Annotated in this window: 55 protein-coding genes and 1 other annotated feature (1 of these 56 running past the window's edge); of the genes, 15 read left to right on the forward strand and 40 right to left on the reverse strand. The window is 36.6% G+C overall.

Annotated features, from left to right (window positions below; genetic code table 11):
* Nucleotides 1-292 precede the first annotated feature (292 nt).
* On the reverse strand, nucleotides 293-1,549 hold the full coding sequence (gene tyrS / locus N0K80_RS03005) for a tyrosine--tRNA ligase (protein WP_146343282.1): 1,257 nt from the start codon (nucleotides 1,547-1,549) through the stop codon (nucleotides 293-295).
* Between the two features lie 57 nt (nucleotides 1,550-1,606).
* Nucleotides 1,607-1,808 (reverse strand) — a binding site (T-box leader).
* A 135-nt stretch (nucleotides 1,809-1,943) separates the two neighbouring features.
* On the opposite strand from tyrS, the gene N0K80_RS03010 reads away from it, so the two are divergent.
* Both N0K80_RS03010 and spxB read left to right on the forward strand, forming a co-directional pair.
* Entirely contained in the window at nucleotides 1,944-2,918 is a 975-nt protein-coding gene (locus tag N0K80_RS03010) for an NADP-dependent oxidoreductase (protein ID WP_407932679.1), read from the forward strand.
* Nucleotides 2,919-3,065: 147 nt separating this feature from the next.
* Nucleotides 3,066-4,805 (forward strand): pyruvate oxidase, encoded by a 1,740-nt coding sequence (gene spxB, locus N0K80_RS03015; RefSeq protein ID WP_269023736.1) that lies wholly within the window; start codon nucleotides 3,066-3,068, stop codon nucleotides 4,803-4,805.
* 166 nt (nucleotides 4,806-4,971) lie between these two features.
* On the opposite strand, the gene N0K80_RS03020 is transcribed toward spxB, so the two are convergent.
* Nucleotides 4,972-5,946 carry an aldo/keto reductase gene (locus N0K80_RS03020; RefSeq protein ID WP_112249602.1) on the reverse strand — a complete coding sequence of 325 codons (975 nt, stop codon included), beginning with the start codon at nucleotides 5,944-5,946 and terminating at the stop codon, nucleotides 4,972-4,974.
* Nucleotides 5,947-6,115: 169 nt separating this feature from the next.
* Between N0K80_RS03020 and N0K80_RS03025 the strand changes: the two genes are divergently transcribed.
* Nucleotides 6,116-6,310 (forward strand): hypothetical protein, encoded by a 195-nt coding sequence (locus tag N0K80_RS03025; RefSeq protein ID WP_269023737.1) that lies wholly within the window; start codon nucleotides 6,116-6,118, stop codon nucleotides 6,308-6,310.
* 60 nt (nucleotides 6,311-6,370) lie between these two features.
* Here the strand turns inward: N0K80_RS03025 and N0K80_RS03030 are convergent, their stop codons facing one another.
* From N0K80_RS03030 to N0K80_RS03060, 7 genes are all read right to left on the reverse strand, one after another.
* On the reverse strand, nucleotides 6,371-7,690 hold the full coding sequence (locus N0K80_RS03030) for a collagen binding domain-containing protein (RefSeq protein ID WP_269023738.1): 1,320 nt from the start codon (nucleotides 7,688-7,690) through the stop codon (nucleotides 6,371-6,373).
* Between the two features lie 17 nt (nucleotides 7,691-7,707).
* Entirely contained in the window at nucleotides 7,708-8,472 is a 765-nt protein-coding gene (locus N0K80_RS03035; RefSeq protein ID WP_146343274.1) for a LytR/AlgR family response regulator transcription factor, read from the reverse strand.
* Nucleotides 8,472-9,791: a sensor histidine kinase gene (locus N0K80_RS03040; RefSeq protein ID WP_269023739.1), complete on the reverse strand. Its 1,320-nt coding sequence runs from the start codon at nucleotides 9,789-9,791 to the stop codon at nucleotides 8,472-8,474. The genes N0K80_RS03035 and N0K80_RS03040 overlap by 1 nt, the downstream gene beginning before the upstream one ends.
* 33 nt (nucleotides 9,792-9,824) lie before the next feature.
* A complete protein-coding gene (locus tag N0K80_RS03045; RefSeq protein WP_146343270.1) occupies nucleotides 9,825-10,007 on the reverse strand; it encodes a hypothetical protein in 183 nt (60 codons plus the stop codon).
* A gap of 211 nt (nucleotides 10,008-10,218) precedes the next feature.
* Nucleotides 10,219-10,539 (reverse strand): carboxymuconolactone decarboxylase family protein, encoded by a 321-nt coding sequence (locus tag N0K80_RS03050; protein ID WP_269008512.1) that lies wholly within the window; start codon nucleotides 10,537-10,539, stop codon nucleotides 10,219-10,221.
* 13 nt (nucleotides 10,540-10,552) lie between these two features.
* Nucleotides 10,553-10,978: a cupin domain-containing protein gene (locus N0K80_RS03055; RefSeq protein ID WP_407932680.1), complete on the reverse strand. Its 426-nt coding sequence runs from the start codon at nucleotides 10,976-10,978 to the stop codon at nucleotides 10,553-10,555.
* Between the two features lie 6 nt (nucleotides 10,979-10,984).
* Nucleotides 10,985-11,419, reverse strand: a complete 435-nt coding sequence (locus tag N0K80_RS03060; RefSeq protein ID WP_057974090.1) for a MerR family transcriptional regulator — start codon at nucleotides 11,417-11,419, stop codon at nucleotides 10,985-10,987.
* A 218-nt stretch (nucleotides 11,420-11,637) separates the two neighbouring features.
* Between N0K80_RS03060 and N0K80_RS03065 the strand changes: the two genes are divergently transcribed.
* Nucleotides 11,638-12,597: an ABC transporter ATP-binding protein gene (locus tag N0K80_RS03065; RefSeq protein WP_269023740.1), complete on the forward strand. Its 960-nt coding sequence runs from the start codon at nucleotides 11,638-11,640 to the stop codon at nucleotides 12,595-12,597.
* Complete coding sequence (locus N0K80_RS03070; RefSeq protein ID WP_269023741.1) at nucleotides 12,597-14,111, forward strand: ABC transporter permease/substrate-binding protein; 1,515 nt, start codon at nucleotides 12,597-12,599, stop codon at nucleotides 14,109-14,111. The genes N0K80_RS03065 and N0K80_RS03070 overlap by 1 nt, the downstream gene beginning before the upstream one ends.
* 80 nt (nucleotides 14,112-14,191) lie before the next feature.
* Here N0K80_RS03070 and yidA read toward each other — a convergent pair whose 3' ends face one another.
* Together yidA and efp are read right to left on the reverse strand one after the other, a co-directional pair.
* Nucleotides 14,192-15,001, reverse strand: a complete 810-nt coding sequence (gene yidA, locus N0K80_RS03075) for a sugar-phosphatase (RefSeq protein WP_269023742.1) — start codon at nucleotides 14,999-15,001, stop codon at nucleotides 14,192-14,194.
* 62 nt (nucleotides 15,002-15,063) lie between these two features.
* Nucleotides 15,064-15,627, reverse strand: coding sequence for an elongation factor P (gene efp, locus N0K80_RS03080; protein ID WP_057974094.1), 564 nt, complete (start codon nucleotides 15,625-15,627; stop codon nucleotides 15,064-15,066).
* Between the two features lie 352 nt (nucleotides 15,628-15,979).
* Here efp and N0K80_RS03085 point away from each other — a divergent pair, with 352 nt between their 5' ends.
* Nucleotides 15,980-18,535, forward strand: a complete 2,556-nt coding sequence (locus N0K80_RS03085; RefSeq protein ID WP_269023743.1) for a hypothetical protein — start codon at nucleotides 15,980-15,982, stop codon at nucleotides 18,533-18,535.
* Nucleotides 18,536-18,600: 65 nt separating this feature from the next.
* Here N0K80_RS03085 and N0K80_RS03090 read toward each other — a convergent pair whose 3' ends face one another.
* Nucleotides 18,601-19,662 carry a DUF916 and DUF3324 domain-containing protein gene (locus tag N0K80_RS03090; protein WP_269023744.1) on the reverse strand — a complete coding sequence of 354 codons (1,062 nt, stop codon included), beginning with the start codon at nucleotides 19,660-19,662 and terminating at the stop codon, nucleotides 18,601-18,603.
* Between the two features lie 71 nt (nucleotides 19,663-19,733).
* Nucleotides 19,734-20,333 (reverse strand): WxL domain-containing protein, encoded by a 600-nt coding sequence (locus N0K80_RS03095; RefSeq protein ID WP_269023745.1) that lies wholly within the window; start codon nucleotides 20,331-20,333, stop codon nucleotides 19,734-19,736.
* Between the two features lie 129 nt (nucleotides 20,334-20,462).
* Between N0K80_RS03095 and N0K80_RS03100 the strand changes: the two genes are divergently transcribed.
* Nucleotides 20,463-23,051 carry a hypothetical protein gene (locus tag N0K80_RS03100; RefSeq protein ID WP_269023746.1) on the forward strand — a complete coding sequence of 863 codons (2,589 nt, stop codon included), beginning with the start codon at nucleotides 20,463-20,465 and terminating at the stop codon, nucleotides 23,049-23,051.
* 62 nt (nucleotides 23,052-23,113) lie between these two features.
* On the opposite strand, the gene N0K80_RS03105 is transcribed toward N0K80_RS03100, so the two are convergent.
* From N0K80_RS03105 to N0K80_RS03130, 6 genes are all read right to left on the reverse strand, one after another.
* Nucleotides 23,114-23,746 carry an SDR family oxidoreductase gene (locus N0K80_RS03105; protein ID WP_269023747.1) on the reverse strand — a complete coding sequence of 211 codons (633 nt, stop codon included), beginning with the start codon at nucleotides 23,744-23,746 and terminating at the stop codon, nucleotides 23,114-23,116.
* Between the two features lie 129 nt (nucleotides 23,747-23,875).
* Nucleotides 23,876-24,904 carry a galactose-1-epimerase gene (locus N0K80_RS03110; RefSeq protein ID WP_269023748.1) on the reverse strand — a complete coding sequence of 343 codons (1,029 nt, stop codon included), beginning with the start codon at nucleotides 24,902-24,904 and terminating at the stop codon, nucleotides 23,876-23,878.
* Between the two features lie 136 nt (nucleotides 24,905-25,040).
* Nucleotides 25,041-26,000: an ABC transporter permease gene (locus N0K80_RS03115; protein WP_269023749.1), complete on the reverse strand. Its 960-nt coding sequence runs from the start codon at nucleotides 25,998-26,000 to the stop codon at nucleotides 25,041-25,043.
* Nucleotides 26,000-27,061, reverse strand: coding sequence for an ABC transporter permease (locus tag N0K80_RS03120; protein WP_057974102.1), 1,062 nt, complete (start codon nucleotides 27,059-27,061; stop codon nucleotides 26,000-26,002). Before N0K80_RS03120 ends, N0K80_RS03115 begins: the two co-directional genes overlap by 1 nt.
* 20 nt (nucleotides 27,062-27,081) lie before the next feature.
* On the reverse strand, nucleotides 27,082-28,617 hold the full coding sequence (locus N0K80_RS03125) for an ABC transporter ATP-binding protein (protein ID WP_269023750.1): 1,536 nt from the start codon (nucleotides 28,615-28,617) through the stop codon (nucleotides 27,082-27,084).
* A gap of 89 nt (nucleotides 28,618-28,706) precedes the next feature.
* Nucleotides 28,707-29,744: a BMP family lipoprotein gene (locus tag N0K80_RS03130; protein WP_112249570.1), complete on the reverse strand. Its 1,038-nt coding sequence runs from the start codon at nucleotides 29,742-29,744 to the stop codon at nucleotides 28,707-28,709.
* Nucleotides 29,745-29,960: 216 nt separating this feature from the next.
* Between N0K80_RS03130 and N0K80_RS03135 the strand changes: the two genes are divergently transcribed.
* A complete protein-coding gene (locus N0K80_RS03135; protein ID WP_269023751.1) occupies nucleotides 29,961-30,932 on the forward strand; it encodes a nucleoside hydrolase in 972 nt (323 codons plus the stop codon).
* Entirely contained in the window at nucleotides 30,929-31,405 is a 477-nt protein-coding gene (locus N0K80_RS03140; RefSeq protein ID WP_146302220.1) for a nucleoside 2-deoxyribosyltransferase, read from the forward strand. The genes N0K80_RS03135 and N0K80_RS03140 overlap by 4 nt, the downstream gene beginning before the upstream one ends.
* Nucleotides 31,406-31,606: 201 nt before the next feature.
* Here N0K80_RS03140 and N0K80_RS03145 read toward each other — a convergent pair whose 3' ends face one another.
* From N0K80_RS03145 to N0K80_RS03160, 4 genes are all read right to left on the reverse strand, one after another.
* Nucleotides 31,607-32,224, reverse strand: coding sequence for a flavin reductase family protein (locus tag N0K80_RS03145; RefSeq protein WP_269023752.1), 618 nt, complete (start codon nucleotides 32,222-32,224; stop codon nucleotides 31,607-31,609).
* A 7-nt stretch (nucleotides 32,225-32,231) separates the two neighbouring features.
* Nucleotides 32,232-32,864 (reverse strand): alpha/beta hydrolase, encoded by a 633-nt coding sequence (locus N0K80_RS03150; RefSeq protein WP_112249564.1) that lies wholly within the window; start codon nucleotides 32,862-32,864, stop codon nucleotides 32,232-32,234.
* A gap of 2 nt (nucleotides 32,865-32,866) precedes the next feature.
* On the reverse strand, nucleotides 32,867-33,829 hold the full coding sequence (locus N0K80_RS03155) for a ring-cleaving dioxygenase (RefSeq protein WP_269023753.1): 963 nt from the start codon (nucleotides 33,827-33,829) through the stop codon (nucleotides 32,867-32,869).
* Nucleotides 33,830-33,966: 137 nt separating this feature from the next.
* Nucleotides 33,967-34,788: a LysR family transcriptional regulator gene (locus N0K80_RS03160; RefSeq protein WP_269023754.1), complete on the reverse strand. Its 822-nt coding sequence runs from the start codon at nucleotides 34,786-34,788 to the stop codon at nucleotides 33,967-33,969.
* Between the two features lie 98 nt (nucleotides 34,789-34,886).
* On the opposite strand from N0K80_RS03160, the gene N0K80_RS03165 reads away from it, so the two are divergent.
* Entirely contained in the window at nucleotides 34,887-35,897 is a 1,011-nt protein-coding gene (locus N0K80_RS03165) for a YeiH family protein (RefSeq protein WP_269023755.1), read from the forward strand.
* 61 nt (nucleotides 35,898-35,958) lie between these two features.
* On the opposite strand, the gene N0K80_RS03170 is transcribed toward N0K80_RS03165, so the two are convergent.
* The 8 genes from N0K80_RS03170 to N0K80_RS03205 form a co-directional block, all read right to left on the reverse strand.
* Entirely contained in the window at nucleotides 35,959-36,690 is a 732-nt protein-coding gene (locus N0K80_RS03170; RefSeq protein ID WP_269023756.1) for a Crp/Fnr family transcriptional regulator, read from the reverse strand.
* A gap of 128 nt (nucleotides 36,691-36,818) precedes the next feature.
* Nucleotides 36,819-37,766 carry a carbamate kinase gene (gene arcC, locus N0K80_RS03175; protein ID WP_269023935.1) on the reverse strand — a complete coding sequence of 316 codons (948 nt, stop codon included), beginning with the start codon at nucleotides 37,764-37,766 and terminating at the stop codon, nucleotides 36,819-36,821.
* 24 nt (nucleotides 37,767-37,790) lie between these two features.
* Nucleotides 37,791-39,215: an arginine-ornithine antiporter gene (gene arcD, locus N0K80_RS03180; RefSeq protein WP_112249553.1), complete on the reverse strand. Its 1,425-nt coding sequence runs from the start codon at nucleotides 39,213-39,215 to the stop codon at nucleotides 37,791-37,793.
* 152 nt (nucleotides 39,216-39,367) lie between these two features.
* Nucleotides 39,368-40,384: an ornithine carbamoyltransferase gene (gene argF, locus N0K80_RS03185; protein ID WP_112249551.1), complete on the reverse strand. Its 1,017-nt coding sequence runs from the start codon at nucleotides 40,382-40,384 to the stop codon at nucleotides 39,368-39,370.
* A gap of 24 nt (nucleotides 40,385-40,408) precedes the next feature.
* On the reverse strand, nucleotides 40,409-41,644 hold the full coding sequence (gene arcA, locus N0K80_RS03190) for an arginine deiminase (protein ID WP_112249549.1): 1,236 nt from the start codon (nucleotides 41,642-41,644) through the stop codon (nucleotides 40,409-40,411).
* Nucleotides 41,645-41,863: 219 nt separating this feature from the next.
* Entirely contained in the window at nucleotides 41,864-43,408 is a 1,545-nt protein-coding gene (locus N0K80_RS03195; protein WP_186726310.1) for a YfcC family protein, read from the reverse strand.
* A gap of 267 nt (nucleotides 43,409-43,675) precedes the next feature.
* Nucleotides 43,676-44,788, reverse strand: a complete 1,113-nt coding sequence (locus tag N0K80_RS03200) for an aminotransferase (protein ID WP_269023757.1) — start codon at nucleotides 44,786-44,788, stop codon at nucleotides 43,676-43,678.
* 177 nt (nucleotides 44,789-44,965) lie between these two features.
* Nucleotides 44,966-45,394, reverse strand: a complete 429-nt coding sequence (locus N0K80_RS03205) for a CopY/TcrY family copper transport repressor (protein ID WP_269023758.1) — start codon at nucleotides 45,392-45,394, stop codon at nucleotides 44,966-44,968.
* A gap of 194 nt (nucleotides 45,395-45,588) precedes the next feature.
* Between N0K80_RS03205 and N0K80_RS03210 the strand changes: the two genes are divergently transcribed.
* Nucleotides 45,589-46,839, forward strand: coding sequence for a dicarboxylate/amino acid:cation symporter (locus N0K80_RS03210; protein ID WP_269023759.1), 1,251 nt, complete (start codon nucleotides 45,589-45,591; stop codon nucleotides 46,837-46,839).
* 66 nt (nucleotides 46,840-46,905) lie between these two features.
* Here N0K80_RS03210 and N0K80_RS03215 read toward each other — a convergent pair whose 3' ends face one another.
* The 4 genes from N0K80_RS03215 to apf all read right to left on the reverse strand — a co-directional run bounded on the left by N0K80_RS03215 (nucleotide 46,906) and on the right by apf (nucleotide 49,537).
* Complete coding sequence (locus tag N0K80_RS03215; RefSeq protein ID WP_146343123.1) at nucleotides 46,906-47,778, reverse strand: TMEM175 family protein; 873 nt, start codon at nucleotides 47,776-47,778, stop codon at nucleotides 46,906-46,908.
* A gap of 26 nt (nucleotides 47,779-47,804) precedes the next feature.
* The gene (locus N0K80_RS03220; protein WP_269008396.1) at nucleotides 47,805-48,257 is read right to left on the reverse strand and encodes a hypothetical protein; all 453 of its coding nucleotides are present in this window, start codon (nucleotides 48,255-48,257) and stop codon (nucleotides 47,805-47,807) included.
* 32 nt (nucleotides 48,258-48,289) lie between these two features.
* Nucleotides 48,290-48,811 carry an HAD hydrolase-like protein gene (locus N0K80_RS03225; RefSeq protein ID WP_269023760.1) on the reverse strand — a complete coding sequence of 174 codons (522 nt, stop codon included), beginning with the start codon at nucleotides 48,809-48,811 and terminating at the stop codon, nucleotides 48,290-48,292.
* A gap of 126 nt (nucleotides 48,812-48,937) precedes the next feature.
* On the reverse strand, nucleotides 48,938-49,537 hold the full coding sequence (gene apf / locus N0K80_RS03230; RefSeq protein WP_404825117.1) for an aggregation-promoting factor: 600 nt from the start codon (nucleotides 49,535-49,537) through the stop codon (nucleotides 48,938-48,940).
* 551 nt (nucleotides 49,538-50,088) lie between these two features.
* Between apf and N0K80_RS03235 the strand changes: the two genes are divergently transcribed.
* From N0K80_RS03235 to N0K80_RS03245, 3 genes are read left to right on the forward strand one after another with little or no spacing between them, the layout of a single operon-like run.
* Entirely contained in the window at nucleotides 50,089-50,814 is a 726-nt protein-coding gene (locus tag N0K80_RS03235) for an ABC transporter ATP-binding protein (RefSeq protein WP_269023761.1), read from the forward strand.
* Nucleotides 50,811-51,905, forward strand: a complete 1,095-nt coding sequence (locus tag N0K80_RS03240; RefSeq protein WP_269023762.1) for an ABC transporter permease — start codon at nucleotides 50,811-50,813, stop codon at nucleotides 51,903-51,905. Before N0K80_RS03235 ends, N0K80_RS03240 begins: the two co-directional genes overlap by 4 nt.
* Before the next feature lie 8 nt (nucleotides 51,906-51,913).
* Nucleotides 51,914-52,543, forward strand: coding sequence for a TetR/AcrR family transcriptional regulator (locus N0K80_RS03245; protein WP_269008399.1), 630 nt, complete (start codon nucleotides 51,914-51,916; stop codon nucleotides 52,541-52,543).
* Between the two features lie 126 nt (nucleotides 52,544-52,669).
* Here N0K80_RS03245 and N0K80_RS03250 read toward each other — a convergent pair whose 3' ends face one another.
* From N0K80_RS03250 to N0K80_RS03260, 3 genes are read right to left on the reverse strand one after another with little or no spacing between them, the layout of a single operon-like run.
* Complete coding sequence (locus N0K80_RS03250) at nucleotides 52,670-53,605, reverse strand: pyridoxamine 5'-phosphate oxidase family protein (RefSeq protein WP_269026195.1); 936 nt, start codon at nucleotides 53,603-53,605, stop codon at nucleotides 52,670-52,672.
* Nucleotides 53,595-54,122, reverse strand: a complete 528-nt coding sequence (locus N0K80_RS03255; protein ID WP_146343129.1) for a hypothetical protein — start codon at nucleotides 54,120-54,122, stop codon at nucleotides 53,595-53,597. The genes N0K80_RS03250 and N0K80_RS03255 overlap by 11 nt, the downstream gene beginning before the upstream one ends.
* The gene (locus N0K80_RS03260; RefSeq protein ID WP_269023764.1) at nucleotides 54,109-55,437 is read right to left on the reverse strand and encodes a glycosyltransferase; all 1,329 of its coding nucleotides are present in this window, start codon (nucleotides 55,435-55,437) and stop codon (nucleotides 54,109-54,111) included. The genes N0K80_RS03255 and N0K80_RS03260 overlap by 14 nt, the downstream gene beginning before the upstream one ends.
* A gap of 229 nt (nucleotides 55,438-55,666) precedes the next feature.
* Here N0K80_RS03260 and N0K80_RS03265 point away from each other — a divergent pair, with 229 nt between their 5' ends.
* Nucleotides 55,667-57,004: a dihydrolipoyl dehydrogenase family protein gene (locus N0K80_RS03265; protein ID WP_269023765.1), complete on the forward strand. Its 1,338-nt coding sequence runs from the start codon at nucleotides 55,667-55,669 to the stop codon at nucleotides 57,002-57,004.
* 44 nt (nucleotides 57,005-57,048) lie between these two features.
* Here the strand turns inward: N0K80_RS03265 and N0K80_RS03270 are convergent, their stop codons facing one another.
* Complete coding sequence (locus N0K80_RS03270) at nucleotides 57,049-57,441, reverse strand: DUF3021 domain-containing protein (RefSeq protein ID WP_269023766.1); 393 nt, start codon at nucleotides 57,439-57,441, stop codon at nucleotides 57,049-57,051.
* Nucleotides 57,442-57,451: 10 nt separating this feature from the next.
* A protein-coding gene (locus tag N0K80_RS03275; RefSeq protein ID WP_269023767.1) for a LytTR family DNA-binding domain-containing protein crosses the window boundary here: on the reverse strand, nucleotides 57,452-57,671 show its 3' portion. 233 nt of this gene lie beyond the right edge of the window; 220 of the gene's 453 nt are visible here — the last part of the coding sequence; its start codon lies off the right edge, out of view; the stop codon is at nucleotides 57,452-57,454.

Below are 57,671 nucleotides of genomic sequence, written 5' to 3' on the forward strand. Positions count from 1 at the left end.
GTATCTCATCAATTGTCAAGAACTTTTTTATTCTTAATTTGATGATCATTTTGAATTAGTTGTTTACTGCTGAAGCAACGTTTATTACTTTACCAAGAATAAGAGGTTACGTCAAGCTTTTAATTAAAATAAATTCAAAAATATGGATGTAATCGGATACATCACGTGTATTACCCTCTTTCAACAAAAAATAATCTCAAAAATAGACTATTAATCCTATTTTTGAGATTATTTTTTTTGTTGTATTTTATCGTTAATTCACATATTTTATGTTCAATTCATTTCTTTATACTTATCCGTTAACGCGTCCTAACCAATATTTCTTTTTACCACGACGAATAATAACAAACTTACCATCAAATTCTTTCGCTGGATTAATTACAAAATCTAAATCTTGAATTTTTTCTCCATTAATCCGGATAGCTCCATTTGTAATATCTTCACGAGCTTGTCTTTTTGATGATTCTATTTTTGTGTTTACTAATAATTCGACAATATTTTCTGGTTCGGCTGCCAATTCAACTGACGGCATGTTTTTGAATCCTTGTTCAATTTCGCTCGTCGTCAATTCCTTCACTTCTCCCGAGAATAATGCCGCAGAAATATGTTCAGCTTCTATTACTGCTTCTGGACTATGAACAAATTCTGTTACTTCACGTGCTAAACGACGTTGTGCTTCACGCTTTTCTGGAGCAGTTTCCACTGACTTCTGGTACTCCGCAATTTGGTCCGACGTTAAGAACGTGAAGAATTTCAAGTACTTCACAACATCCCTGTCATCTTGGTTTAACCAGAATTGATAGAATTCATATGGCGTCGTTTTTTCTGGATTTAACCAAACTGCACCACCGGCTGTTTTACCAAATTTCGTTCCATCAGCTTTAAGCATTAACGGAATTGTTAGTCCATAAGCCTTTGTATCAGATCCAAGTTCTTTATGAATTAAATCAATTCCAGCTGTGATGTTGCCCCATTGATCGGCCCCACCAATTTGTAATTGAACATCATGGTGTCTAAGTAAATGTAAAAAATCGACCGATTGTAAAATTTGGTACGTAAACTCTGTGAATGAAATACCGACTTCTAAACGACTTGCAACCACATCTTTCGCCAGCATACTGTTTACGTTAAACAACTTACCATAGTCACGCAAGAAGTCTAAGAGGCTAATTTTTGATAACCAATCGTAATTATTTACAATTGAAATATTTGAATCCTGTCCAAATAGCTTAGTCATTTGCGCAGTAAGTGCTTGTTCATTATGGTGAACTTGTTCCATTGATTGGAGGACGCGTTCTGAATTCTTACCACTTGGATCACCAATCGAACCTGTCCCCCCACCAATGATGATATATGGATGATGGCCTGCTAATTGAAATCTTTTTAGCATCATAAATGGAATTAAGTGCCCAATATGCATGCTATCACCTGTTGGATCAACCCCACAGTACAAGCCAACTGATTTCTCCGCAGTTAATTCGCGTAGCCCGTCTTCATCCGTCGTTTGGTTAATTGCATCGCGCCATTCTAGTTCGTCAATAATATTCATTTCTGTTTCCTCCCATATAATATAAGTATAAAAAAATCCCTAATATCTAAAAAAGATATTAGGGACGAATTAATTTCCGCGTTACCACCCAAGTTATTATCTGCTATATATAGTAGACAATCGCTTAATCATCGTTAACGAGATGAGTCGTTGACAGCTCCATAGCGTACTTCACTCATCGACATTTCCTGATTTACAGCGGCCATCAGGTTTCTTTAAAATTGGTCGAAAAGCTACTGAACTACTTCATCGCTTATAGCTACAATATACGTAAATAACGTCGAAATGTCAATTTTAATCGTTGAATTTTACCACCTCAAAAGAGGGTCTTTATTGCATTCCACTCATATATTCGATACAATTCACTTACAAATTAAAAGTAACCAGGAAGAAGATGAGTCCAATGACACAAAATGAAACAATGTCAGCCGTTGTAATTGACGAGTTTGGCGGACAAGACCAACTCAAACAACGCGATGTTCCAATGCCCGAAATGACAGCGGACCAAGTAATCGTAAAAGAAAAAGCAGCCGGAATTAACCCCGTTGACTGGAAAACTCGTGAGGGTTATTTGCAGCCCATGTTTAAATGGCCATTTCCTATCATCTTAGGTTGGGACGTAGCCGGTGTTATCACCGAAGTTGGTTCTAACGTAACCGACTGGAAGATTGGCGATCGTGTTTTCGCTCGACCAGCTACTACCCGTTTTGGCACATACGCGGAGTACACAGCCGTTGATGCTAATTTACTTGCCCTCAAACCTGAAAACATCAGTTTTGAAGAAGCAGCAGCTGTTCCTTTAGCTGGCTTAACTGCATGGCAAGCCCTCTTTGATCACGGCCACCTACAAAAAGGTGAAAAAGTATTTATACATGCCGGATCAGGTGGCGTTGGTTCTTTCGCTATTCAACTCGCTAAATCCGTTGGCGCTTACGTCATTACAACGACTAGCTCGACGAATATTGATTTCGTTAAATCACTTGGTGCTGATCAAGTAATTGATTACCATGAAACAGATTTTACCGAAGTTTTAAAAGATATTGATCTTGTTGTTGATACAATTGGCGGCGAGGCTCAAGAAAAATCAGTTAGCATCTTAAAACATGGTTCCGGCCGAATGGTTTCGATTACCGGATCTGCCGCCGAAAAGACGGCCAGTCTTGCCGAAGACCGCAATGTCAGTTTTGAATCAATTTGGCTAGACCCAAATGGTGCAGAACTAACTAAATTAGCTAATATGCTTGAAAATGGCACTTTAAAAGTAACGTTAGATTCAGTCTACAAGTTCTCAGCAGAAGGCGTAGCCGAAGCTCATGATCGCAGTGAATCACATCACGCACTTGGTAAAATTGTGGTTCGCTTCAAATAATTTAATTGTTTCTTTAAAATAACTCAGCCGGTCATGTCTGGGTTATTTTTTTACTACTAAAAAGTAAGTGCTTTCACTAGCGTTAATTTACTGATAGTTCTATAATATTTTTATAGAATAAAATTTGCAAAAAGGGGACTTGCTATTATGTCAGAAAAAATTAATGCTTCAGATGCAATGCTTAAAGTTTTAGAAGATTGGGGCGTTAAAACCGTCTACGGATTACCAGGTGGCTCATTTGATTCGACGATGAATGCCTTACATAACCGTAAAGATACCATTAATTATGTTCAAGTACGTCATGAAGAAGTTGGGGCACTTGCCGCAGCCGGTGAAGCTAAAGTAACTGGAAAATTAGGTGTTGCTTTTGGTTCAGCCGGTCCTGGCGCCGTCCATCTATTGAATGGTCTTTATGACGCTAAATATGATGGTGTTCCGGTTCTTGCTCTAGTTGGGCAAGTTGGTACACAAATGATGAATACAAATTACTTCCAAGAAATGAACGAAAATCCAATGTTTGAAGATGTTTCTGTCTACAACCGAACGGCCACAACGCCTGAAAATTTACCGGTTGTTGTTGATGAAGCAATTCGTCAAGCATACAAATATAACGGTGTGGCTGTCGTTACCATTCCAACTGATCTCGGCTGGCAAGAAATCGATGATACATTTGTATCAACAGCTACAAATTATCAAAAACCACTTTACCCAATGCCTCGCGATAAACAAATTCAAGATGCTTTAGACATTTTGACAACGGCTAAAACACCTATTATTTATGCTGGTAAAGGAATTCGTGGTGCTGGTAAAGAATTAATTGCATTATCTGAAAAATTGTCACTACCAATTGCAACATCTGCACTTGCAAAAACAATTATTCCTGATGATTACAAAGCTTACATGGGTTCAGCAGGCCGTGTTGCTAATAAACCCGGTGTCGATCTTCTTCGCGCAGCAGATGCTGTACTCTTTATCGGATCTGACTTCCCATTTGGTGGCTATTTCTTTGCCCCCGATGCTAAATTCATTCAAGTTGATATTGATTCTGAAAAATTAGGTAAACGTCATGCAGTTGATGTTCCTATTTTAGCGGATGCCAAAGAAACTTTAATCGCATTAAATGATGCAGTTAAAACACCAATCGCACCAACAAAATGGTATAAAGCATCAATTGCAAATAAAGAAAATTGGATGAAATGGGTTGAAAGTTTCAACGAAGACGATGGTATGCCACTTCGTTTCGAACCCGTTTTCAATGAAATTAACAAAATTAAAGATGACGATGCCATTTTCCAAATTGATGTTGGTAACGCAACTGTAGAAGCAATGCGTTTCTTGCGTCTTGGTGAAAAAAATAAATTTACGACATCTGCATGGTACGCCACGATGGGTTACGCATTACCTGCCGCAATTGGTGCGCAATCAGCATTCCCAGATCGCCAGGTCTTCTCAATTTCCGGTGATGGTGGTTGGACAATGGTTATGCAAGACGTTTTAACGCAAGTTAAATACAATATGCCGATCATTAACGTTGTCCTAAGTAATAAGGAACTCGGGTTCATTCGCGCCGAACAAGATGATAAACAACAACCACATTCAGGTGTTGATTTAATTGACGCCGATTGGGGTGGCATTGCGAACAACATGGGCGCAAAAGGTTATACCGTCCGGACACTGGCAGAATTAAAAGCAGCCTTTGCTGAAGCCAAGGGTTCTAAAGTTCCAGTTGTTATTGACGTTAAAGTAACGTCAGATCGTCCACTTCCCGTTGAACAACTTGTTATTGATTCTAAAACACAAGATCCAGAAGCTGTTAAAGCTTTCGTTAAAGAGTACCAAGCAGAAGGATTAATTCCATTCCGTGAAATTCTTGAAAATCAAAATTAATTAGAAAACTTCCTAAGATGAGTATTACTCACTTAGGAAGTTTTTTTATATCCATCGTAGATTTTATTACTCTTACCTACAATAACAATTACGCTTTTTATGCAGATATTTTTTAATTACGCTAAAATAAAAAAAGATTTCCGACAATCTGTCGGAAACCTTTCTTCTATCCTAATATATTATCGATTTCTGCTAACTCTGCGGCACTGAACTCTAGGTGTTCTAGCGCTTTTAAGTTATCCATTAATTGGCTTACACGACTCGCACCAATAATGACCGATGAAACTGAATCATCTTTTAAATCCCATGATAAAGCCATTTCTGCTAACGTTTGTCCCCGGTTGATTGCTATTTCGTTCAAGCCTTTAACCTGAACGATTGTCTTTTCAACGCGCTCTTCCTTCAATGAATCAAATTTTTTCACGCGTGAGTCATCAGGAATGCCATTTAAATAACGATCCGTTAATAACCCTTGTGCCAATGGACTAAATGCGACCGTCCCAATCTGTTCCTGCTTCAATACATCTTTCAGCCCATCTTCAATCCAACGATCTAATAAATTATAACGTGGTTGATGAACAATAATTGGTGTATGTTTTGCTTTCAAGAGCTGGATCATTTTTTCAGCTTCTGGCGCACGATAATTGGAAATTCCGACATATAATGCCTTGCCTTGACGCACTAACAAGTCCAAGGCCTCTGCCGTTTCTTCCAACGGTGTATCAGGATCTGGGCGATGATGATAGAAAATATCGACGTAATCCAGCTGCATCCGTTCCAATGATTGATCCATGCTAGCAAATAAATTTTTCTTTGAACCCCATTCGCCGTATGGACCTGGCCACATATAATACCCAGCCTTCGTCGAAATAACCATTTCATCTCGATGTGTGCTTAAGTCCTCACGTAAAATGCGGCCAAAATTCTTCTCGGCAGCGCCATCTCCATAATTATTCGCCAAATCAAAGTAAGTAATGCCGTTATCAAATGCGGTTTCAATAATATCTTTTTGCGTACTTAATGGTGTTTCATCACCAAAATTTTTCCATAACCCTAATGCAATTGCGGATACTTTTAAACCACTATTGCCCAATCGATTATAAATCATTTTATCGTAACGTTTTTCATTCGCCTGATACATAAACATCCCTCCAAATATAATTACACTTTTAATTATAGCGCTTTCAGTGTTGCTGAACAATTTATACCCACCCTAAACACCAATTAATACTTAATCATATTTTTAACGCCGCTCGCTATTTGTTCTTATCTGTGCCATCATTAGGAAAAATATAAAGGAGTTTCCATAAATGTTTAAAAAAATAAATGCGTATATCAATGCCCACTATATTAAAACATTCATTGTTGCGTTAGCTACCGCAACAATTCTTAGAGTACTGATTGAATTTTTTACAAATCATAATTTCTTAAACATAGAATTTATTGCCGCATCCGTGACCGTCATTGTAATCAGCATTTTAATTGGGCAAGATTTCAGAAAATAAATCGATTATCATCACTAAACTCCACAAAAAAAGAAGCCTATTATGGCTTCTTTTTTATTTTTAACGACGTCGTCTTGCGATTAAAACCAATCCACTACTCAATAGAATTAAACTTAATCCTACCCAAATTGATTGATAATCTAACTTTTCGCCTGTTTGAGGCAATGTTTGTTGTTCCGTCTTTTTATTTGTTTCTTTTGTCGATTCCTTAACTACCGGTTTTTCAGGAGTTACCACCGGTGTGACAACTTCTGGTTTTTTTGTCACAGGTTTATTCGTATCTGGGACTTTAGTTTCTGGTACTTCGGGCTTTGGTACTTCTGGTTTCGGTACTTCGGGCTTTGGCACTTCAGGCTTTGGCACTTCAGGCTTTGGTACTTCTGGTTTCGGTACTTCAGGTTTTGGTACTTCGGGTTTACCGTTATCGGTACCTTCACCAGTTCCATTGCCACCATTTTCAGGCGTATAGACATCCACGGTTGATGTCTTAAAATCATCCCCCGTTAACACGCCAGAATTACCATAGGCTGTAGAAGCTCCACCATCGGTTGCTCGTGCATCATAATTCATCAAAACAGTGTCATCTAAGTCACCAAGCGTTATTGTAAATCCTGTTTGTCCATTTTCTACAATTTGACTAGCAGGTACTGCTAGCGTTTTATTGAACGTATTCTGTGTGTAATAACCGTGTGCGGCATCCACTGATCCCGGAACCAACGTTTGGTTTTTACCCAATGTATCCGTATAAACCGCATTTTTGATATTTTTTAACGTATAGTTCAATCGAACAGTCCAATGAATTAACGTTGGATCATCTGGATCAACTGAACCCCACTTATACAAAACTTCATTCTTATCAGGTAATCCTTCACCATCGTTCACGTTGATTGTTGTCTCTCCAGCCACACCCCAATCGATTGGGACGCTTGATCCACTAGAAATTAAATCATGATTCCAACTAACCCAAACAGACATTTCACCCGTAATATCCGAATTATTATGTGTTTCAACATAATCCGTAAAGGTAACCGTTAGCTTCCCGGTTGTTTTATCAGCCACCGCTTTTCCAATGACTACTCCCTCAGTGTTAACGATATCAAACGAAACTGATTTATTTAAGACCAATTGTTTTGGTAAATCAACCGTCATCTGGTCGCCGGCTTTTACACCGCTGTTTGCTGGAATAGTGAAATCATAATGCGCCTGCATGTTGTCATATTGATCAAAACTAGTTTGCGCATCCCCATTTCCATCTTGTAACTCTGCATTTGTCACATAACGATCTCCGACATCAGACGCTTGCACATTATTTTCGACTACTACTGCAATAATAAAAAATCCCATTAAACTAATCATAATACGTTTCAACATTTTTCCCATATTACTTATCTCCTTTTTTAATTGTCTTTGATAATCTTTTTTTCATTTTCCATTAACCGTTTTAGTTCCGATAATTTACGATAGGACACGTACGCAACTGCATCATTTTTAAAATTAATCGTCTTTTTCTTGAGGTCAACGTCTTTTATCCAGTCCAAATTAACTAAATAACTTTTGTGACTTCTAAACAATGCCGGATAATTTTTTTCCATATCGTTCATTTTAACATTCAATTCAATACTTTCGTTCCACTTATGTAAAATAATTTTATGTGAATTAGTTGCCGTCTCTAAAAAGATAACTTCACCGATTGCGGTCTGATAGAGGTGTGCGCCGACCTTATAAGAAAATAAACGACCTTTTTCCTCTTTGCTAGCTAGATACCGCTCGTTGGCAACACGAAAATCGTCAATTAATTTTTCTTTGACCCGCTCAAATCCTAATCCCTTATCAATATAATCTAAAGGTTCAATTTTACGTTCAAAGGTCATCAATGCCATCTCAGCATGCGATGTAACGAAAACAATCTTCGCAAATGTATCACGTTTTCGAATTTCAGTTGCGAGTTCAATCCCGCTCATGTCATCGTCAACCTCAACATCTAAGATATAAAGTCCCGTAATTGTCTCATCCCGGTCCAACTCGTTCAAAATATCAGCCGAACGTTTAGAAACTACGCCCCAAGTAACATCAAAATCGTTAATTATCATTTGATTGTTCAAAACTTCCCTCTCGGCCAGTAATTGTTGGGCATCATCTTCATAGATAAATAGTGATAACACTAGTCGTCACCTCCTCTTTTTAAAATGACATTCACTTCAAATTGTTCGCCATTCATACAAACACCAAATTGACTATCCTCGTATTTAGCCATTATCTCTCTAACGATTTTAAGCCCTTGTCCGCGCCCGTCGCCCTTACTACTTGAATTAATAAAATTCGCTTTTTTTACAAGCCCCTTGTCGAAGTCGTTTCGCATAATGACCTCATCAAAATCTTGATATCGAACAAGCGCAATATTTAAAAATCGCTGGCCCTTTGGCAAATCAACCAAAGCTTCAATCGCGTTATCAAATAAAATACCTAGTATTCGAATGGCATCAACACCGGTCATCATGAATTCAAATTCGGGATCCACTTCCAGATGAACTTTAATATCTTGATTTTGCGCAAAAATGATTTTGCTATACATCATTAACCTAATTTGTTCATTTTTGATAAGCGCAACCGTTTCAAACCCAGTACCATCCATATCAATCTGACTACCTGATTCCCGCACAACCTCATCAAAATACTCGCGTAATTTTTCACGATCATCATTTTGAATATAATGTTCTAACGTAAGTAATATATTTTGATAATCATGTTTGAATCGTCTAAGCTCTTTATTACGATGTTCGATTTGATCAATATATGTTTGATGGATTTCTTGCATCTGCAGTTTATTTTCAAGCGCCATTCTTTTTGCATAACTATCAAATACAAAATAAGTCATCAAAACAATTGCGGCAATAATCATAATTAACACTAATATGATTATACCGATAAATTCAAATTGAATTTTCAAATGTTGAGCGCTAAAGATAACTAGTGAAAGCAACGCAATAATACCCAGAAAATCATAAAAGATTAATTTTTCTAAGTAGATACTATCTACATTGAATTTTTTTAATAATTTTACTTTAACCAAACGTAGACCAAAGTAAGCCACTACACCCAATAATCCAAGCAAGCCAAAATGTAGCCATGTATCGGTATTTTTTAATTCCTTAACGTTTGTATGAAATTGATATTCATACAATAGTTTAAAAAGATAGGTTTCAACATTGGCGATGACTAAATAGAAAACAAACGTAATCAATAAAGTATTAAGCGTATGATATTTATTCAATGGTTTTTCATTCATACGGACATAAAAAAGAATCATTGAGATTAAATAAATAAAATAACCGATATTTCCGACTACTCCGCAAATTATTGGAAATATCAGTATATCGGTTATCATTTTAATTTTTATTTTATTTGTATTTCGTATGTCTTTGCTTAACATATATTGCATTAAATTCATTAATACAACTGCTTCTCCGTCAAAAAATAACATTTGGAGTGGTGTGACAGTCAACATTATTCGATTTTACCAGCCAAATTTATGTTTAATGGAAGACCATAAACTTCCATTAGTGGTATATCCGCCCATTGAGCGACTACTAATTGTTTCTCTGTGCGAATTTTGGTGATATGAGGCCGCACTTACGGCTCCCGTCTGCATTATAACTGTGCAGAGCATTAATCCCACAATAACTTTCTTTAATTTCACTATCTATCTCCCCCAGAGTCATCTCTTTTAACCAATATCTGTATACGCCATTAAGTGTACTATTTAAAACGCGGATTTTCCATAAAAATATGTAATCGTTCTCTTATTAACCCTAAACGTAACTATTCTTAATCGAACAATAAACACTTTATGACACAAAAAAGGTGCAAGCTACTTTTAAATAGCTTGCACCTTTAACTATAATTAAGACTTAACCTTCAAAAACGTCTTTAGCAATATTAAATGCCGACCATGCTTTAGGCCAACCGACGTAAAATGATAAATGTGTGATAATTTCTGCAATCTCTTCTTTCGTAATGCCATTTGTTTTTCCAATTGCCATATGAGCTGGTAATTGTTCGAAGTTACCACCTGAAATTAACGCAGAAATCGTGATAATACTACGTTGGTGTGCGGGCAGCTCACTTTCTCGTGCCCAAACTTCACCAAATAAAACATCATCATTTAATTCCGCAAACTTAGGTGCAAATTCGCCCAAGTTATCGCGCCCTGCTGTTTGTTTTTTTACCATAATTAATGACCTCCTATTTACTTTCTAATTTACCATATGTCTCGTCATCAACAGCCTCTAACCATTCTGGCGTGCCTGCTGTGATAGCGACATGTGAGAACCAACTATCTTTTGTAGCACCATGCCAATGTTTAACGCCATCTTTTGTGACAACGACATCCCCAACTTTTAAACAACGTGCTTCTTGTCCTTCTTCTTGATACCAACCTTCACCCGCCGTTACCAACAATAATTGGAATCCATCATGATGAATGTGCCAGTTATTCCGCGTTCCGGGTTCAAAACTAACGTTACCAACGCCAACATTAATCTCCGGATCAGCCACTAGCATATCCAAATAACTTTGTCCGACAAAAACATCTTTATAGGCATCATTTTTCTCGCCCATTGGGAATAGGCCATTTTTCACTTGTTCTTCATTCACTATAATCGCCTCCATTTTACTTTAATCATATATTGCGAATCTCTCTAAATATTTTTCAAAACTAAGACTTTTAAATTCGTTTGTTTCAGATGACACTTTTCCGTCGTACCAATCTATTTTATGTGAAATAAATTCAATATTACGTTGAAGTTCGCGCATTTCGGACTCCGCATTGTCTTTCACTCTATTGAGTAATTCACGTCGTTCCATAATCGTTGTATCACCTTGTGCCCGTAATTCAACATATTTAATAATCTCAGTGATCCGCATCCCCGTACCCTTAAGGTGTAACAAAAATCCCACCCATTTAATATCGGCTTTCGTATAATACCGTAAGCCAGATGCGTTACGTTGTGGTTTAATCAAACCTTCTTTTTCATAATATCTAAGTGTGAAACTTGAGAGTCCTACCAGTTTCGCAAACTCACCAATTTTGTATTCCTGTTCATTATCCATAAATACTTCCCCCTCAATGCTATTAAAACACTTCTAGTTAACTCTAAGTCAAGCCCAAACTAGGATTAGTTTACCATTAATGAGACATAAATAATTATTTTCAATTCTTTGGGAACAGATGTTTGAATCGCAAAGTTTATTACTGTAAACTATCAAGCGAAACAGTTAATATTTCAAACGACTTTATCAATAAACTAAATCGAAGCGGGGCTCATATTTTGTTAGACTTCAAACATGTTAAAAAATCATTTAAAAATGTTCCAGTCTTGAATGATCTCAACTTACATATTAATAAAGGCGAGTTGTTTGTGCTCGTTGGCCCAAGTGGTAGCGGGAAAACGACAACTTTAAAAATGATTAATCGATTAATTGACCCTATGTCTGGAACTATCGAATTCGAAGGACAAAATATTAACAAAATCCCACTACACGATTTACGCTCGCAAATTGGCTACGTATTACAACAAATTGCCTTATTTCCTAATATGACAGTTGCCGAAAATATTAGCTTACTCCCAGATTTACAAAAATGGCCTAAAGATAAACAAAGAAAACGCGTTGATGACTTATTACTAGGCGTCGGCTTGCCGCCTGAAGACTATCGTAAAAGAATGCCCAGTGATTTATCTGGTGGTGAACAACAGCGGATTGGTATTTTACGAGCCATTGCAACTGAACCAAAATTAATTTTAATGGATGAACCTTTCAGCGCATTAGATCCCATTTCAAAGAAGACACTGCAAGATGTCGTTATCAATTTACATGAAGAATTACACAATACCATTGTATTTATCACGCATGATATGTCTGAAGCACTCCGCCTTGGAACGCGAATCGGCATTATGCATGATGGTAATCTTATTCAGGTTGGGACACCGGATGAAATCAGACGGGCACCAAAGAACTCATTTGTTTCAGAATTTTTTGGCTTAGATCAACCAAATATGCATTTCGATTTAACCGAAATGATTCAAAATTCATTTGGCATCCCCTTTGATGAAACGACTGACTATCCAATTATATCCGCCAAAACAACCTTCAAAGAACTAATACCCATACTTGCTGAACACGCCGTTGTGAACGTCCAAGACGATCATTACCACATACTTGGTACCATTAATGCTCAAAGTTTAGTACGTTACGGTGCTAGTATGACTAATAGTGAGGTGACTCATTAATGACGCAATTAATGGAAACATTTCAAACACATCGCTCTGATTTATGGACCGCTATTCTCCAACATTTGCAAATTTCATTAATTTCGTTGTTGATTGCAACCGTCATTGCCGTTTCGCTGGCAATTTGGTTAGTCCAATACAAGCGAGCCGCCGAAATCGTCCTGCAAATAACCAGTATTTTACAAACAATCCCGTCACTTGCCCTGCTTGGCTTATTGATTCCGTTAGTCGGAATTGGTGCCTTGCCTTCAATCATTGCATTAGTGGCCTATGCCTTATTACCCATATTCCAAAACACATACGTCGGTTTAACCAGTATTGATCCATCATTAGAAGAAGCAGCCACCGCATTTGGCATGACACGAACGCAAAAATTGATTCGTTTTGAATTACCACTGGCTATGCCACTAATCATTTCGGGTATTCGAATCGCTTTTGTTTTAATTATCGGAACCGCAACATTGGCCGCCTTGATTGGCGCCGGTGGCTTAGGGACATTCATCTTACTCGGTATTGACAGAAATGACATGAGCTTAATTATTATTGGTGCCTTAAGTTCTATTATTTTAGCGGTGCTTTTCAGCGCCTTAATCCGTCGTTTTCAAAACTTAAAGGTGAAAACTATCGCCACTATCTTAATCGCTTTAGGCGTTCTATTCGCTGGTGGCGCAACGATTAACGCTCTTACACATCAGAAAAAAGAATTAGTCATTGCCGGTAAAATGGGGGCGGAGCCTGAGATATTAATTAATATGTATAAAGATCTAATTGAGCACGACGACCCCACTATCAACGTGACCTTAAAGCCAAATTTTGGTAAAACCAGTTTTTTATACTCAGCATTAAAATCTAAATCGATTGATATTTATCCAGAATTTTCTGGTACGGTACTTGAAGAATTAGTTAAAACGCCCCTTAAAAACACAAATAAAGAACAAGTCTATCAGCAAGCAAAATCGGCTATTAAAGCTAAAGATAATTTAGACTTTTTAGATCCAATGGCCTATCAAAATACTTATGCGATTGCTGTAACAAAAGAATTTGCGGATCAATATCATTTAACGAAAATATCTGACCTATCTCGTGTTTCTTCAAAAATTAAAGCGGGATTCACACTCGAATTTTTGAATCGTGGGGATGGTTATAAAGGGATGGAAAAGAAATATAACGTATCCTTTGACGCTAAATCGTTTGAACCGGCATTACGCTACCAAGCAATTGCGAACGGTAACGTCAACTTAATCGATGCTTATTCAACTGACAGCCAGCTCATTAAATATAATCTGGTAACGCTGCAAGATGACCAACACTTATTTCCGCCTTACCAAGGTGCACCGCTTATCGCTAAAGGAATTTTAAAAAAATATCCATCTGTGAAAAAGAGTTTAAACAAACTGGGTCATAAAATTTCTGATGCGGATATGCAAGAAATGAATTACCTAGTTGATGTTAAAAATGTCCCCGCAGGTAAAGTTGCTCATGACTATTTAGCGAAGCACCATCTTTTAGACTAATTAAAAAGTTTGGAACCTGATATTAATAAATGTGGGTTCCAAACTTTTTTTATTTTCTTATTAAATTTATCTTTTCGAAATTAGATGACATACCGTTCCAACGCAACCGCAACTCCATGATTTGCGTTTGATTCTGTCACGTATGTCGCAACATCTTTTAATTCAGGGATGGCGTTTCCCATCGCAACAGTCGTACCAGCCACCGCGAACATGGTTAAATCATTATGTTGATCACCCATTGCCATGACCTCTTCTTTTTTTAATCCCAGTTCTGATAATAAATCCGTTAATGCATTACCTTTATTTGCCTTCTTATTTAGAACTTCTAAGAATTCTGGCAAGCTACGAACGACGTAATAACGGTCATCAAATGTTTCTTTAATTTTATGTATCTGCGCATCTAAAACTTCCGGTTCATCTACGAACATAATCTTAGACACGGTTAAATCTTGTGGCATTTCTTCCGGATTTCGGACAAATAACCCTTCATCATTTTCGGCAGCTTGGATCACTGTAATACGTCCAACGTCTCTGTTGGATGTATAAATCCGACTTTCATCATCCAGAATATTATAATGAACATTCAATTCATAACTTAATTTATCGGCGGCTAAATAATCTTCGAAGTCTAACGTGTGTTGCGCCAAACGATGCCCACTCACGGTTTCAATAATTGCGCCATTGTAGGTAATCACGTATTGGTCATCCCCACTAATCCCTAATTGGTTAAGAAACGTCGTGACACCGGCTAACGGACGACCAGTACAAAGCACGACCTTGACCCCTTTTTGAATCGTTTTTTTAATCGCGTTAATCGTTTCACCCGCTAACTGGCCTTCTGGATTTAATAACGTATCATCGATATCGATTGCAACTAATTTAATCCCCATAATGATCTCCTCATCCTGAATGGTTCAAAAAAAGGCAGCCTCAAGAGACTACCTGTTGAACCTTATTTAGGTGCACGTTTAAGATATGTACCTTCTTGTGTATTAATTTCTAAAACATCATCTGCAGCGATGAAGTCAGGAACATTAACAACAAGACCTGTTTCCATTGTTGCTGGTTTACCTGAACCAGTTGCTGTAGCACCTTTAATTGAAGGTTGTGTTTCAACAACGCGCAATGTTACAACAGTTGGTAATGTTAACCCAATAACTTCTGTACCGTAAAATTGGATTTTAACTTCCATATTTTCTAATAAGAATTTAGCTTCATGTTCAATGATATCTCTTGGAATTTCATATTGTTCGTATGTTTCTAAATCCATGAAGAAAGCCATTGTGTCTTGGTTGTATAAGAATTGAACGGGTTTTGTTTCAATGTTGGCTTGTTCAACCTTAACTTCTGGACGCATTGTTGTTTCAACGGTTGAACCAGAACGGACGTCACGTAATTTCATACGCATAACAGTGTTACCCTTACCTGGTTTGTGATGACTTGCTTCTAAAACTTTAATTAATTTGCCGCCTTGTTCGAAAGTCATTCCGGCTTTTAAGTTAATTGCTTCAATCATAATTTATTATCTCCCTTTTTTTAAAACGTTTCTCCTTGAGTATACCAAAGTGAAAAGGCTTAATCTAGGGTATACCATTAAACATCCCGCTATTTTATAAAATAAAAAACCGATAAATTAGTGTTTCTTCATTAAGCAATCATAAATATGCCATATTGCCCTCTTTTATAGTATTGGTTCCACAATAGACCTACACATCTTTTGCCCGCAAGCCTATAATGAATATATAATCAATTGATTAAGTTTTGATTATTTAGAAAGGGGTTTCATCTTGCTTAAAAACAATTACACTAAATTATCTGTCATCCATAAATCGATTATCATTTTTTGTTTTGGCTTACTCTTTTTAATATTGCCAATTTATAATGCTCAGGCCGCTACGTCATATGCGCCACCTAAGGGTTATCCAATGGGCGCTGCCACGGATACTACCGGTTTTGCGGGACGCACAATCACATTCAATTCGAATGAAATTTATTCTTTACAAGGACAGTTTTTTGCAAAAACATTTACCTCTTCTGGTCAGTCTGGAAACGTCACTGGAGACGATCCGCAGATTCCTCCAAGATATCTGCAAAATTACGATCATGACCCATTAGCGGGATTAACCGATGCTGACTTTGATAAAGTTAGTCCTCCAATGATATCAGAGAACATCTCAGGGGCTGATATCATTGCCTGGTATGCCAATAAAAATAGTTTTATTTTTTCAAAAACTAATGGTAAAGCGAAGAATCTATCATATTACATTGAAACGTCACCTTCAGATGATGCCATTGCCAAGGCTGTTACTCAACAGTCAGGTATCACGCCAACAAGTCCCGAGTATGCTGCTGCCATTAATCTATTTAATTCAAAAAAAGATAAAACTAGCTCACTTGCCGGCTTCCCGAATATGAAAAATAACGGTATCACGTCTTTCAATGATGCCACCCAAAATGTTATCGATGTTAGTGATTATTATGCCAACTTCACGTCAACTAATTATTCAAACTCAAAGGCAAAGGGTGACACCACAAAGTATAATGATGCGATTAAAAATGCCGATTTAAACACAAATAAACTTGTTAAAGCCGGGGATAGTAGTGCACATGTCATTCAGCTAACCATCAATATGAATACTCAGTCAAAAGATCAGGGCGTCGTTTTCGCCGATATTGATGGTAATGTTCCGCATTTTGAAGATGCTACTGCCATTTCAATTAATTTAGTTAATTTTAACGTTAAAACGATGAAAATGCCTTTTATAGTTCTAAATTATAAACATTTTTCAAATGACTCGTCCGGTATTAGCTTTAATTTTAATAATGGCACTTGGATGACCTGTAGCGCCTACCCACCCGCATCTGATGGGTCTTCTATAAATTATAAGTTAGACGGTAACAACAAAGGGACCCTGTTCACCGGTCAAAATAGTAACGGTGCAGACAAACCCGCTACTGATCTTTTAACACAGAATCTAACACCTATTGATACAACGGGTAAAAAACCTGAAAAAGTTAAATCTGTTTTTAATACGTCTTCACACATTATAAATAACTTTAATACTGAGAACGGCAAGATTTTCATCGGTAATCCCAAAAGTTCCTTATATGGATCAGTACTAGCACCCAGCGCTGACGTTGATATCAACGCAGATCAAGGTATCCTGTACGGAAGTATCATTACCGGTCAAAATATTATAGGTAATCTAAACGTTCCCGGTGATATGGCCTATCAAAGTATTTTTAACGCGTCTGATGATTTTGGGGATGACTCTATTCAAGATTTTTTAAAGAATCCGGATTCAGTTAACTCAACTCATCCCACGATTAAATCTATTTCATTACCCGGCTATACGTCTATCGATACCGGTTCTGGTACGACCCATTATATTCCACAGGTTGAACCTTACGATTTCCACTTCTCGTTAAATAATATAACTGCCGAACTACCAGAGCATACCGTTCAAACATCTAAAAAGTCATTTGATACGACGATTAATGTGGATACAAAATCTACACCGGCTAAAACTGAAAAATATTATTTATGGTATAGTTTCAACAATGGCCCTTGGGAAAAATATGTACAAGATGGGACGACTGAACTTACTAGTTCTAAACTAGGAATCACCGGGAACGTCGCGGATAAGCTTGCGAAAACATATAGTACGAAACATAGTAAATACAAATACGATGAAGTGGCCTACACAAACAGCGCTACCTATGATAAGGCAAGTGATCCCAATCAAGTAATTGGTTATCACCTGTTTCATAAAAATAGAATTTCGTATTTAGTCACATCAACGACCGATACAGATACGCACTCTAAGTACAATGATAAAACAATTAATGAACTATTAGGTGGTGCGTCCGGAACGACTCTTTCTGCCTCAGATCTTGCAGAAATAAATCCTGATTACACCCCTATTTCATATAACTTGCATGTCATTGGGGATTTGCTAGTCTCTTATCCAAAAATATTTAACTTTGGTAATTTCACGGCAGGTACGTCGGCAACTACGCCTAAGTTAACTGCAACCGGTCTATTAACCGTTGATAATCCTTTTGATCTTAAATGGGATTTATCGGTTGGCACCAAAGATACCGATAATCCAAAAAATCCATTCTTCATACCGGATCAACTTGGTTGGTTTGAAAAACGTCAAACCAGTCCGCTTGGCGATTCAACCATTACTTACGGAAATGCCTCAAATTTAACAACCATTAAATCTAAAGATACGATTTTTGATTTAAATTCATCTATCTTTGGTTCTGATACGACATCAATTATTAATAACAATTACTATTCAGCACAAATAGCCCTGAATCTTCAAACAAATAAAATTACCCATCCTGGTAATTTTAAGGATAATGTCACATGGTCAATTACGTCTCCAAAAATTCCAATAGATCCATCTCAAGAATAACTATCCGTTACACAAAAAAAGCCATCTAAAATGAGTAAATTCACTTTAGATGGCTTTTTAAATTCTTATTTACTTTCTAATGCTTTTTCTTCTTCTTTATCTTTTTTCCTTCTTTTCAAAATAATGAAAAGTAAGAATAAGACCAATAGAACTAATAACGCGATAATACCAATAATCAACCATAATAACCAGGTTGCATGAGGTTTAGCTTCGTTATTATCCGATTTAATACTTTTAACATTAGCGGCGGTAATCGTGAATGGGTTTGTTGCTTCCCACGATTTATTGTTTCCTGTCACTACATAATGAACATTATATTTACCGGCAGATAGATTAGCTTTCGTTAAATCCAAAGCGTAATCAAACTCAGCATTAGGCGCAAAAGTAACTGGCGTCATTGTTTTACTATATAACACTTTAGTACTACCTTTTGCCATAATTGTTGCTTTAACGGTCGCTGGACCGATTACAATTGGCTCAACATTTTGAATCTTAGTTTGCAGTGAGACTTTCTTTAAATCGTTAAGCGCTACTTTAGTAGAGCCAATAGTAATTTTTGGTCCGGGATTCTCATCCGTGTTAGATTCTCTAATCACTGCTTGGATAACATACGCAAACCGATTGGTAATCGCAATTCCTTTGCTTTCACTTTTTTCTTTGATGACTTTTTCCTGAACATTAAAACCACCCAAGACAATACCAGAGAAAGATGTCGCCGGCATTTTTACGTTAAACGTCACTTTGACTGTCTTTTTAGGCCCAACAACAACTTCTTGTTTACCCGATATCAAATCAGAGAACTGATATTTCTCCGTTGGCGTTTTTTTGACTGACGTTTTATCGTACACAATTATCCCATTGGTATTTGTATAAGAATCATTGGGTGTGACATCAATCGTCTTAGTATCATTTTCTGAATTTTTAATTTCTAGCGCTAACGTCTGAGTTGAGTTAGGTTTCACTTTGATATCAAATTGTGCTGCTTCACGATATTGATTCTCAGGTGTTACTTTAGAGACCGTAAATCCTGCACTTTCTGCCTTAGCGTAGACCTTGTTAGTCGTCACAGAAACAATCGTCACGGTCATTACGGCTAGAAAGCTCAAAAATAATTTTCTTAATTTCATTATTTTGTTTCTCCTTAAAAAAAAAGACTGCCTTAGGGCGGTCTTCTCTTTATTGAATTTTATATTATGGTTTAGTTGAATTTTGGTGCGGTAGCGTTACCTTGAGTTGCTGTCCAAGTTAAAGGAGCCGAAGAACTTGCTACCTTCGTACTTGCCTTAAGATTTAGTTTTGTATCCTTGTTGGCATATGTTAATACCGTGTCACCAGCACCAGTCTTAGAACTTGCCACAGTAGCAGCAGATCCGGCCGGCACTAAATTAGCCTTCGTCGTTGTCGTGTCTTTTTTTATATCCTCAGTTGCCGCATCAATTGCACCCGCCGGGATGTCTAATGACCCAACTTTATCATAGGCTTTATCAAATGCGCCTAATTGCGCCGTAACAGTCCAACCACCATCTGTACCTACGTAATCAGATACTGTTAAGCTTTGAGTCGCATCTTTTGCATCAACAGCTGTAAGAGATAGTCCACTTTTAATTAAATCTTTATTCATTTCCGTCGTAAAACTAAATGATGGTGCACCTACTAGTTTGAAGCTACCTGGCGTGATACTCAAGGTAGCTGTACCTGCTCCTTTTGATACTGTAGCATCATCAGCTGAAACGTTTGTGCTAACAGCCGCTGTTGCGCCTAATACTAACGCTGCGATTAAAAATAAATTCTTTTTCATAATATAAAATCCTCCCAGATTGTTATTTATTGAGTTGGCCAACGTATAAATTTGGGGACGTTGACCTTTAACTAATAATACCATATAATTTACATAAGATTCAATAGCACAATCCGCGGGGGGTTAACCATGTTAAAGTCTAGATATGCCAGCAGTAATAGCGTTTACATGACTATTGCAAGTGTTTTTTTTAGTTTAATTTTCTTTTTTATATTTTTCGAAAGCATACAAGCTAGTCCTAAATCGGGTGGTGCCTATGAGACACCTGATCAATATCCATTGGGTGTGGCAACGGGCGTTAACAGCGTTGCCGGTGGTTCCATTACATTTAATGCCGATCAAGTTAAATCATTACAAGGCCAGTACTTTGCAAAAGATTTTAAATCTACCGGCTATGGTGAAGCTGTTATTCAGAATTATTCGGCTAAAAACTTAAGTGATTCTGATACTGATACCTTCGATAAAATGAACCCTTCAATGGTTTCTGATACCGTTTCAGGTGGTCTACTGCGCATGTACTCAAATGCGCAGAGTTTTCATTATTCAAAAACTAAAAATCTATCTTTTTTTATTGAACATCCACCAACAGATGCTGAACTGTTAAAATCATTAGGTTCTTGGGATACCGCTGGTGTCGCTCGTTTCCATGAAGTTGAGGACAAAACTGACACATTAGCTAATTTTCCCGCGATGAAAAAAAATAGTATCACTTCATTTGACGATATTTCTAAAAATCTTCGTAACGTTAGTGATTACTATGCCGATTTTACATCAACGACTGTTGCAAAAGATACGCATGAAGTCAGTGGTAAAAATGCTTTGTATAATGACGCAATCAATTCAGTAGCTATCAATACGGACCATACGATTACTAATTCGAACAATAATGGTGGTTCAGGCGTCATTCAAATTAACATTGATATGAATAAGAAAACAACAAAGCAAGGTGTCGTTGTTGTAGATATTAACGGTGATCTTAACCAGTTCCAAGCGGCTAAAGAGCTCTCCGTTAACTTATTGAATTTCACTTCGGGTACAACTAAAATGCCCTACATTATTCTAAATTATAAAAATTTCACTTCGTTCAACTTTACAAATGAAGCTTGGATGCGAGTTGCCGGCTATGCGCCTTTAAGCGGTGATGCAACATACATCACGGATGATTCTGACAGTCATATTTTTAAAGGTCAAAATACAACTGGTACGAATACTAAAGGTATCAATCTTTTAACTAAGGATACAACCGTAAAAGTTGGTTCTAAAACAATTAAAACACTGTTCAATACATCTTCTCATTTGCTCCATAATTTCAATACAGAAAATACAACATTATCGTTTGGTACCAATACAAGTCAGAACTTTGTAGGTTCTGTTTTAGCGCCAAATGCTGATATCGCCATTGATGCTACCCAGTCAGGAAGTGGTAGTCCGCTTACCGGTAACCTCATGTCAGGACAAGATATTACTGGTAATATGTCGGTTGACGATGAAGTTGCTAGCGATGCCGGGTTTAATACCGATGATTTTGATGTCGCTAATACCAAAGATGATCCGGCCGGTTTCTTGAAAGATAGTGATACGAATACCTCTAAACCGACGATTTTATCGGCAACGGTTTCTGGTAATAATGCCTTTATTCCGGGATCAACTAAGACATTGAACGCATCAATCAATAATACGTCGGCGACTGTTAAACAAGATAATGCCAATCTTGGTGCTGACGCTTCAACTATTCAAACGTCAGAAAAAACGTACACGACGACTTTAAATGTGAATCCAAATGACACTTCTTACTATTTATGGTATCGGTTAAATGACGGTAAGTGGCAAAAATATGCTAAAAATTATAAGGATTCTAGCTCACTTACAGAATCCAATCAAACATTTACGAGTGGTGAAAATACGATTGATTTTAATTCAGGAAATGCAATTACCGCTTTAGAAAATCAATATCAAGATAAGAAACATCAGTACGACCGTACAGCTTACTCAGACAAGAAAACTTATGCTATGGATTCCAATACATCAGCCGGTGGTAGTGATCAGATCGATGAAGGCTACCAATTAATCGGTTACCATCTCTACCATAAAAATAAAATTTCTTATCTGGTTACGGCTACAAATGATGATTCAATTAATAAAATTTTAGGATCATCAAACCCAACTATCTCGGATGCGGATTTAACCGAAAAAGATACAGATTATACACCTATTTCTTATATTTTAAACGTAACTGGGAATTTGTTAGTCACTTACCCTAAAAACTTTGATTTCGGTACCTATAAGTTAGGTGAAAACAAAAAAACATTATCCGCTTCCGGAACCCTGGCTATCGATAACCCATTCAAAGTCAATTGGGACTTAAGTGTTAATACCAATGATTCGTCGATTAATGACACCCTGAACCCACTCTTCAAAAAGGATCGTTTATCATGGTATAAACAAGTTCAGACGAGTAAAGACGGCGAAACACTTACCTTCGAACAAAAACCGGCAACTTCAAACAAAATTGATTTTAGTAATTCTAATAAAACAATCTTTGATTTACCATCGTCAAGTCTTGGCGATTCTTCAAATTCTGTTATTAACAAATCGCATTACTATGCACAACTAACATTAGATTTTGCCACTTCAGTTTTTGATACCGTGGGTACCTATAATTATGATTCACTTTGGGCCATTTCTCCAACCGCAGATAGTGGCATCGTTAATGATTAAATAAAAAATGAGCTAACAAGTTATGACATATAACCTGTTAGCTCATTTTATTTTAAATAATATTAACTATTTTTTACAGCGCTTTCGATATCCGTCTCGCCATCATGCATGGTAATTACTTTACCGATTGTGTTGTCATTTCCCACAACCGAAACTAAAACATCTGCTACGTTCTCAAGCGAATTATCACTTGCTTGCCCATCGTTTAACGTTACTTTTCCTGTTCCAGATTGTTCCGTTAATGCACCGGGTTGGAGAATTGTGTAAGCTAGTTCCGTATTTTTCATTAACCATTTATCAGCGTAAAATTTCGCCGTCATATAGTTTCTGATAGATGAAGATTCTACTTTTGCTCTATCTAAAGAGTAAACAGCGCTCAACATCACGAAGCGCTTAACGTGAGCTAATTCAGCTGCTTCCATTGTCTTAACTGCGCCATCTAAGTCAATCTTCATCAAATCCTTGCCACCCGAACCGGCAACAAATAAAACAACATCAACAGCTTGCATATTCTTAACCAACTTATCCACGCTGTCTAATAAATCAACGTAGACATAAGTAATATTGTCATGATCTAGGTTATCTGCGTGCCTTGAGCCAGCTAATACTTGATATCCTTTATCGGATAATTTACTCGTCACTTTTTGGCCAATTCGACCATTTGCGCCAACAACTAATACTCTTTTTTGTTCCATTATTTGGACACCCCTTTTATTATCTTTGCCTAAATTCTACCTCTTTATCAGGGTAAATGGTACGACTTACACTTATAAATTCATATAAAAAAACAACCATTTCACAATGGCTGTTCTACTTATTAATAATTAATTTAATTTAAATTCTGTTACTGTTTTGTATGTGTCACCCGCGCGTAAAACGATATCGCCAAATTCTGGAAATCGTTCAGAACCAGGTGCTGCTTGTGTTTCAAAAGTAATTGCTGCATGATTTGCAAGTTTTTTACCATGCATTATTGGCGTGTTGTCACCAAAGTTTGCCGTGAATATAACCAAGCTAGTTGCGTCTGTTGAAACTGAAACTGAAACTTCTTTATCTGCACTGACTAACTTAGCAGATTCCTTACCAACCATGGGATTATTCAGGAAGAAGGGATGATCAATTCCATTAACTTGATTCTTCTGCGCAAAATCACTGCTGAAAACTTCACGTAACGTCTTAGCTTGACGGAAATCATAAGGCGTTCCATCAACAGCCATTTTTTCACCAGTTGGGATTGAATTTGGTTGGAGAGGTGCAAAATAATCGCTATCCACTTGTAAGGAATTATCATCAATTGTTTCTGTTACATCCCCCATCACGTTAAAATACACGTGGTTTGTTGGATTGTACAAGGTGTCCTTATCCGTTTTGGCAGTTGTTTCAAGGTGCCAAATATTGTCATTGTTAAACGTATAAGTAACGTCAATTGACATGTTCCCTGGGAAACCATGTTCGCCTTCTGGGCTGTCTAAATGAAAAATAACTGATGATTCATTTTGTCCTTCGACAATTTTATAAGCCCATTTTTTTGTATCAAACCCGGGAGTGCCACCATGCAAAGTATTCGTGCCTTCATTAATTTGAACTTGGTAACTCTGATCATCAATGTTGAATTTACCATCTTTAATCCGTCCAGCAACACGACCTATTGAAGCACCAATAAAACTGTCTTTTTGTAAGTACTCGCTTGCTGAATCAAATCCAAGTACAATCTCACGTTTTCCAGTGCTAACTGGTACTTTTAAACTAACAATTCGTGCCCCTAAATCCGTAAGTGATAATTCAAACCCATTATCATTCGTAATCGTAATCAGACTATAGTCGTTTCCAAAATCTTTCGTTGTAATTTGCATGCCTATTCCCCTCCGGTAACTGTTTTTATTTATTCCTATTAATCTTAGTCTATTTTAATCATTTATTCAAGAAAGCGTTTACTTTTATTGTAAAAAAATAATTACTCATTCTAAATCGAGTAACCATTTTAACTATCTATTTAGATTTAACATACGTTTCACCATCAGCTGCCGGCGCATAGAATTTCCCGATAAACAGTGCCAGAACGACAATTGTGATTAAGTACGGTGCCATTTGAAACCATACATCATCAATTTTTGAAATAACTGGGATATAAGCGCCGATAATTGCTAAACTTTGAGAAATCCCAAAGAAGATAGCAGCTGCAACCACTTTTAGCGGGTGCCATTTACCAAATATCATCGCTGCCAGTGCCATAAATCCTTGGCCCGCAATCGTCGATACACTAAAGTTCAGTGAGATTGATTGTGACATAATGCCCCCACCAATTCCGCCTAAAAATCCTGAAATCAAAACGCCTGAATATCGCATCAAGTATACGTTAATACCCAACGTATCTGCAGCCTGAGGGTTTTCACCAACAGATCTCAGTCTGAGACCAAACTTTGTCTTAGTTAATACCCACCAACTAATGAATCCAATCAGAATACCAAGATAAGCCAGTAATGACGTTCTCGTGAAAAATATTTCCCCAATCACTGGGATTTTAGACAGGATAGGGAACGTAAACGTTGATAAACTCTGGTCAAGTACAGGCGTTTGCCCCTTACCATCGTAGAATATTTTCGTCAAAAAGACACAAAGTGCTGGAGCCAACATATTTAACACAGTTCCACTAACAATGTGGTCCGCACGAAAATTGACCGTTGCCAGTGCGTGTAAAACTGAAAAAAGAAGTCCAAATCCACCGGCAACCAACAAGCCAATCCAAGGTGTCACAGCACCTAAAGCTGATCCATAAGTTAGATTAAATACTGCGCCGGAAAAGGCACCAACAATCATAATCCCTTCTAATCCGACGTTGACGATCCCACCTCTTTCAGAAAAAGTACCACCAAGCGCCGTAAAAATTAACGGCGCTGAGTAGATTAAAGCTGTAGAAACCATCGTCATCAATATCGTTATGACTGACATTAGCCTTCCCCCTTCTTCTTCGATAATTTTTCTAGTCCTATTTTAATTACATAATTAATACCAACAAAGAAAATAATTGTCGCAATAACGATGTCGACAATTTCGGGTGGTGTCGTTGAAACAACCGAGATGCTTAATCCACCAATTTTTAATATTGAAAAAAGTAAACCAGAAAAAATAATTCCAATTGGATTTCCGCTAGCCAATAGCGAGACGGCCATTCCGTTGAACCCAATATCTGGTAAGGAAGTCATCACATAAATGTTTTCGTAATTACCAAGCCCCTCTACTGCACCACCAAGCCCTGCTAAAGCTCCAGAAACAACCATAGCACTTATAATTACCTTTTTTACGTTCATTCCAGCGTAATTAGCCGCTTTATCGTTCAATCCGACAGCACGATATTCATAGCCCACTTTAGTCCGTTGAATTAAAAAATACACCACAATTACCATTATTAACGAAATTATTATTCCGTAGTTAAAAGTTGAGTTCTGTGTAAGATGTTCTAAAAATGGTGTTCTCAAACGAGCTCCTTCCGGAATCGTTTTTGAAAAATCACTTTGGTCCTGCGCTAAGAAATTCTTAACCAGAAAACTACTTAGATACAACGCAATATAATTCAACATAATTGTGGTAATAACTTCACTTGTTCCAAGGTAAGCCTTTAAAACGCCGGCAATTCCGGCCCAGATCCCACCAGCAAGCGCACCAGCCATAATTGACCCCAATAACAATAACCAGTGAGGGAGACTACTAAAATTAAGCGCAAAACTAACAGACGCCATCCATCCCATTAACGCTTGACCGGCACCACCAATATTAAAAAAACCGGCGGTACTTGCAATTGAAAATCCAAGCGCAGTTAAGATTAACGGTGTTAATTCACGAAGCGTTTCGCCAATTGCATTAGCGTCGCCTAAGGCTCCGGTAAATAAACTCGCATAATTTAAAAATGGGTCATACCCAAAAATAGCCATGACAATTGCACCGACCACCAATCCAGCAAGGACGGAGGTCAATGGAACTAACACTTTAAATAGTTTTGAAGAATTTGGCATACTGTATTACCTCCTATCCTTTAGTGAGTTGGTATGGGTTGGCCAGCCATCATAAATCCTAGTTCTTGTTTTGTCACGTCCCCAGTTTTAACGATTCCCATAATTTTCCCCTGATGAATAACCGCGATACGGTCAGATAATCTTAACAATTCATCTAACTCAAAACTCACTAGCAAAATAGCTTTTTCATTTTCTCGTTGTTTTAAAATTTGTTTGTGGACATACTCAATTGCGCCTACATCCAACCCACGTGTGGGATTAGCCGCTATAAGTAAATCGGGATTTCGGCTTATCTCCCGAGCAATAATCACTTTTTGCTGATTACCTCCAGATAACGAACCAACTGGTTCCAAAATTGAATCAGCCCGAATATCAAAGTCTGACATCAATTTTTGACCATCACGATTTATTTTAGACTTATTTAACAACCCTCTAGACTGGTTCTTTGACAGATAATAATCCTGCAGAATCAGGTTATCTGAAACAGACATTGGTAAAATAAGGCCCACATTTTGACGATCTTCGGGAATATTGCTAACGCCGGATTGTGTCGTTTTACGTGGCTTAAATTTTGTGATATCTCTATCATTTAACATAATATTTCCACTAGAAACCTTACGTAAACCAGAAATTGCCTCCATTAATTCGGATTGTCCGTTGCCATCAACACCGGCAATACCTAAAATCTCGCCCGTTGCAATCTTAAAACTAACGTCACTAACTGAAGGCACTGCCTTACCGGCTTGGACAACAAGATGTTTAAGTTCCAAAACTGTTCTCGTTTGATTTGTCGGTACTTTTTCAGTGGCAAAGCTAATCTGCCGACCAACCATCATTTCGGCCATCATATCTGTTGATGTTTCGGACACTTTAACCGTCCCAATCACTTTACCGGCACGAACAACGATACAAGTATCCGCAATTTCTTTGATTTCGCTCAGTTTATGAGTAATTAAAAAAATGGCTTTACCTTCTGAAGCGAGACGCTTAATAATAACCAATAGGCTCTCAATTTCTTGCGGTGTCAGTGCTGCCGTTGGTTCATCAAATATCAGAATTTCTGCGTCTCGATACAAGGTTTTCATAATTTCAGTCCGCTGTTGCATACCAACTGAAATATCGGATACTTTTTTATCTAGATCTAGTTGTAAATGATACTTTTCGGCTAGATCGGTAATTGTTTTTCTTGTGCTTACACGATCAATCATGCCATATTTCGTTTTTTCATCACCTAAAATGATATTTTCAAGAACGGTAAAATCATCTATCAGCATAAAATGCTGATGCACCATGCCGATGCCCTGTTGTGTCGCCTGACGCGGACTGGCTAAGCTGACGACTTTATTCTTAATTAAGATTTCACCCGAAGATGGCTTCTTAAGGCCTGATAATAAGCTCATCAAGGTAGATTTACCCGCACCATTTTCACCTAGAAGGGCCACAATCTCACCTTTTTTTATGGTTAATGAAATATCATCATTCGCAACAAAGTTTCCAAAACGTTTGGTTATATGTTTCATTTCTACCATCGTCTCCGCCAAACTAATCCCACCCATCTTTCCGTTTACAAAACGAAATCTGCAAAGCACCCTTAATGGCAACTCTCCAGATTTCTTGTTAGATTATCTAAATTCTAGTTATTCTATTAGTTGGCTTTAGCACTAACTGAGATATCCCCGTTAATAATCTTTTCTTTATAAGCATTAACCTGTTTCTCAGCACTTTTTGACATATTATCGTTAACTAAAGATACCCCTTTGTCTTTAAGGTCATATTCAATTGTCTTTCCACCTGGGAAATTACCTTTAAGTGCTTTGTTTGATAAATCTTGAACGGCAATTCCAACTTCTTTAACAGCTGAAGCCAAAGTTACGTTACCACCATTGTATTTACCATCTGCTTTTTGGTCACGATCAACACCGATAACCCAGACTTTTTTACCGTCTTTAGCTAAACCCTTAGCCGAAGTGAAAACACCATTACCGGTTCCACCAGCAGCTTGGTAAATGACATCTTCTTGGTTGCTATACATTGCGTCTGCCAGTGACTTACCTAAATCGGCCTTAGAAAATGATCCGGCATATTTAACATCGACACTGATGTTTTTATTAACTGCCTTAACACCCTGTGTGAACCCAGCTTGGAATCCTTCAACAATATCGCTCTTAACACCACCAATGAATCCAACTTTATTTGTTTTAGTTGTTTCAGCTGCCGCAACGCCGGCCAAGAATGATGATTGTTCAGCCTTAAACATAACTGATGCCACATTTTTTTGATTTGGAATAACAGAATCAACAATTACAAAGTTAACGTCTGAATTTTGTTTAGATGCATCCGCAATATTCTTTTGAACTTGGTAGCCAATCCCTAAAACTGTTTTATATTTTGCTTTGATTAATTTATTAATGTTCGGTGTAAAGTCCGATGGTGATGTTGATTGCGCATAATCGTATCCACCAACACCTTTAGAGAATTTATTTTCTTTCCCCCATGCTTTCAAACCTTCCCACGCTGATTGATTAAATGATTTATCGTCAATACCACCGCCATCAGTTACCAATGCGACTGAATTCTTAGTTGTTTTACCCGCTGATGATTTTGCTTGAGAACCACAGCCTGCCAATGTTAAAACGAGTCCTAATGATAAAAGTGAGCCAAAGATAATTTTACGAGTTTTCATTTAAATACCCCTTTAAACTTTTTTTGTTGATTTCATCATATCACAATATATACGAATGTAAACATAAATATATTATTAATAGTTCGTCTTTTTAAGATTATGGTTATTAATTTTAGATTCATAAATACATATACGTTTAATAACCGAATTATACATTGATTTATCGTTTGACTATTAGTATACTTAAATTATTAATCACATAAGGGGGATTATCAATTGGATGTCTACTTTAATCATGACGGCGGCGTGGATGATCTAGTGTCATTGTTATTGCTACTACAAATGGAGGACGTTAATCTAATTGGCGTGGGTGTGATTGGTGCCGATTCTTATGTAGAACCCGCTGTGAGTGCAAGTCAAAAAATCATTTCTAGGTTTGGTCATAAACGGCATGAAGCACTGACCGTTAGCCAATCTGACAGTCGTGGGAAGAATCCTTTCCCCATTAAGTGGCGGATGGACGCTTTCTCTATTGATGCATTACCGATACTAAATGAATATTCAAATCAAATAAAAATATCCAATAATAACGCAGTTGATGATTTAATCAATAAATTATCGGCCGCTGATAATCCCGTTACCTTGTTATTTACAGGTCCGTTGACCGATCTAGCACGTGCCATTCAGAAAGTCCCAAGCATTACAGAACATATCGACCAGTTACTTTGGATGGGTGGTTCTTTTGGCGAGACAGGGAATGTTGATGAACCTAGTCATGATGGCTCGGCTGAATGGAATGTCTTTTGGGACCCTGAGGCATTTAAAACCGTTTTACACACAACATATCCTATTCGCTTGGTCGGTTTAGAGAGTACCATCCAAGTTCCTTTAACATCAGAAGTCAGAACAAACTGGGCGCTCAATCGCCGATATCCTGCAATAGATTTTATCGGACAAGGTTACGCACTTGTACCGCCCTTGGTCCACCTACCAAATAACTCAACCTACTATCTATGGGACGTTTTAACAACTTGCAGTTTAATTGATTCCAGTTTAGTTGATGTAACAACAATTAAAGCAGATGTTGTCACAACCGGTATAAGCCAGGGTAAAACGTTTATTACCTCTAATGGCCGCGATTTGTCACTTGTTAGTTCAGTTATAAATCCCGACATTTTCTTTAAAACTATTACTAATCTAGCCAAATTAGCCCCAAACAAACCAGAAATTAAAGGAGTTCAACCATGACAAAAAAACGTGTTTATCTTGCCGGACCTTTCTTCAGCCCGGGCCAAAAAGAACGCTTAGATTTAGTAGCTAACCTTCTCAGTAAAAATCCAACCATTGATGCTGACTCAATCCACTTACCGGGAAATGTTCAATATCCCGATGCAGAATTTGGTACATTTGAATGGCAAACAGCTACTTTTCAAAATGATATCCGCCAAATTGACCAAGCCGATATTGTGGTTGCAGTCATTGATTACCAACTCGAAGAAAACAATAACGAAGCTGATTCTGGTACCGTTTGGGAATGTGGCTATGCCGCAGCAAACCGTAAACCAGTTATTCTCGTTCGTCAAAACAAGGGTATTCCTTTAAACCTAATGTTGGCCGGAAGCTATACGGCAATGTTCGATGGCTTAGAAGATATGCAAAACCTAACAACCTACGACTTTAAAATTTTACAAAATAAATATGTGGATCTATCAATTTTTTAGCATAATTGACAAAAAACACCTCAAAAATTTTTTGAGGTGTTTTTATTTAACTTTTTTCTATAATGCTACTCTTTCCTACTCTTTGAACATGAATACTACTCTTCCCTACTCTTTAGCGTAAATTCGCAACATTTTTTGTTTCACGTGAAACAAAAAACCCCGAAGTCATATGACTTCGGGGTTCAAGTTTATCCAAATTAATTATTTTGGTCTAATCAGCTTGTACTTCTCACCTATATTAGCATACTCCGGTCCGGCAAGCCTCGCTACCGGATTAAGCTTTTTTGCATCAATATACATTTTATCCTGGTCCAAAATGTCATCCTCAATATGAAAATAGACCACTTCAAGAATAAACAAATCAGAAATAATCTCGCCATCATCCATGATAGGCACATGTTGGTTCAATACCACTTCAAAACGGGCCTTAACACCCGCAATGCCAGGTACAGAAACTAGGTTACTACTTACCGTTTCTAATCCAAGTTCGGAAACTTCGCTCTCGTCTGATCCAAAACTTGCCGCACTTTGATTAACCAGTTCCATTAATTCTCGAGTTGGCAATTGGACAACAGCTTGTTTCGTTTTAATTATATTAGCGGCAGTATGCTTCATGACGCCATCTTTACGACGATTAATTGAAATCGACATCAATGGCAATTTATCCGAAACAACGCTGAAAAAACTAAACGGAGCTAAATTAATTAGCCCCGCCTCGTTTGCACTAGTAACCCATGCTATTGGTCTTGGAATCAACGTTCCAGACATCAATTTATACTGATTTTTTGTTGATAATTCGTTACTATTAAATGAAATCATTTAGTCTTTATTCCTCAATTTTTAGTCTATTCGTTGCGACTAACCACTGTTCAGCATCTCTTAACTCTGATTCTGAAATTTGATGTGATTGTTCAGCTTCAAAACTTGTGAAATCAATATCAGCTTGTTGACAGAAATTCTTCAACTCACCAAAGTTAGATTTTGAGACAATTGGATCCAAAAATCCATGTGAGCCCCAAATTTTGATATCACTTAAATCAATATCTGTTTTAACATCAGACGATAATACCATCGGATGTAGTAACACGGCCGTTTTAAACTTAGCCTGACCAGTTAATAATGAATAATAAGCAACGTTAGCGCCATTCGAATAGCCTAACACAATTAATTGTGCCGGGTCAAACGCGTACTCCACCGCCAACTCATCAATTACCGTCATTAACCATCTTGTTTCCACGGCCAAACTGTCCAAATCAAATCCACCATCTGGTAGATGGGCGAAATAACGTGTCAAATCATTCTCGACCAATCGCCCACGAATACCAATTTTAGGACTATCTGGTGCTAAAAAATCCGCAATTGACAGCAAGTCAGACTCTGTACCACCTGTCCCATGTAACATCAGGACCGTAGCGTTGCCTGCCTTACCCGGTTTATAAGACGTGATCGCTTCTGTCATATTTACATCTTCTTATCTGAATTAAAATTAACCAAATGTGCTTCAATATCTGCACGTTGGTCTTCTAAAAATGGTGGTAATTCCAAATGAATACCTGCTTCTTCATACGTTTCATCTTGCAAGAATCCAGGACCATCTGTTGCGATTTCAAATAGCACACCTTCACCGGGACGGAAGTACTCTGATTTGAAGTAGAAACGATCTACGAAACCTGAATCACTAAGACCGGCACTTTGAATCCGTTCAATCCAGTATGCAAGTGATTCTTCGTCTTCCGTTCTAAAGGCAATATGATGAACGGTTCCATAAGCTTGAATTTCATTTGGTAAGACGCGACTCTCTTCAATAATAACTTGAGCGCCATGTCCACCCTCGTTCAATTCGTATAACATACGTTGGTCTTCAGTTGCAATTTTATCGAAACCCATCAATTCCGTTAACACAATATCCATGCGTTCTGGGTAATCCACTGTAATAATAGTTGTTCCTAATCCACTAATTGCGAACATTTTAGGGATTGGGCTATATAAATAAGGTGTTCCGGCTTCTACGCCATGGTTACGTTCGTCTGAAATTAATTGATATTGTTCATGATCAAAATCATAGAAATTCATTGTTCTGCTACCAAAGTTTGTTTGAATTTCATCATGTTCGATATCATTATCATGGAATCGTTCTGCCCAGAAATCTAAGGCATCATCGCTAGGAACTCGGAATCCGATTCTTGAAATACCATTTTTTCCTTTTGTACCTTGGAATAAACCGGGAAAATCAAAGAATGTAATATCCGTTCCTGCTGATCCCATATCATCTGTAAAGTATAAATGATACGTTCTAACGTCATCTTGGTTAACTGTTTTTTTAATTAAATGTAAACCTAAAATTTCCGTCATAAAACGGAACATTTTTGGTGAACTCGAAGTAATGGCTGTAATATGGTGTAATCCTAATAATTTTGTATTCATAAGTGATGCCCCCAATTTATTTGATGAATTTAAAATATCATACTTACTAAAAGTAAGCAAGTTATTTATCCTAATTTCATTATAATTGATGCGACGTTTTAATCATAACAAAAGCGCTTACAGTTCCGAATTAATTTTTATACCTTAAACGAATCTGCCAACTGTGTCACAAATATTTGAATTTGTTTGGGTAATTCATCTCTTGAAACAAGATAAAATTCGCGTTGATATTGTTTTGATAATGTTTTGACCGGAATCTCCGGGTAATCGGTTAATGCTGTCTGCGACACGATAGACTGCCCTATTCCTTGTCTAAGTAGCTGAACAATTAACGAATTACTTTTAACTGTCATGAAGTGATCCAAGGTTAGATTATTTGCCTTTAGATAATTGATTGAATAATGATAGACACCAGAACCCTGCTCTCTTAGTAACCACGGTTCCGTCGCATCCCCCGCCCAAACTAATTGATCCGTTGTTAACGATTGACGTTTTATCTTTTTTTCCGTTAGCGGTTGTTCAATAAATCCAAAATCTAATTTATGTTGTTTTAATTGTTCCATAATCTGTGATGAATTAAGCACACTGACTTCCAATTCCAAAGGTTTCATAGATTCCTTATTTTCGCGTAATAAATTGGGCAGTAAATATGCCGCGGTCGTATGTGAAGCTGCAATTTTACAAGAAATTTTCTGGTCGCTATTTTGATGTTTTAATGCAAACAAGTCTTGTTGCCATAAATCCAATAATTGCTGGGTTTGTTGATAAAGTAAGATTGCACTCTCAGTCGGTACAATCTGTTGTCGACCATTTCTTTCAAACAACATGACGCCTAACGTCTCTTCGAGTTGCTTAATTTGAACTGAAATCGTGGGTTGAGACAGGAATAACAGTTGCGCACTGATGGTAAAGTTTCTAGTTTCATATACTGATTTAAAAATTTCTAAGTTTTTAAACATACCAATCACTTCCATTCATTTTATTAATAGTTATTATTATAAAGATTTATTTTATTAATCAAAATAAATCCGCTATAGTTAAGATACTATTTAGGAGGATGAACAACTTGAAAAAAATAATTAACTTACTACCTGGCTTTATTGTATCGTTAATAATTGGCCTAGCCAGTTATTTTATCGCTAAACTCTGGTTACCAATGCTTGGTGGTGCAACGATTGCCTTATTTGTTGGTATTATTCTGGGTAACACGGTTTTAAAACAGCCAACGTTAACGGCCGGAACTAAATTTTCCGAAAAACGATTGCTAGAATACTCCGTTCTCTTACTCGGCGCAACCATCACCTTCCAAAGTATCAAAGAAATTGGTTTAAATGGTCTCTTATTCACCTTTTTACAAATGAGCATCACAATTATATTTGCCATTTGGTTAGGTAAGAAACTGGCCCTCGGAGAAGGTACCTATTTATTGATGGCCGGTGGTAACGCCGTCTGTGGATCTTCTGCTATTGGTGCAATTGCACCAGTTATCGATGCCGATAATGAAGAAACAGGTATCTCAATTACATTAGTTAATCTTATGGGAACCATTTTAATGTTAACTTTACCCATTATTGGAACGCTACTTTGGGGCGGAAACGACGTCTTTAGAGGTGTTTTAATTGGTGGAACTGTTCAATCTGTTGGTCAAGTAGTTGCCAGTGCAACTATGTTGAATCAACATGTTATTGTGACTGCCACATTATTCAAAATCCTCAGAATTATTTGTTTAGTTTTCGTTATTAGTATTTTCGGTTACCTACATCATAAAAATCAACCTACCCAACAAGCATCCCAAGTAACAACAAAAAAATCAACCTTAGTTCCTTGGTACGTCATTGGATTCTTAACACTCTGTGTCCTTAACAGTTTACACTTTTTACCCGCTCCAATTAGTGGGTTCGCACATTTCTTAAGTACTTGGTGTGAAATTATTGCTTTAGCCGCTATTGGCCTTCGTTTGAATTTACAATCACTATTCAGCCAAGGAAAACGTTTATTACTTTATGCCGGTGGTATTATGCTCGTTCAAGTTTTATTAGCAATTGGTTTAATTACGCTGTTATTTTAAAAAAATGACCCTATGATTTTGACATATTTTTATGCCAAGTCATGGGGTCATTTTTATTAACTTATAATTTAAAGATGCGCTCTTGCCGATCAAAACTCTGGTCAGCGAACCATCCCTCTAATAAGGTTAATTGTTGTCGTTCAAAGATAAGTTCATCGTGTTTAGCCAAGCATTTAATGACCTGTCCCGTCGTTTCACGAGTGGTCCCACTAACTAGGGCCAGCTCTTTAATTGTGACGCGATACGGGATAATAACGTGCTTTTGGGTGAAATCAGCACCCAACTGCTCCGCCAAAATATTAATGGCTTGTACAATTCGATTATGGGCGCTTGATGTTACCATTCTTTGAACTTGATTCTCTGTGGCACTTAAAATTGTCGACATCTCTGTGATTGCTCGTGTGGCCATCAGAATATTTTGCTTTAATATCCGTTCAACTAGAGCCATTGGGAAGTAAACGATTTGAATATCCGTCATTGCTCTAGCCAAGTATGGATAGTTTTTATCACTTAATAATCCGCGATACGGAAATCCTAAGTCATTTTTGATATATGAAAAGAAGCCAAAGTCACCATCGATATCAAATCGTTCAACCCGTATTACGCCTTCAATTAAAAAGTAAAACCGACTGCGTTGATCCGTTTCATCAAAAAGAACTTGGCCTTTTTGAAATGATTTGATACTCATATTGTTCATTAGTAAGTTCGCTTCTTCATCGGTTAACGTTTCGAAATCCGATAATTGTCTCAAATACTGCATATATTGGGGTACTACTTTACTTTTCTGTCCCATTTTGATCCCCTCCACTAACATCTAACTGACCCAAACTCTCTCCATCATCATTTTAACATGGATATCCATTGGCCACAATTAACCATCCTGTCTTATAGCCTATCCGCCCTAAGCGTACAAAAGGATTGTTAACCTTTCACAATAACCGTTCCAGCATCGTTGTCTAATAGCTGGCTAATGTTTTCTAGAGATGTAACAATTGCGCGACCGTTTTGACTAGCTTCAACGAATTCAATTGCAGCTTCAATCTTAGGTAACATGCTTCCCTTAGCAAATTGATCTTCTTTAATATATGCTTTCAATTGAGAAACAGTGACTTCTTCTAATTTTTCTTGGTTAGGTTTATTGAAGTTAACGTATACGTTATCAACGCTTGTTAAAATAATAAGTAAGTCAGCATTTACTAATTCAGCTAATTTTTCTGAAGCAAAATCTTTATCAATAACTGCTTCTACACCGTGTAATTTACCATTTTCTTCAACAACAGGAACGCCACCACCACCAACAGAAATTGAAATCACGTCATTTTCTGTTAAACGATCAATTATTTTATATTCTTTGATACCTGTTGGACGTGGTGAAGGAACGACACGACGCCAGCCACGACCGGCATCTTCGACAAAGGTCATCTCTTCATGAGCAGCCATTTCTGCCTTAGCTGCTTCTTCTGTAAAGAAAGGTCCAACTGGTTTTGTTGGGTTACTAAAGGCATCATCATTTTGATCAACAATAACTTGTGTCACAATAGTTGCGACTTCTTTATCAATCCCTTTTTCAGCCAACGCATTATCTAATGCGTTTTGCATCCAGTAACCGATACTTCCTTGTGTCATTGCAACACAAGTATCTAATGGTAAAGCTGGATTCTTTTCAGAAACAGCAGCCGCCTGTTGTAATAATAAATTACCAACTTGTGGACCATTACCATGTGAAATAATTAATTTATCGCCTTTTTCAACGAATTTAACTAAATATTCAGCAGTTTCACGTAACGCTTGTTGTTGTGCCTCAGCACTAGCATCCTTTGATAAGATAGCATTTCCACCTAAAGCAATAACAATTTTTCTTGACATAATAATCGACTCCTCTTTTTTTATTTTTTAAACAACCATTCTTCCTGACGCAATTAACCAAATACCGACACAAGCGCCAATAACAATAACGATCGTCATACCAATTTCACCTTTTGATAAGAACTTCTCGCCTTGTGCCTGTCTTGCTTTTCCGTAGAAGAAGATCCCTGGAATATAAGCAATTAAGCAAAGTAATAAGTAACTAACACCGGCCATGATAATACCGGAAATTTGGAATAACAAGGCAATTAAGCCAAATGTTAATTGTGCTTTGTTCCCTTTTTCATCAATGTGTTGAATTGAATATTTAACTTGATACATTGCTACTAAGATATAACAAACAATAATTGCAGCCGTACATAATGAATAAGCAAAGTTATAGGCTTTATCCGTAAATAAAAGTGTGAAAAGGAATAATTGGACTAATCCAGCCGTTAAAACTAAGGCAAAAGTTGGTGCCTTTTTATCATTAACTTTACCGAAGTAAGCAGGTAATAACTTGCTTCTTGTCATAAGTAACATCGTTTCTGCTGGAAGCATTGTCCATGATAACCACGATCCTAAAATTGAAATAATTAACCCAATTCCAATAAGATAGCCACCAAATGGTCCAATCATTTCAACAGCGATATAAAGCATTGCTGGTTGATGAATTGAAGCTAATTGTGCTTGCGTTAAAATACCGTAAGGTAACATTGAAGCCAATACGTAAATAGTCAATAAACTGATTAGTCCGATAATTGTTGCTTTACCGGCATCAGATTTCTTTTCTGCACGAGAAGATAACATTGAAGCCCCTTCAATACCAACAAAGACCCACATCATCACCATCATACATTTTTTAATTTGTAAGGCGACATCGCCTGCGGCAAAGTTATGGCTCATTGTGCCCCAGAAATTAGCTGAAAAAACATCGATCTTGAATAAGAATATAGCAACAACAATAAAGACAAAAATTGGAATTAATTTGCAGACTGTAACAATTGCATTGATTGCAGCAGCGCCTTCAATCCCACGGTTAACGAAGAAAGTTAACGCCCAACAAAGGATACTTGCAATTAATATTGAAGGGAGATTTTGACCTGATTTAAAGATGGGGAAGAAGTAACCAACCGCACTCATTAGGATCGTAGCGAATGCCACGTTTCCTAACCAAGCAGACAACCAGTAACCCCAACCACTAATGAACCCAGCAAATGGGCCAAATCCCTTCTCTGCGTATGTGAAGATTCCTTCTAATTCCGGTTCTTTGTTTAACAGGTTATTTAATGAGAGTGATAACATTAAAATACCAACTCCAACAATGACCCAACCAATTAACGCAGGACCTGGTGCAGATGCATTGGCCAAATCAGACGTTAATCCGAAGACCCCACCACCAATAGAAGAACTGATAACTAGCGCAACTAGCGCCATCAAACTAATTTTTTTTACTGTATTTTTTTCTTCCATAATTCAACTGCCTACTTTCTTTATTAAAAATAAAAGGGAAACTAATCTAAAGTCTTGCTCCAGATTAGTCCCCCTAATGACAGCCTATTTTTCGCAGAGACACTTCCCTGTTAAGTTTCTTTCACCATTAAAAACAAACTATCTTGATGTTATTAAACGCGTGGAATGAATAAGTTTCCTGCAGTTGCAGCCATAATTGCTTTAATTGAATGCATTCTGTTTTCTGCTTCTTCAAATTGACGTGCATATTTACTACGGAATGCTTCGTCAGTAATTTCCATTTCTCTAACACCATATTTTTCAAACATTTCTTTACCATATTCAGTTTCAATACCATGGAATGCTGGTAAACAATGCATAATGATCATATTTTCATTACCAGTCTTTTTAACCATGTCCATGTTTAATTGATATGGTTTTAATGTGTTGATACGTTCTTCGAACTTATCTTCTTCACCCATTGATACCCAAACGTCTGTATAAAGAACGTCTGAATCTTTAACACCTTTATCAACGTCTGAAGTAATCATGTTTTTGCTACCTGATTTTGCAGCAAATTCTGCAGCAAATTTTTGAACTTCTTCAGTTGGTTGTAATGAATCAGGTGCAACGATATGAATATTAACACCTAACATTGAACCAGTTACCAAAAGGCTGTTAGCCATGTTGTTACGGCCATCACCAACGTATGTTAATGTAATGCCTTTTAATTTACCGAAGTTTTCTTTAACTGTCATGAAATCAGCAATCATTTGTGTTGGATGCCATTCATCAGTTAAACCATTCCATACGGGAACGCCTGAGAATTTAGCTAATCCTTCAACAACATCTTGGCTGAATCCACGGAATTCAATACCATCGAACATACTACCTAAAACTCTAGCTGTATCTTCAACTGATTCTTTTTTGCCTAATTGAATATCATTTTTTCCAAGAAATTCAGGATGTGCACCTAAATCAACTGATGCTGTTGTAAAAGCAGCACGTGTTCTTGTTGAATTTTTTTCAAAAAGCAACGCAATGTTTTTACCTTGAAGATATTTATGTGGAATTCCACGTTTTTTCAAATCTTTTAAATGAATTGAGAAATCAATTAGATATTCTAATTCTTCTGGAGTAAAATCTTTTTCTGCTAAAAGACTACGACCTTGAAATACTGTGTTTGACATGTTATTTTCCACCTTTTTTATTTTTTATTTTTTTAAATCTTCACGAACAATAGGCATACTCATACAACGTGGACCACCACGACCTCGTGATAATTCAGCTGAAATAACTTCAATAACTTTAATACCATAACTTCTTAAGACTTCATTTGACACGTAGTTACGGTTGTAAGTTACAACAGTGTTTGGTGCAATTGCTAGTGTGTTTGAACCATCATTCCATTGTTCACGTGGTGCAACTACTGCATCGCCGTTACCAACTGGGATTAAGATAAGTTCAGGCACTTTTAAGACTTCACGTAAGACGTTTTGAAGATCTGTACGATGTGAAATATTAATGTGGTTGTCTTTACCGGGTTCTAAGATAAATGTATCAACGTTTCCGCCGTTATCTTGAATTCCTGGATGAATTGTAAATTTATCGTAATCAATCATTGTAAAGACAGTATCTAAATGCATCATTGCGCGATTGTTAGGAATTTTAATTGCTAAAATCTTATCAAAACCACTGTGTTTTGCGAATAGAACTTGTGCCAATTCTTCGATTGAACGAGCTGAAGTACGTTGTGAAATACCAATAGCAAGAACGTGGTCGTTTAAAATTAATTCATCTCCACCTTCCATACGGTCGAGATGGTTACGACTACGCCATACGTTTACGCCTTTGTTGGCGAAACGTGGATGGAATTCCATAATGTATTCCATGAATAATGATTCACGGCGACGCGCAGCGAATGTCATGCGGTTAATTGTTAATCCATCACCCATTGAAGCTGCTGGATCACGTGTGAAGTAAAGGTTAGGCATTGGATCCATAAAGAATGGGTAGTCTTCCGAAGAGCTGAGATCAACTAGAGCATTTGATTTGTAATCGATTTCATTTGTTCGTACGCCGGCCATAATTTTATCGACCATGTCTTGTGTTTCCATTGAGAGCAAATATTCTTTCAATGCTGCATGGAGTGTACTTGAAACTAAACCTGATTCATCTAACATTTTTTCTAAGAATTCTTCTTTTACATTTCCTGCATCTAAGGCTTCAGCAGCCAAAGTTTCAAGATAAATTGTTTCAACGCCATTGTCTTGCAATGTTTTTGCGAAGAAATCATGTTCTCTTTGGATTTCAGGTAGGTATGGAATATCGTCAAATAAAAGACGACCCATGATATCTGGTGTTAAGTTTTCAACTTCTTTACCGGGTCTCTTTAACAAAACTGTTTTAAGAGTTCCGATTTCTGATGTTACATGTACTGGACTTGTCATAATGATTACCTCCCATATATTTATTACATGCACAGCATAACAGGTCCAATTGGTCTAGTTTAGGAAACGCTTACACTCATAATGTGAAGTTTCTTTCATTATGAGAATTTATACGGGTGATTATTTCATCAATGCCATTGTATGCGCCTTCATTACTAGGTTTTTAAAAATTTAAAATGAGAATCATTAGAATTATATTATTTTATGTTCATGACCAAATTAAGAAACAAGAACTTGTAGTACTAACAGTCCGCCACCGAACAATAAAACGAAGACAACAACTGGCCAAACGAATTTTACCCAGTGTGAGTACCTAATATCTAACATCTGAAGAGTTGCCATAACAAGTCCTGTTGGTGCTAAGAAGAGCATTGCGTATTGACCAAATTGGTATGCAGAAACGACAATATATCTTGGAATATTAGCAGAATCGGCTAATGGCGCAAATATTGGCATTGCTAAAACGGCTAACCCAGATGATGACGGCACAATAAATCCAAGGAAGAAGAAAATAATCATCATGACAATAATGAAAATTGGTCCGCTCACACCAACTACTAATGATGAAGCGTATTGGAGGATTGTATCCGAAATTAATCCCTGGTTTAAAACAATATTAATTCCTCGAGCGAGTCCAATAATGAATGACACACCAACTAAACTTGAAGCACCATTAACGAACGCATCAATAACACCTTTTTCTCCAAGTCCTTCTTTTCCAGTACCCGTTAAGATCATAATAGCAATAGAAAAGACTAAGAATGAAGATGCCATCGTTGGGAACCACCACCCTTTTGCCATAACGCCCCAAACCATAATTGGGAATGTAACAACAAATAGTAATAGTATAATTTTTTTACGAATAGTAAAAACAGGTTCTTTGTTTCCATCGCCCGAAGCTACCGACCAAAGTTTATTGAATGCTTCACTATCTTCGTACGTAAATGACGCAGTCGGATCAGCTTTAACTTTTTTACTGTAGCGACCTAAGTAGATAATTAAGAAGATTGAGCCAACAACTAATCCGACAATCCGCCAAATCATACCTTGAGTGAAATCAATGCCGGCAGCATTCGACGCAATAACAACTGAGAACGGGTTAATTGTCGAGAAGGTTGTCCCAATGGAACTGGCTAAGAAGATTGCCCCCACGCAGACTATCGAATCGTAACCCATCGCGATAAATACGGGTACTAGAATTGGATAAAAAGCAACGGCTTCTTCTTCAATTCCGCACAACGTTCCGCCTAAAACCATTAAAATTGAAACGAAAAAGATTGATAAAAACTCGTGTCCTTTCGTTTTTTTAGTAAGCGCCACTAATCCCGATTCAAAAGCGCCACTGACTTTAACCACGCCAATCATACCGCCCAAGACCAAAATGAATACCATAATATCAACGGCTTGAATTGTCCCGTTCACCATGCTGGTCGTGATGTCAGATGGTCCAGCCGGATTCTGTTTTAATCGCTGATATGTATTAGGAATTGATACAGCAGCTGTTATACCACCAGATGTAAATTGTTTAATATCAATTTTAACGTGTAACTTATCTAATTGATTTTGTGTCGCCGGTACCTTTTTTACATTGCCATGGGCATCTGTAATTTTTAATTCTGTACTCGCCTGATCATAAGACAATTTCGAATAAGATCCTGCCGGAATAATCCATGTTGCCATAACTGCAACAATCGTTAATATAAATAAAATGACAAAAGCGCCCGGCATTTTTAGCTTAAATTTCTTTTTAGGCGTCTCCACCATTGGTGTTGTTGAATCCATAATAGGTTCCTCCTTTAAGTGTTGTCTTACATAATTTGCTACGTTCTCCCCTCAACATCTCATTACCATCGTTGTCACCCTCCTCCGTCGGTTGTTTCGCTTGGATTATATCAATAGTTCGTTATTCATGGAGTGAGAATAGTGACATAAAAAGTGTTAACCAGTTCACACTTTTGGTCGTTAATAAAAAAATAGAGCCATAAAATCCAATTGTTAAATCAGATTTTACGGCTCTATTCGATATTATGATTACTCATGTAATGCTTGTGACAAACGTTTCAAACCTTCTATTAAAACTGATTCTTTAGCACAATACCCTAATCTTGCATGACCCGGTACACCAAATCGACTACCAGGGACCATTAAAACCCCATAATCTTTTAATAACTTCTTACAAAATTGTTCATCATCGTCAATTGTTTCAAATTTTATAAATGAAGTTGAAACAGACTTTGGCACGACTAAGCTAATGGCTGGTTCACTATCGACCCAGTCAGTTAATATTTTTAAATTTTGTTTAACAATTTTTCGATTTCTATCCAGAACGAGATCCTTATTTTTTAAAATATGAACAGCCATCTGATCATTAAAAACACCGGCGCATATCATTGTATAATCGCGATATTTTCTAAAAATATCCGTTACGGCAGGATTAGCAACTGTCCATCCAATCCTAATACCAGGTGTCGAATATGTTTTTGATAAACTATTTGTCGCAATCCCTTTATCATATAAATCAACAATTGAACTGACATCTGTAGTATCGTCTAAAGGCAAATAAACCTCATCAACTAGGACATACGCGCCAACTTCTTTAGCGATTTTTACTATTTCTGTCATTAAATTTGTTTCAATGACCGTTCCTGTTGGATTGTTTGCATTATTTAAACAAATCATTTTAGTATTTGGTCGAATAAGTGTCCGCAATTCGTCCAAATCGGGCATCCATTGATTTTCTTCAGAAATATTCCAAAAATCGACTTCAGCTCCTAATGATTTAGGAATATCGTAGAGTTGCTGATAACTAGGATACATCGAAATGACGTGATCACCAGGTTCGATTAATGCATACAAAGCTAATTGATTCGCTCCCGTTGCACCGTTAGTTTGTAAAACTTGTTCTGGTGATACAGTTTTATATAAATGACTGGCCTCTGTTTTAAAGGCTGGAGAACCTTCAATCCAACCGTAATTCATTTTTTGTGCATCTAAATCACGATAAAAATCCTGACTATTTTCCTGACCCATATTCAGTAACTCGTTCATCGTCATCGATGAAACTGTACTTTGTGCAATATCATATGTAGCCTGTGTTTCATAAACGTTCAACCATTCCTCAACGCCAAATCCTGCAATTTCCATAAGTTATCATTCTCCATTCCACAATATTTTGTTAACGCATACATAATAACAGAAATTAAAATTTAAACTAGCAGAAATTTCACATTTTTCGGATTAATCATTTATTTATGACATAAAAAAAGATTAATCATTCGTAAATTTACGATGATTAATCTTTAAATGTTTCACGTGAAACAATTAAATCGTCTTTTTCGCTAAACAGTTACATTCAACTTTTTCCGGTGCATTTTTAGCTTTTTTATCGATTACTTTCCGTAACCGTACGACATCTGATTGACTCAGTGCCACTTCATCCAACAAATCCGCAATTGTTGATCCAATTTTCATTTGGCACATATGATCAAATAACAACTGACTAACATGATCCATCGTTGATTGTTCTTCTATTAGAGGTTTATAAATGAATGCTCGACCTTCCTTATCGGCAGATAACGCACCCTTTTTAACTAATCGTCCCAATAACGTTTTAACTGTTGGCATTTGCCATTTCATTTTTTCTTTTAAATTTTCAAATATTTCGTTGCTAGTACTTTGCCCAAGCGTCCAAATAACACGCATAACTTCCCACTCGGCGTCACTAATTTCAATTGATTGTTTTGTTGTCATAGTCTTCGCTCCTTTAAGCTCACATTATCTTCATGATTACAATTGTAAACTAAAGGTTGTACTGCGTCAACAGGTTGGCTCCGACCGACGCTGCTCTCACTCTCATTGGCTTATTTTAGTCTTAGCTTTTACACAATATAATTGGTATACTGTTGTTTACGACTTCAGACTATTTTTAATTAAGGGGAATTGCTATGACTACTTTTTTCAACCGTTACAAAACATCCTTATTTTTACTTTTAGGATTAGTTATAGGTGGCATTGTTGGCCTATTATTTAAAGAACAAGCTTCCGTTCTTAAGCCATTAGGTGATCTTTTTCTAAATCTAATGTACATGATTTTAGTCCCTCTCGTTTTCTTCAGCATCTCATCAGCAATCGCAGAGATGTCTGAAATGAAGCGTCTTGGTAAAATTATGATAACTACCTTGATTGTTTTTTTAACGACAGCCTTCATTGCCGGAATTATTGGATATATTGGTGTTCGCCTTTTCAACCCGATTCATGGTGTAAACGTTGATACCATTAAAGGTTTAATGGGTACGGTTAAAGACACTTCTGTAAAATCGTCCGGTTTAGAAACGTTAGTTAATACATTTACCGTTAACGATTTTTATCATCTATTGTCTAAAGATAATATGCTTCAATTAATTATCTTTTCAATCTTGATGGGTACAGCTGCCTCAGCAACCGGTAAAGAAGCGAGTGCGTTCACAAAATTCTTATCAGCCGGAAACGTAGTTGTCATGCGTATGGTTAAATACGTTATGTATTACGCACCAATTGGTTTAGGTTGTTTCTTTGCCAATATTATTGGTAACTTAGGACCTCAAATTGCCGCCGGTTATTTACGTAGTTTCGTTCTCTACTTAGGAATTACGGCCTTCTACTTCTTTGTAATGATGAGTTTATATGCCTTCATTGCAGGTGGTAAAGCCGGATTTACTATTTTTTGGAAAAACGTTTCAGCCCCTGCTGTCACAGCAATCGCAACAAGTTCGTCTGCCGCAAGTATACCTGTTAACTTAGAGTACTCTAAAAAAATGGGTGTAACGGAAGATATCGCAAACACCATTATTCCTTTAGGCGCAAATACGCATAAAGATGGTTCTGTGATCGGTGGCGTCTTAAAAACAACCTTTTTATTTGCCGTCTTCGGTAAAGATATTACGAGTGTTAATAACATGATTATGATTATCTGCGTATCATTCTTGGTTGGTGTCGTTATGGGCGCAATCCCAGGTGGTGGTATGGTTGCCGAAACCTTAATTTGTTCAATTTTTGGTTTTCCGATGGCCGCCCTTCCATTAATTTTAATCATTACGACAATTATTGACATTCCGGCTACTTTGTTAAATTCAACAGGAAATACCGCGACTGCAATGCTTGTTACGCGCTTTGTTGAAGGTAAAGATTGGTTAAAGGATTTTATGGCACAAAAGTAATTTATACTAAATAAAGGAGTCTTTCAAAATCATTAGATTTTGAAAGACTCCTTTATTTTTATCTAGTTATTTTCTATTTTGTCTCCCTACCCGTTCCTTACCGGCCACTCTATCATGGCCCTTACCCGCTCTTCTACCATCTTTAAAATCTTCATAATATCGATGGAACCATCTTAGTATTGTTTCTTCACTCACATCAAGTGCTTCTTCGGCATCTTCAGTGAAGTTTTCCCAAGCATCCGGATCTCTTCGTGCCATTTCTCTTCTAAGCGTCAAAATAAGTGGTTTCAATTTTTCTCTATCTTTTTGTGACATTTTCAAAAATGCCTCGGTGCCTTTAGGATCCATCTGGCTGACACCCGTAAATTCACTATTATCTGCACTATTGGCAATAAATGAACGAATTGGGATAATAATGAAAAAGACTAATGCTACTTTTGGGAAAAACCACCCTAATACAATTAAAGCCAACATTAATAATCCAGTTTCAGTATTATGTTTACCATAAATTGCCACGTAAACTTTTTGCATATCAGATTTTTCTGTATATTTTTGATGAATAATTGCTTTTGCAATTCCCCTGAAAATATAAATAATAATCACATATAAAATGCCATACATTACAACCGTCTCTTTAACCGTATCGGTAGTCATTAATCTTGTAAATGCTGGAATTAATGCTAAAAACATCATTAAAATTAAATCCATAACAATAATTTTATTCGATACTTCATCGACTTCTGCAAAAACAACTGCGTGCTGGTACCATAAATTGGCCACAAAACAGAAACTAACAATAAAAATACCAATCGTTTGAAATAAATCAGCAAAATTAATTTCACCATTTTTAACTTCAATCGGCATTTCTAGTACCATGATTGTAATGATGATTGCAATAATTGCATCGCTTAATGTATCAAGTCGTTCCTTAATCTTCATAACGTAGCACCCCTAAATTATTCATATTATTTATGATCTATAATCGATGTATCTTGTTTTTTTAGTCGTTCTTTTCGTAATGATAATAGCTTTGAAGTCGTTGATAGAGACATTGACAACAAAATAAAAAATAAACTGGTCATGAGGAAATATGATGGTAAAACACCACCGACAGACTTAATAACCAGTGTTGAAATTGTAAAAAAGACTGTGAAAAAATTTAAAATAATTAAACTAACATCATAACTTCCTTTGATTTTCAATAATGTATGAGAAAAGTAAAAAAAGGCAATGCTAACTGTCATAAACAAGGTATATATTATAAAAAAGATTATGATAAAGATTCCCGGCTCAGCTTTTGCAAAATCAGTAGCTGATTTATCCGTAGCCATCTCAGAAATGGCTAAAACTTGTGAAAATAAGAAATAAATAGCAAATAAAAAAATAGCGTACGTAATCACTTTTTTTATGTTTTTCATTCTAGAAGCTCCCTCTTCTTAATTTAACCGAATTATATTATACGATTGATAGCCAATAAGTCATCAATTTCATAGGTTGCCTTTACGGACGTTTTATTTTTGGTATTCCCCGGGTTATACCAAACAGTATCAACGTTAACGTTGTTGCCACCTTGAATATCTGACGTTAAAGAATCGCCAATAATAAGTGCTTTTTTTGGATCAAAATCATCAATGCGATTAAAAACATAATTAAAATATCCAACTGCTGGTTTTTGATATCCTGTCGTTTCTGAAACGAAGACTTGCGGAAAATATTGATCCAGTTTTGCTTCTGCTAATCGCTTATATTGCATGTCTGCAATACCATTTGTGATGATTGATAATTGATATTTTGTCTTATCTATTGACGCCAACAATTCGTCGGCGCCTTTTATTTTTTCATGTCCATCAGTTAAATGGTCTTGATATTGCTTGGCTAACGCCTTACCGTCGACCACTTTATTAAACTGTTTCTTGAAAAATATCTCAAAACGATTATTAAATAGTAAAAATTCGTAATTTTTCACTTTCACTCTCAACTTTCATCCGTCTGACTTAGTGATTAAACATTATCATTTTTAACATTAGTTGTAAAACAAAAAAAGCTTTGAATCGGGACATACGTCCGAATCCAAAGCTTTGAATAATTAATTTAAATTTTAGTACCAACCATTTGATAACCAGAATGATTTAGCAGCTTCCCATGAACCGTAACGGCTTGAAACGTAGTTATTAGCTACTTTTTCTTGGTTTGCAGCTGAGTAATCACCATTTAAGTATGAAGAACTTAATTGATATTTACCAATATATTGACCATTTGTAGCTGTATATGAGCCACCAGATTCTTTGTTAGCAATCCATGCTTTAGCACTTGATGAATCAGAAGTAGTTGCTGCAGCTGGTGCTACGGCTTTTTTAGCTGGTGCAGGTGTTGATGCTGCAGGTGCTACTGCTTCAGAAGTTGTGTTTGTTGATGCAGCTGGTGTTGTTGCTTTAACAGCTGTATCAGTATTGATTGTTAATTGTTCGCCAACATAGATTAAGTTACTATCTTTGATGTCATTTGCTTTAACAATTGCGTCAACACTAACATCATTAGATGTCTTTGTGCTGTATGTTGCTGAGATGTTGTTAAGTGTGTCACCTGATTTTACAGTATAAACATCAGCATCTGCTGCTTTAACTGCAAGTCCAAGACCTGCTGCGACCGTTGCGACCATTGCGACTGAAAATTTTGTCATTTTAGTATTCAATTTCATTATGTTAGTTCTCCTTTTTGTTGAGCGGTTTTATTTAATTTCTTCTATTTATCTTACGAGGTTCATACTATCAGTTGCCTTTTACATAAGCATTTCAGCTAAATATCAATATCCTGAAATAATGTAATATATATAATATTCTGTAATAAATGTAAACCAATCAAAGTGCCCGCTTACCTGCTCATTCTCTCAACGATAGGCCTCACTAAGATAATTTATTTGTATTTTATGTGACAAAATACGGCGTTAAATATGCTAAAAAGAATTTAAAAAGTTTGTTTTTTTGCTTGATTTTATAAAAAAAGAATTATTAGCGACAATTCTCGCCAATAATTCTTTTAAAATTTCACTTGATCATGCTGTGTCCAAGTATCTAATCGAGCACTTTTATAAATAATTTAGTCTTTTATATCCTCTTGAAGTAATACATTCATAAAATCTAGTACTTATTTTTTCAATAAATGATTAATTTGACAACATTATTTAAAAAGAATAAAATATTTTCATGGGTTAGTGAATACTCACTCACTTTATGAATGGAGGTTATTATTATGGATAAACCAGTTATTCAATTACATGATCTATCAAAATCATTTAACAAACACGTCGTTTTGGATCACATTTCAACAACCGTAGAAGAAGGTACCATCTTGGGTCTGATTGGCCCTTCAGGTGCCGGAAAATCAACTATCATTCAATTATTACTTGGTTCAGAAACAGCCGATAGTGGTACGGCGACTGTCTTCAATCAGGTAATGCCTAATCGTGAATTACTAGGAAACATTGGTTATATGGCCCAAAATGATTCCTTATACGAACAACAATCTGGCCGTGAAAATTTAATTTTTTTCGGTCGAATGAAGGGAATCACAAAACAAGACATACCATCTAGCGTTGAACACGTCACGAATGTAGTTAATTTAGGAGATGCATTGGATAAACGTGTCTCTACATACTCTGGTGGTATGAAACGTCGTCTTTCACTTGCTATTGCCCTCATTGGAAATCCAGATTTAATTGTTTTAGATGAACCAACTGTTGGTATTGATCCCGCTCTTCGCCGCCATATCTGGCAAGAGCTTCACCGATTAAAAGCAGAAGGTCACACTATCCTTGTTACAACCCATGTCATGGACGAAGCTGAACTAGTCGATCGTGTTGCTATGTTATTAAACGGCCACTTACTTGCAGATGACACTCCTGAAAAGCTAAAAAATAAGTATCACGTCAATTCAATTGAAGCCGTCTTTTTAAAGGTTGAGGAGGAAAACAAATGAGAACTTTAGTCATTGCCAAACGCGTTTTAACTGAATTATTAAGAGATAAGCGTTCTTTGGCACTCATCTTTATTGCGCCGCTACTTGTCCTAACACTGATGAGTTTTGCATTTAATAATAATTTAACGCAATCAACTAAGATTGGAACCGTCTCTGTCTCTAAAATATTTAATCAAAAATTGGATCAAAAAAATATCATCATTAAAAAATACGCAACTATCAGCCAGGCTAAAGCAGCACTTAAAAAGGACCAGATTGACTCATATATAAATCAATCTGGTCAAAAATTATCTGTTACTTATGCAAACGTCGATGCCAGTAAGACGGCCGCAACGAAAATGGCTATCAAAACGGCCGCTGGTTCCATCCAACAAGAAAAAATCGAAAATGAATTAACGACCTTAACAAAAAATTTACCCGAATCACCCAAATTAAATGTAGCTCAACCTTTATCACTCAAAAATCACTATATTTACGGCGATAAAAATACCTCTTACTTTGATAAGATGCTACCAATATTAATGGGATTCTTCGTTTTCTTCTTTATTTTCCTAATCTCTGGTATGTCTTTATTGAAAGAAAGAACATCTGGTACCCTTGATCGTTTATTGGCCACACCCGTTAAACGATCAGAAATTGTCTTTGGTTATATGCTTAGTTACAGCGTTTTAGCCTTTCTACAAACGATATTAATTGTTTTATTTACAGTTAAAGTCCTGTCCGTCGATATTTTGGGTAACATATGGTCAGTTATTATCATTAATTTATTATTATCGCTAGTTGCTTTAGCATTTGGTATTTTAATGTCGACTTTTGCGAAATCAGAATTCCAATTGATGCAGTTTATTCCTATCATCGTTCTACCCCAAGTCTTTCTATCTGGTATCATTTCACTCGATTCAATGCCCCAGTGGCTTCAATATTTTTCGTATATCTTACCAATGAGATATGCCGGTGAGGCATTAACAGGTGTTATCATGCACGGTTATCATTTACTGACCGTATGGCCTATGCTAGTCGCATTATTAATTTTCTTGATTGTTTCACTAATTTTGAATATTATTGGATTGAAACGTTATAGGAAGGTTTAGGTATTCAAATGGAAAACATTAAAAATGATTGGATTTCCGATAAAAATATTCCGAACGGAAAAAGAGCTGTTCTATTGGCCGGTTTAACGTTATTTTCGGCTCAAGGATTTGATAATACCTCAACCTCTGAACTTGCAGCTGAAGCACAAGTCAGCGAAGCAACTATTTACAAATATTTTAAAACAAAATATGATTTGTTATTGGCAATTATCAACCCGATGATAGCTAATTTCATTCCAAAATCAGCGTTAGCTCTTCAATCTGAAATCAAAGAAATCGATTTAACATTAGATACCTTCGTCCACTTTTTTGTTCAAAATCGTTGGGATTTTTTGAAACAAAATCATGAAGCTATCCAAATTTTAATTACAGAAATTTTAACAGATTCGTCAATTAAACGACTTTTCGTTGAAACAATGAACATCCATACACCATTTCTTAAAAATATTTTATTACATCTATTGGAACAAAATAACAACCTGAATCCCAAATTAACGGCAGACGATTTTGCTCGAACCATTATAGGCTTTCTGCTCACCTATTTTATGCAAGTTAATCTTTTTGATATAGAGACAGCTAAGACGGAAGAACAGACTTTAGCTACCATTGAAATGCAGATTATCCGGGCTTTAACTTAAAACCCTAAAAAATATGCTGCGTAAATCTTAAAAAAATAGTGAACGAAAACTTTTGAGTTTTCGTTCACTATTTTTTAGATTGATTATGACCATAATTCAGGTTCTTCGTTAACCGCTATTATTGATCTAAAATTTCACTTGATCATGCTGTGTCCAAGTATCCAATCGAGCACTTTCAATCACAATTTCATAAATAATTTCGTTATCAATATCTGCTTCCAATAACCCATCCATAAATCCTGGCACTTGAACGCGGTACAGATCAGCTAAATCTGATAATTTATACTTTGATCGTTTAATACTCAATTTATTGCTAGCAATCGTCATCCCCGTACTAGTCGGAATCGTATTAATGGCGGCCTTTCCTAAATCAAGTTCAGCAATTTTAGGCGTCTCTGGGGCTGAACCAAAATACCAAACATTCGATTTTTCAGGCGACACAATAAAGCGCATTTGTCGACTTGATGGTATCCCATCAGCCGTAGCCGTGCTAAGCACCATTTGATTTGTTTCACCAATAAAGCGACGAAATTTATCTAAAACATTATGTTCCTTCACTTCAGAAGGCGTTTCACCATTAATAAAGGCCAATACTTCATCAACCGTTTTTAATGCTGACTCATTTTGTAAGTAATATAAAATTTGTGGGATATATGGCGAGATATCACGGCCCTTATAATAGAACTGTAACCATCTTTTTGACGCCAGTAATGGACCCGCGTACGTTGTTCTTAATCTTGTTTTATACCAGCTAATTAAATTTTTTAATGGCCAATGTTTAAGCATTAATTGCCAAAAATAGGACGTAAATAGGACTAAAATAGCTGCTACTAATACATTAACTTCAATAACACTTACAATCGACATCGATTTAAATTGTTCAAATGTCGAATAAAACCCTAATAATAGCCCAGACGATAACACCGTTAAAAATGCAACTAATCTTCGCTTAAATAACCTTAATTTATGTAACATTAAGCCAGATATGTCACGTCTTCGTTTCATATTTCTTTCTCGTACAGCCATTTCTTCTAGTAATACTTTATCTTCTTTAGAAGGCATCTTCATCCTCATCTCCAAAATAATCAAATTGCTGTCTTAATTCAAACGTTCCAATATCAGCATAATCTTGGATTATAATTCTATTTTGGCCTTCCCTATGATCTCGTGGCCCATATTTTGAGTAGTACATCTCTTCAGCTAGGTCAGTATGCTTTTTTAATAATTTAGGATTATAACTTGCCTTATCATTTCTCCGACGACTTCTCGATAAAATAAGATTATAGATATGCAAAATAAAAAAGAAGATGATGAAAAATAAATAATATTGTAAAAATGTGCTTATAATGGTGTCAAAAAGCTCTGTAAATGCCGCCTGATTAATTGGTATATTCTTATCCCTAAAGATGATTAGTATCGTTGTAATGCCAATTGGCACTAAACATGCAATCCACCCAATCGTAATTAAGACTAATTGTTTTAATTTAAGACTTAATTGCTTTTGACCAAAGAACCAATCGATCGTTAATGATTTTTCATCAACTTCATTTACGATGTAATCTGGTTTATTTACTATCATCTTCATCGCCTCCTAAATCCGCTGTAATACTTTCTGAGCGTTCTGGTGAATGCCAAACACCACCATCTTCACCCGTAACAATTTTACGGATAGTTGGAATTAACTCTGCTACCATCGTATACGTATTAACCATCCAGTAGATAAGAAGATACCAAGGCGCAAAAATAACGTATTTTAAAGACTTGCCTTGGTCATTGAACAACGAGGCCATGATTAATTGAATTAAGCCAATAACAACCTCTATTGAAATAAAAATGCTAGCAAATGCTAAATTATTACTTAGTTGTAGCCAATCCTTATTCACGATACAGATAATCTGAATGGCAATAAATGCAATCATACTTAACCAATAAAAAACGGACCAAATAACACTTAACGCATAATCAATAATAATCGGTACGCTTGAGAACTGTTTGATTGGATGGCGTAAAACACGTAATGTTTTCGTTAAAAGAACATAGACACCACCTGACGACCACCGATGTCTTTGCTTGATTAACTCACCTAATTTTTCAGGCACATCCATAAAAAAGCGAATATGTGGCGCAAAATAAGCTCTCCAACCCAAGGCTTGCATATCCCAGGCTATCGCAATATCTTCTGTTGGTTGCTCAGCTTCCCAACCACCAACGTCTAAAACTGCTGCTTTTCGATACATCGTATTAGCTCCTGAGAAAGCAAATAAACCGCCATATGATAATTGAGATCTTTTAATCAGACCAATAATTGAATTCAATTCATTCTGTTGCGCTTCTGCTACAATTGTCGTTTTATTAATAGGCAACATGTTACCTGTAACAGCCCCTAAGTTTTTACCATTTTCTCTTTCAAAGTACGACATATATTTCCATAAGGCATCCACTTCTGGTTTTGAATCGGCGTCATTAGATAGGATAAATTCGCCCTTCGCAAAAGCTAACGCAATATTAAATCCAGCTGCCTTACCACGATTATTAATAATCGTAATTGTTCGTAATCGTGACTTAAACTCATCTTGTAATGTCGCTAAAATATCTCCCGTTTTGTCGGTAGACCCATCGTTAATGACGATTACTTCATATTTATCCAAGGGATAGTTCATCTTGGTTTCAAGATGACGAATTGTGGCCTCGATTGATTTTTCTTCATTATGTGCGGGCACAAAAATGGAGATAAAAGGTTCACCCTTCTCAAGATACTTGGGTAACTCCTTCTTCTCCATAAATATTCTATAGTAGAGACTTGACACGATAAATGCCAAGCCACCAACAATTGGATACGATACAATCGTATAAATTAGGATTCGCGTTATTTCATCTAGTGCCGCTGCTGTCATCTGATACCCCCAGAAATTATTTTGTTTAATTAGTTAGAATTCTTAATACCCCTGATTTGAGGCTCTTTAAACTATACCCTCTGTTATTTAAATAATCAAACGGATATTTAAATAGTCTAATTTTTCTTGATTAATGTTTCACGTGAAACATTTTAGTTGTTTATTTTTAACTAATACCTGCCTTTATGCTACCATCAGGTTGAGTAACTTACATATAGGGGGAATAAACATGAAACAATCTCATTACGATACTATTATCATCGGCGCTGGCCCTGGTGGCCTTTCAGCTGCTTTTGATTTAAGTCAACAACAGTCCGTATTAATCATTGAAAATGATCTTTGGGGAGGCACATGTCCGAACCGCGGTTGTGATCCTAAAAAGATGCTTTATTCCGCCGTTGAAACAAAACAACGCCAAGAATCATTATCTGGATTTGGATTAACGGGTAACACGACTATCAATTGGCCTGAATTAATGGCATTTAAATCTGCCTATACGGATAGCGTGCCGGCGAACACTCTAGCCGGATTATCTGGTTCAAATATCACAACAGTCTATGGGTCCGCCAAATTTATTTCAGAAACAGAAATCAGCATAAATGACGCTCTATATTCCGCAGATAACTTTATACTTGCAACTGGTCAATCACCAGTTATCCCTAATATTACAGGACGCCATTTTTTAAAAACGAGTACAGACTTTTTATCGCTTAAAACATTACCAGAAAAAATGGTCTTCATTGGTGCCGGTTATGTTTCAATTGAACTCGCTAATATCGCGGCTGCGGCCGGGTCAGAAGTCCATATCATTCAGCATAATAATCAAATTTTGCGTGAATTCCCAACAGTTTACACGAATCGACTTATTGATAATTTAAAAAACAATGGTATTCATTTTCATTTCGATACTACGGTCACCGAAGTCCGAAAAACCGATATTGGCTATCAACTACTAGGAGATAATGAGCTTGATTTAACTGTTGATTTAGCGATATCTGCGCTGGGTCGTCATCCAAATGTAGAGACCCTTAATTTATCCATTGCTGGTGTGGAAGTTGATTCTCATGGTATTGTGGCTGACGATCACTTAACAACCTCAAATGAACACATTTATACCGTTGGTGACGTCATTTCACGAAAGCAACCTAAATTAACACCCGTTTCAACATTCGAAGGTCACTATGTTTCGAATCAACTACTTGGTCAATTAACTCACGCAATCTCTTATCCGCCAATTCCGGTAACTGTCTACGCGAGTCCACAACTCTCACAGGTTGGTATATCCTTAGAACAGGCCCAAAAAGACCCAGAACATTACGAAGTGAGAATCCAAGATACAACAAAATGGTACACCTTTAATCGGATTAAAGAACCCGAAGCATCCATGACAACGATTTTTGATAAATCAACACATTTATTAGTCGGAGCCATTGCTTACACGACAATTGCTGAAGAACTCATCAACTACTTAACGCCACTAATCGCAAATAAAACGTCAAAATCAGCTGTTGACCAACTCATCTTTGCTTACCCAACGCCGGCAAGTGATTTAGATTATTATTTGTAATAAAAGAAGCTATTAAACGAAAAATTCTCGTTTAATAGCTTCTTTTATTTTCTCTGTCGCTTACGTTTCAACGCATTATTGATAGACCGAACATTTAATCCAGTTGAGATGCGTAAAATAATCCATACAACCACATATATCACGGTTATTTCGGTTAAATAAATAAAGGGGTTACCTAACATGTCTATTATATTGTTACTCAATCCAACAATTAGTATGACGCCCACATAATGAATTAATATGGCTACAAAAAAATTCAGACGTTCAATACTAAAAATCATTGATAATACGCCGATTAACACGCTCATCACAAATACTCTAATAATGTCTTCAGGTGTCACAGTAACTGGCTTCATCTGAGTTAGTAACATAAGCAAAAAGATAAATGAACCAATTAACACCCCAATTGAAATATGACGCATTATTTTTTTTATCATCAAATTGTCCTCACATTCTTAATTGTCGACGCAGCTCTGGTAAATACTTACGACTAACACTGATCTTCAGCTGATTTGTCATAATTGCTGTCATATTTCCAGAAAAAGCAGCTTCTAATGAGTCCAGCTGATTAATATTAATAACGGTACTCTTTGCAACTTGAATGAAATCATTATTATTTAACCGTTCAAGAATTGTTTTAAGTTGTCCTTTTGATACGTAGTCCTTC

It is taken from the genome of Dellaglioa carnosa, assembly GCF_026948345.1.
Lineage (GTDB): Bacteria > Bacillota > Bacilli > Lactobacillales > Lactobacillaceae > Dellaglioa > Dellaglioa algida.

Bases quoted from the DNA above. Each gene is read 5' to 3' on its own strand.
- arcA (WP_112249549.1), bottom strand. From the start codon at position 41,644: ATGACAAGTCCAGTACATGTAACATCAGAAATCGGAACTCTTAAAACA.
- N0K80_RS03010 (WP_407932679.1), top strand. From the start codon at position 1,944: ATGAGTCCAATGACACAAAATGAAACAATGTCAGCCGTTGTAATTGAC.
- N0K80_RS03220 (WP_269008396.1), bottom strand. From the start codon at position 48,257: ATGAAAAACATAAAAAAAGTGATTACGTACGCTATTTTTTTATTTGCT.
- N0K80_RS03235 (WP_269023761.1), top strand. From the start codon at position 50,089: ATGGATAAACCAGTTATTCAATTACATGATCTATCAAAATCATTTAAC.
- N0K80_RS03195 (WP_186726310.1), bottom strand. From the start codon at position 43,408: ATGGTGGAGACGCCTAAAAAGAAATTTAAGCTAAAAATGCCGGGCGCT.
- N0K80_RS03055 (WP_407932680.1), bottom strand. From the start codon at position 10,978: ATGGAGGCGATTATAGTGAATGAAGAACAAGTGAAAAATGGCCTATTC.
- N0K80_RS03160 (WP_269023754.1), bottom strand. From the start codon at position 34,788: ATGTTTAAAAACTTAGAAATTTTTAAATCAGTATATGAAACTAGAAAC.
- N0K80_RS03250 (WP_269026195.1), bottom strand. From the start codon at position 53,605: ATGCCTTCTAAAGAAGATAAAGTATTACTAGAAGAAATGGCTGTACGA.
- efp (WP_057974094.1), bottom strand. From the start codon at position 15,627: ATGATTGAAGCAATTAACTTAAAAGCCGGAATGACTTTCGAACAAGGC.
- N0K80_RS03040 (WP_269023739.1), bottom strand. From the start codon at position 9,791: ATGTTATTTTTTGACGGAGAAGCAGTTGTATTAATGAATTTAATGCAA.
- tyrS (WP_146343282.1), bottom strand. From the start codon at position 1,549: ATGAATATTATTGACGAACTAGAATGGCGCGATGCAATTAACCAAACG.
- N0K80_RS03100 (WP_269023746.1), top strand. From the start codon at position 20,463: ATGTTAAAGTCTAGATATGCCAGCAGTAATAGCGTTTACATGACTATT.
- N0K80_RS03070 (WP_269023741.1), top strand. From the start codon at position 12,597: ATGACGCAATTAATGGAAACATTTCAAACACATCGCTCTGATTTATGG.
- N0K80_RS03260 (WP_269023764.1), bottom strand. From the start codon at position 55,437: ATGACAGCAGCGGCACTAGATGAAATAACGCGAATCCTAATTTATACG.
- N0K80_RS03270 (WP_269023766.1), bottom strand. From the start codon at position 57,441: ATGATAAAAAAAATAATGCGTCATATTTCAATTGGGGTGTTAATTGGT.
- N0K80_RS03165 (WP_269023755.1), top strand. From the start codon at position 34,887: ATGAACAACTTGAAAAAAATAATTAACTTACTACCTGGCTTTATTGTA.
- N0K80_RS03140 (WP_146302220.1), top strand. From the start codon at position 30,929: ATGACAAAAAAACGTGTTTATCTTGCCGGACCTTTCTTCAGCCCGGGC.
- arcD (WP_112249553.1), bottom strand. From the start codon at position 39,215: ATGGAAGAAAAAAATACAGTAAAAAAAATTAGTTTGATGGCGCTAGTT.
- N0K80_RS03120 (WP_057974102.1), bottom strand. From the start codon at position 27,061: ATGCCAAATTCTTCAAAACTATTTAAAGTGTTAGTTCCATTGACCTCC.
- N0K80_RS03155 (WP_269023753.1), bottom strand. From the start codon at position 33,829: ATGAATACAAAATTATTAGGATTACACCATATTACAGCCATTACTTCG.
- N0K80_RS03050 (WP_269008512.1), bottom strand. From the start codon at position 10,539: ATGGTAAAAAAACAAACAGCAGGGCGCGATAACTTGGGCGAATTTGCA.
- N0K80_RS03125 (WP_269023750.1), bottom strand. From the start codon at position 28,617: ATGGGTGGGATTAGTTTGGCGGAGACGATGGTAGAAATGAAACATATA.
- N0K80_RS03060 (WP_057974090.1), bottom strand. From the start codon at position 11,419: ATGGATAATGAACAGGAATACAAAATTGGTGAGTTTGCGAAACTGGTA.
- spxB (WP_269023736.1), top strand. From the start codon at position 3,066: ATGTCAGAAAAAATTAATGCTTCAGATGCAATGCTTAAAGTTTTAGAA.
- N0K80_RS03255 (WP_146343129.1), bottom strand. From the start codon at position 54,122: ATGATAGTAAATAAACCAGATTACATCGTAAATGAAGTTGATGAAAAA.
- N0K80_RS03020 (WP_112249602.1), bottom strand. From the start codon at position 5,946: ATGTATCAGGCGAATGAAAAACGTTACGATAAAATGATTTATAATCGA.
- N0K80_RS03210 (WP_269023759.1), top strand. From the start codon at position 45,589: ATGACTACTTTTTTCAACCGTTACAAAACATCCTTATTTTTACTTTTA.
- N0K80_RS03245 (WP_269008399.1), top strand. From the start codon at position 51,914: ATGGAAAACATTAAAAATGATTGGATTTCCGATAAAAATATTCCGAAC.
- yidA (WP_269023742.1), bottom strand. From the start codon at position 15,001: ATGGGGATTAAATTAGTTGCAATCGATATCGATGATACGTTATTAAAT.
- N0K80_RS03090 (WP_269023744.1), bottom strand. From the start codon at position 19,662: ATGAAATTAAGAAAATTATTTTTGAGCTTTCTAGCCGTAATGACCGTG.
- N0K80_RS03145 (WP_269023752.1), bottom strand. From the start codon at position 32,224: ATGATTTCATTTAATAGTAACGAATTATCAACAAAAAATCAGTATAAA.
- N0K80_RS03240 (WP_269023762.1), top strand. From the start codon at position 50,811: ATGAGAACTTTAGTCATTGCCAAACGCGTTTTAACTGAATTATTAAGA.
- N0K80_RS03110 (WP_269023748.1), bottom strand. From the start codon at position 24,904: ATGCAAATTACAACGAAAGATTTTGGAAACGACTATAGTCTGATTACG.
- N0K80_RS03205 (WP_269023758.1), bottom strand. From the start codon at position 45,394: ATGACAACAAAACAATCAATTGAAATTAGTGACGCCGAGTGGGAAGTT.
- N0K80_RS03030 (WP_269023738.1), bottom strand. From the start codon at position 7,690: ATGGGAAAAATGTTGAAACGTATTATGATTAGTTTAATGGGATTTTTT.
- N0K80_RS03025 (WP_269023737.1), top strand. From the start codon at position 6,116: ATGTTTAAAAAAATAAATGCGTATATCAATGCCCACTATATTAAAACA.
- N0K80_RS03215 (WP_146343123.1), bottom strand. From the start codon at position 47,778: ATGAAGATTAAGGAACGACTTGATACATTAAGCGATGCAATTATTGCA.
- N0K80_RS03265 (WP_269023765.1), top strand. From the start codon at position 55,667: ATGAAACAATCTCATTACGATACTATTATCATCGGCGCTGGCCCTGGT.
- N0K80_RS03115 (WP_269023749.1), bottom strand. From the start codon at position 26,000: ATGTCAGTCATAACGATATTGATGACGATGGTTTCTACAGCTTTAATC.
- N0K80_RS03105 (WP_269023747.1), bottom strand. From the start codon at position 23,746: ATGGAACAAAAAAGAGTATTAGTTGTTGGCGCAAATGGTCGAATTGGC.
- N0K80_RS03095 (WP_269023745.1), bottom strand. From the start codon at position 20,333: ATGAAAAAGAATTTATTTTTAATCGCAGCGTTAGTATTAGGCGCAACA.
- apf (WP_404825117.1), bottom strand. From the start codon at position 49,537: ATGAAATTGAATACTAAAATGACAAAATTTTCAGTCGCAATGGTCGCA.
- N0K80_RS03130 (WP_112249570.1), bottom strand. From the start codon at position 29,744: ATGAAAACTCGTAAAATTATCTTTGGCTCACTTTTATCATTAGGACTC.
- N0K80_RS03170 (WP_269023756.1), bottom strand. From the start codon at position 36,690: ATGGGACAGAAAAGTAAAGTAGTACCCCAATATATGCAGTATTTGAGA.
- N0K80_RS03200 (WP_269023757.1), bottom strand. From the start codon at position 44,788: ATGGAAATTGCAGGATTTGGCGTTGAGGAATGGTTGAACGTTTATGAA.
- N0K80_RS03150 (WP_112249564.1), bottom strand. From the start codon at position 32,864: ATGACAGAAGCGATCACGTCTTATAAACCGGGTAAGGCAGGCAACGCT.
- argF (WP_112249551.1), bottom strand. From the start codon at position 40,384: ATGTCAAACACAGTATTTCAAGGTCGTAGTCTTTTAGCAGAAAAAGAT.